Origin of the sequence: Mediterraneibacter sp. NSJ-151 (assembly GCF_022487435.1) — a bacterium.
Classification (GTDB): domain Bacteria; phylum Bacillota; class Clostridia; order Lachnospirales; family Lachnospiraceae; genus Schaedlerella; species Schaedlerella hominis.
The window spans coordinates 115,343-160,855 of sequence record NZ_JAKVPP010000008.1 but is presented as its reverse complement, the minus strand read 5'-3'; the positions used below and the strand labels follow the sequence as shown (position 1 = coordinate 160,855).

31 protein-coding genes and 1 pseudogene (1 of these 32 running past the window's edge) are annotated in these 45,513 nt (G+C 39.0%); 3 read left to right on the top strand and 29 right to left on the bottom strand.

Going from position 1 to position 45,513, the window contains the following annotated elements:
- Window positions 1-198: 198 nt before the first annotated feature.
- From LQE94_RS10210 to LQE94_RS10175, 8 genes are all read right to left on the bottom strand, one after another.
- The gene (locus LQE94_RS10210; protein ID WP_240577634.1) at window positions 199-10,947 is read right to left on the bottom strand and encodes a hypothetical protein; all 10,749 of its coding nucleotides are present in this window, start codon (window positions 10,945-10,947) and stop codon (window positions 199-201) included.
- Window positions 10,948-10,983: 36 nt separating this feature from the next.
- Complete coding sequence (locus tag LQE94_RS10205) at window positions 10,984-11,934, bottom strand: hypothetical protein (RefSeq protein ID WP_240577633.1); 951 nt, start codon at window positions 11,932-11,934, stop codon at window positions 10,984-10,986.
- Between the two features lie 17 nt (window positions 11,935-11,951).
- Window positions 11,952-12,668 carry a hypothetical protein gene (locus LQE94_RS10200; RefSeq protein ID WP_240577632.1) on the bottom strand — a complete coding sequence of 239 codons (717 nt, stop codon included), beginning with the start codon at window positions 12,666-12,668 and terminating at the stop codon, window positions 11,952-11,954.
- 27 nt (window positions 12,669-12,695) lie between these two features.
- A complete protein-coding gene (locus LQE94_RS10195; protein ID WP_240577631.1) occupies window positions 12,696-13,742 on the bottom strand; it encodes a hypothetical protein in 1,047 nt (348 codons plus the stop codon).
- A 171-nt stretch (window positions 13,743-13,913) separates the two neighbouring features.
- The gene (locus LQE94_RS10190; RefSeq protein ID WP_240577630.1) at window positions 13,914-16,388 is read right to left on the bottom strand and encodes a hybrid sensor histidine kinase/response regulator; all 2,475 of its coding nucleotides are present in this window, start codon (window positions 16,386-16,388) and stop codon (window positions 13,914-13,916) included.
- 136 nt (window positions 16,389-16,524) lie between these two features.
- Window positions 16,525-17,694, bottom strand: a complete 1,170-nt coding sequence (locus LQE94_RS10185; protein WP_240577629.1) for a recombinase family protein — start codon at window positions 17,692-17,694, stop codon at window positions 16,525-16,527.
- Window positions 17,679-18,641 (bottom strand): recombinase family protein, encoded by a 963-nt coding sequence (locus LQE94_RS10180; protein WP_330638925.1) that lies wholly within the window; start codon window positions 18,639-18,641, stop codon window positions 17,679-17,681. Before LQE94_RS10180 ends, LQE94_RS10185 begins: the two co-directional genes overlap by 16 nt.
- 142 nt (window positions 18,642-18,783) lie before the next feature.
- Window positions 18,784-19,509, bottom strand: coding sequence for a nitroreductase family protein (locus tag LQE94_RS10175; protein WP_240577628.1), 726 nt, complete (start codon window positions 19,507-19,509; stop codon window positions 18,784-18,786).
- Window positions 19,510-19,879: 370 nt separating this feature from the next.
- Here LQE94_RS10175 and LQE94_RS10170 point away from each other — a divergent pair, with 370 nt between their 5' ends.
- Window positions 19,880-20,725: a hypothetical protein gene (locus tag LQE94_RS10170; protein ID WP_240577627.1), complete on the top strand. Its 846-nt coding sequence runs from the start codon at window positions 19,880-19,882 to the stop codon at window positions 20,723-20,725.
- Between the two features lie 734 nt (window positions 20,726-21,459).
- Here LQE94_RS10170 and LQE94_RS10165 read toward each other — a convergent pair.
- The 19 genes and pseudogenes from LQE94_RS10165 to LQE94_RS10075 all read right to left on the bottom strand — a co-directional run bounded on the left by LQE94_RS10165 (window position 21,460) and on the right by LQE94_RS10075 (window position 39,437).
- Window positions 21,460-22,413 (bottom strand): hypothetical protein, encoded by a 954-nt coding sequence (locus LQE94_RS10165; protein ID WP_240577626.1) that lies wholly within the window; start codon window positions 22,411-22,413, stop codon window positions 21,460-21,462.
- A 111-nt stretch (window positions 22,414-22,524) separates the two neighbouring features.
- Entirely contained in the window at window positions 22,525-23,385 is an 861-nt protein-coding gene (locus LQE94_RS10160) for a hypothetical protein (RefSeq protein WP_240577625.1), read from the bottom strand.
- Window positions 23,386-23,877: 492 nt separating this feature from the next.
- A complete protein-coding gene (locus LQE94_RS10155) occupies window positions 23,878-24,891 on the bottom strand; it encodes a hypothetical protein (RefSeq protein WP_240577624.1) in 1,014 nt (337 codons plus the stop codon).
- 10 nt (window positions 24,892-24,901) lie between these two features.
- Complete coding sequence (locus LQE94_RS10150) at window positions 24,902-25,582, bottom strand: PilZ domain-containing protein (protein ID WP_118723479.1); 681 nt, start codon at window positions 25,580-25,582, stop codon at window positions 24,902-24,904.
- 110 nt (window positions 25,583-25,692) lie between these two features.
- Complete coding sequence (locus LQE94_RS10145; RefSeq protein ID WP_240577623.1) at window positions 25,693-26,307, bottom strand: NUDIX domain-containing protein; 615 nt, start codon at window positions 26,305-26,307, stop codon at window positions 25,693-25,695.
- Window positions 26,308-26,390: 83 nt separating this feature from the next.
- On the bottom strand, window positions 26,391-26,855 hold the full coding sequence (locus tag LQE94_RS10140) for a prepilin peptidase (RefSeq protein WP_240577622.1): 465 nt from the start codon (window positions 26,853-26,855) through the stop codon (window positions 26,391-26,393).
- Window positions 26,856-27,009: 154 nt separating this feature from the next.
- A complete protein-coding gene (locus tag LQE94_RS10135) occupies window positions 27,010-27,774 on the bottom strand; it encodes a transposase (RefSeq protein WP_240577621.1) in 765 nt (254 codons plus the stop codon).
- 261 nt (window positions 27,775-28,035) lie between these two features.
- A pseudogene (locus LQE94_RS10130) lies at window positions 28,036-28,263 on the bottom strand (Fur family transcriptional regulator); the annotation flags it as partial.
- 171 nt (window positions 28,264-28,434) lie between these two features.
- Complete coding sequence (gene feoB, locus LQE94_RS10125; RefSeq protein ID WP_022075311.1) at window positions 28,435-30,579, bottom strand: ferrous iron transport protein B; 2,145 nt, start codon at window positions 30,577-30,579, stop codon at window positions 28,435-28,437.
- Between the two features lie 44 nt (window positions 30,580-30,623).
- The gene (locus LQE94_RS10120) at window positions 30,624-30,845 is read right to left on the bottom strand and encodes a FeoA family protein (protein ID WP_117989315.1); all 222 of its coding nucleotides are present in this window, start codon (window positions 30,843-30,845) and stop codon (window positions 30,624-30,626) included.
- A gap of 26 nt (window positions 30,846-30,871) precedes the next feature.
- On the bottom strand, window positions 30,872-31,084 hold the full coding sequence (locus LQE94_RS10115) for a FeoA family protein (protein ID WP_022075313.1): 213 nt from the start codon (window positions 31,082-31,084) through the stop codon (window positions 30,872-30,874).
- 315 nt (window positions 31,085-31,399) lie between these two features.
- Window positions 31,400-32,272 carry a phosphoribosylaminoimidazolesuccinocarboxamide synthase gene (locus LQE94_RS10110; protein ID WP_117989316.1) on the bottom strand — a complete coding sequence of 291 codons (873 nt, stop codon included), beginning with the start codon at window positions 32,270-32,272 and terminating at the stop codon, window positions 31,400-31,402.
- A gap of 180 nt (window positions 32,273-32,452) precedes the next feature.
- The gene (locus LQE94_RS10105) at window positions 32,453-34,693 is read right to left on the bottom strand and encodes an ABC transporter permease (protein ID WP_240577620.1); all 2,241 of its coding nucleotides are present in this window, start codon (window positions 34,691-34,693) and stop codon (window positions 32,453-32,455) included.
- Between the two features lie 12 nt (window positions 34,694-34,705).
- Window positions 34,706-35,404, bottom strand: a complete 699-nt coding sequence (locus tag LQE94_RS10100; protein ID WP_240577619.1) for an ABC transporter ATP-binding protein — start codon at window positions 35,402-35,404, stop codon at window positions 34,706-34,708.
- Window positions 35,405-35,421: 17 nt separating this feature from the next.
- Window positions 35,422-37,497: a heavy metal translocating P-type ATPase gene (locus tag LQE94_RS10095; RefSeq protein WP_240577618.1), complete on the bottom strand. Its 2,076-nt coding sequence runs from the start codon at window positions 37,495-37,497 to the stop codon at window positions 35,422-35,424.
- Window positions 37,498-37,575: 78 nt separating this feature from the next.
- The gene (locus LQE94_RS10090) at window positions 37,576-37,932 is read right to left on the bottom strand and encodes a DUF6110 family protein (RefSeq protein ID WP_240577617.1); all 357 of its coding nucleotides are present in this window, start codon (window positions 37,930-37,932) and stop codon (window positions 37,576-37,578) included.
- Window positions 37,933-38,086: 154 nt separating this feature from the next.
- Window positions 38,087-38,509 carry a flavodoxin gene (locus tag LQE94_RS10085; protein ID WP_240577616.1) on the bottom strand — a complete coding sequence of 141 codons (423 nt, stop codon included), beginning with the start codon at window positions 38,507-38,509 and terminating at the stop codon, window positions 38,087-38,089.
- 39 nt (window positions 38,510-38,548) lie between these two features.
- Entirely contained in the window at window positions 38,549-39,130 is a 582-nt protein-coding gene (locus LQE94_RS10080; RefSeq protein WP_240577615.1) for a DUF3793 family protein, read from the bottom strand.
- 25 nt (window positions 39,131-39,155) lie between these two features.
- Window positions 39,156-39,437 carry a DUF2325 domain-containing protein gene (locus LQE94_RS10075; protein ID WP_022075800.1) on the bottom strand — a complete coding sequence of 94 codons (282 nt, stop codon included), beginning with the start codon at window positions 39,435-39,437 and terminating at the stop codon, window positions 39,156-39,158.
- Between the two features lie 326 nt (window positions 39,438-39,763).
- Between LQE94_RS10075 and LQE94_RS10070 the strand changes: the two genes are divergently transcribed.
- Together LQE94_RS10070 and LQE94_RS10065 are read left to right on the top strand one after the other, a co-directional pair.
- Entirely contained in the window at window positions 39,764-42,304 is a 2,541-nt protein-coding gene (locus tag LQE94_RS10070) for a YhgE/Pip domain-containing protein (protein ID WP_240577614.1), read from the top strand.
- Window positions 42,301-44,496 (top strand): YhgE/Pip domain-containing protein, encoded by a 2,196-nt coding sequence (locus LQE94_RS10065; protein WP_240577613.1) that lies wholly within the window; start codon window positions 42,301-42,303, stop codon window positions 44,494-44,496. Before LQE94_RS10070 ends, LQE94_RS10065 begins: the two co-directional genes overlap by 4 nt.
- 90 nt (window positions 44,497-44,586) lie before the next feature.
- Here LQE94_RS10065 and LQE94_RS10060 read toward each other — a convergent pair whose 3' ends face one another.
- Window positions 44,587-45,201, bottom strand: a complete 615-nt coding sequence (locus LQE94_RS10060) for a TIGR04100 family radical SAM protein (RefSeq protein WP_240577612.1) — start codon at window positions 45,199-45,201, stop codon at window positions 44,587-44,589.
- A 19-nt stretch (window positions 45,202-45,220) separates the two neighbouring features.
- On the bottom strand, window positions 45,221-45,513 hold the final stretch of the coding sequence (locus LQE94_RS10055; RefSeq protein WP_022075104.1) for a pyridoxamine kinase. 547 nt of this gene lie beyond the right edge of the window; only the last 293 of its 840 coding nucleotides appear in the window; its start codon lies off the right edge, out of view; the stop codon is at window positions 45,221-45,223.

The following is a 45,513-nucleotide window of genomic DNA, read 5'->3' as shown; positions in this document are numbered from 1 at the left end:
TATTATACCTCTACAGGCACAAAAAATCAAGAGTTACACATGTTTTGTATAACATGCATAACCCCCGATAAAATCTGATCTTTTTATGTTTTTAAAAATCCTTCATGAAACAACCCTGGGACCAACGGGGAGACCAATGGGGACGGGGTTAATGGCTTTTTTGCTTGCAAAAAAAGCCATTAACCCCGTCCCCATTGGTCACCTCGTATTTTGTTTATCTTGAAACTCTGGTTTCACCCTCGCCATAGTATAAATGATATTGTCTGTAGCTTTCGTATTTTCTACCACACTACCATTTTGATCAATAATTCCCACTGATAAAACGACCCTATAATTTGAATACAAATGTTTCAATTGGTCTACGTTTTTTATATTGACCTTTAATTGTATTGCCTGCGTCATAATATCACCATCAAAAATGCTGCTTGCTTTCATGATCTTTTTATCATCATCCCAATAACTGCTCTTTGGTACAGTCCATGTATATGCTTTATTGTGTACTGTTCCAGCATTTTCTGATTTCACGGAAACTTTAATATAATCTTCTAATTCAAGTGCATTTGCATAATTTTCAGTATCCTGTGTCGTGTTTTTATTTTGCAGTTGGATGCTAAACTGAATACCCTTTGATGATGCCAATATTGAGGACAAATCTTTTATTGTCGACATATCATATCTTGCTGTTGTATCAATGATTGTATTTTCTTTCGCCGCATCCAAATATGAATTTTGCAAATCCAACAGATTGATTCCAAGCTGACCAATTTCATCTGCTTCAAAAGTAAGCTGCACTCCGGCTGCTTCATCACGATAATAGCTTATTTTTGTATTTGGTAACAATGCACGAGCCGTACTATAGGACAGACTTTTTCTTGTTGTTGCAAGCTGTGATGTATACGTCAGCTTCGTATAATTCGTTGGTACAGCATTATCCAGCCGTGATTCTGGAATAACATCCAATCCATTCGCCGGTAATTTTGCATTCATCTTTACTTCTACATAGAATTCGTTCTGCTTATCCTTTACAATGTCACGAATTTGCTGCAGGTTGACCGATGAATCAATTGTTCCATTTGTAGATAATGGTAAATCCATCAGTCCGTTGATTGCTGTCCATTCATATTCTAATGCTTTTGTTTCTGCACTTCCCGCTTCCGTCCATTTTCTATCTGCATATGTATAGTACTTCTTTGTTGTTCCATCCATCACATATACATAAAATGCTGCCGTTCCAGTAGTTCCGTTTGGAAATACTTCGGCTGAAGTAGATTGCGAATTTTCCTGCTTCAACGTTTTTATCAGACTTCCGCTAAATTTTTGATACAACTCATCCTGCTCATTGAAAGCCTGTCCGGATGGAATCGTAATTTTATCTACCACATCTACTGCCATGAAAGAATCCGTCGCAGTTACTTTTTTAATTGCTCCCGTCACAGCTTCAGATTCTATCAGCGTCTGCTCATATCCATGTGATATCTGATAAGTACTTGCAGTACTTTCGTGCGTGTCCTTTACTTTTCCCTTTCTTGTACGATAATTCAACCGAAATGGAATACCATTACTTGTTATCTTTGTCTGCACGGAACCATTTAGGTCTGTTCCGTTTGTTATATCAGCTACCGTTATTACCAGATAATAATTTTCATGTACCGTACTGATCGGTCCCACTCCATCTTTTAATTTGCTTTCATCTACTGTCACAGCATAGTGCGTTCCCGACTCACCTGTTTCTATCTTACGATAATACTCATATCCATTTGCCGTCTTTATTTTGACAGTTGGTGCGGTGTAAGTTTTCCCATCTTCTTTCGTTACACCATCCGGTACACCCTCTGCATCCACCTTGATGAAGCTGCCATTATTATCTTGCGTAGCAGTTACACCCATTAATTCGCCAATACTTACTGCCTGAAATGTCTTCTCTGACGAATCTTTAAAGGCAGTAAGTGGTATCGTATTCCCGGTATTTGAATCTGTCGTGTAATAATATACCTTGCTATTATCCTGACAATCAATCAATGACAGCTGTGTTCCTGCCGGCAGCGAAGAACCCTTAGAAACCTGAAAATCAATTGATTTATCCAGTGCTTGCGACACATTTCCTCCTGCATTAATATAACTATTCCAGCCATATTCGGAATACAGACCCTTATCATCACTATTATATGTATAAGTAAGATAAGCCGTGAATGCATTTCCTGTGCTTTCCAACAAATGTGCCTTGTCTTCGATCAAATCGTAGTTTGTTGCACGGTAATTAGTACCTGAGCTCAATGTTGCTGTAAATCCAATTTCCAGCATACGGCGCACAATAATCGGTACCTGCACATTATAGTTGTGTACTGTATCGTTTTCATCTTTTTCTTTAAATGTAACTGTCAGCAATGTGAAACGTGACTGCGTATTATCATATTGTGTTGTTGCGGCGAATTCAGAAATCCGGCCTGATGCATATTTGACTTCTAAAGCAGGATTTGTTGCAAGTACAAACTTACCACCTGTATCTGTATAGGTTTGCACACTGGCATCTACATGTCCCGATATATTGTTTGCCCTTGTATATCCGCCATTTGTTACGATATCCAGATAATCCGTGATCGTTTGTGATACATTATCTGACACTACCAATACCGGAAAATCATTTGAAACTGTATTCGTCTGATTTTCTTTATTATATGTGGAAATATTTTTGGTAAACTGGAACTGCTCAACGCCCATTTCCTGATATGTATATTTCCCTTCTGCGGTGCTGTTTTGAGTATTCTTCGCATCCTGATAGATTGTCTGAGCATTTAAAGTATATTTGCCATCTGCGTCTTTTGTCCATGCGGCACTGTCACCATATAGTGCTTTGCTTGCATTTGCAGCGTCGTAAACACTTAATTGACTGGTTGGACTTGTAACAACGTATGGAAATACCTGCTCTGCATCAAGTAAGGATTGCGTCGTATTATTCGATGCTGTTCCATTGTAATCTGCGAATGAAAAATAACTATGGTTCTTTACATCAGTATTTTGAGTTTCATTCAACGTACCATACAACTTGCTTATGTTACGATTGTTCTCTCTTGCAGTTGTGTTCTGAATACTGACACCGGCAATTGTCATCGGTTGAGGGTTCGCATCTCCTGTCAGTCCAATTAGCAATCCTCCGGATTTATCAGAAGATGCTGTTATTTGTGTATTATTCAGCAGTAAGTTAGAACCTTTCACGCATCCACGCAGAGTACCTGCAAAACCACCGGCTCTGTTTCCTGTAATCGAACAATCTGTAACCTCACTGTCAAAAATAAATATTTCTGACGATTTTGTATTTCCACTCACATCCCCTATAAAACCACCTGAGCCCCAGCCTGTTTCATTTGCATTTGATGCTGTAAGAGACAGCTTTTCTACTTTATTATTGCGGATTGCAACTTGTCCGTCTACTTTCAGGAACCCAACAATTCCCGAAGCACAATTGTTACCTTCAATTTTGCTATTGTTTGTGTTTGAGCCTGACACTGTACAACCTGTAATTGTTGCCGGAGTTTGCAAATATCCTACTATACCACCTGCTGATGATGATGCTTTTATATTTGATGCATTAACTGTACAACCTGTAATTGTTGCTGGAGTTTGCAAATTTCCTACTATACCACCTGCTGATGATGCGTTTATATTTGATGTATTAACAGAACAATCTTTAATAGTTATCTTTTTTCCGCCATATGCTATTCCGATAACACCTCCTCCGGCCTGGCTTGCACTTTTACTTTGCGCACTTTCTAAGATCTGCACGTTATTAATATTACTTTCACCCCCATTGTTATCTGCAGATATTTCTCCTATAAGGTCCCCGCTATATTGTCCGGCTTCTACATTTACATTTTTCCATATTGCTGTATATGTTCCAATCTTATCATTTATAGCCACTTTACGTCTAACAAAACCAAATAATCCACCTGCACTAGAATTATTTTGAATTGCTGAAATACTAGAATCTTGTCCAATGATTACATTTGGCACTGTTACATTTAATTGATTATATAAATTAACTTTTCCATCTATATATCCACAAAATCCTCCTGCTTTCTCTTGCCCCATTACTGTAAGATTTCTAAACGAGCAGTTAGTAAATGTGTTACACAGATATACTGTATTTTGCCCTCCATTCCCCCCGCATGGTTGAAGAAGAATTCCTATATCAGATGTCGGCGTAGAATTTCCTTTATTTAATTCTATTCTTCCACTATTACCAATCAAGCCTCCGGCGACAGCAGGACTCTGTATAGTCATATTTTCAAACTTCACTGAGTCGAAATTAACAGATGCTATATACCACTTATAGCCTCCAGAAAACTCTGCCACTGTTCCCGCTGAACTTCCGACAAAACTGCCCACTCCGACATATTTCCAGTTGCCCCAATTAGATGCCTGCTCTGTTTTCTCTCCGTCAGACGTATAATATTGCAACTGTACTCCAGTATAAGAAACTGCTCCTGTCTTTCCAGTATTGGAAGCTGTTTCTGCCTTTCCGGTAAATGTCAAATTGGCCACATTACACGTGCCTTCTACTGGTGCGAAAAGATTAAACACCCCTCCGACCGATGCCGCATGGAAATCATCATCTGCATATTCCTTTACATTCATATCGAATATAATTTTCGTTCCGTTTCCAGAAACGCCTTGTATCAGTGGAACAATTCCGGCTGCTTTTGTTTCTGTTTTGCCTGTTTTTTCATTTTTGCTTGTCACTGCATTAGAAACATATCGTGCTGATACGCCTTGATATGAGCTTTTATATACAGACATATCAAGTGTTCCGTTATTTGGAAACGTTAATGTTGCCCCTCCTGTCCTTGCATTCAAAACAGCCATTTTGAACAAATCTTTGTCGGCATATTTTGTAATTAATACTGGCGTGTTGCTATCACTCGGTGCAGTTCGATCATCTTTAACTGCTGTAACAAAATCACCTGGTTGTGTATCCATGCCAATGCTGTCATACGCCGCATTTCGCACCTTACCATACTCACCATTTCCAAATGCATATCCCTGTTGCAAAGCTCCTTCTGTGATATTTCGATAAGCATTACTGCTTCCTGAAGAAGATGCTCCACTATTCACAATCGCAGATAAAATAAGCAGCCCTTCTGCATCTTTTATTCCGATTGATTTTCCTGATGCTGTTATATGTTTTGTATCGTTTGTCCCTGACGAGTTAAGATTTTGAATCTGATAGTTCTTGTCTGTATTATTCAGATTCTCTCCTGCTGTATCAGCAAATGCATAACCATCCAGTACTCTTCCGACATAAGGGTTGACATATAGGGAACTCGTTGCAGTTTCTGCTACGCTCCCATCTGAAATCATCTTATCCGTTAGAACATGCTTCCCTTGCATATTTCTAAATAATACACCACCGCCGCAAACGGAGCCAACATATCCCCCTACTTGAAGCAAATGCTTATTTGCCCCGGAAAGTGTCAGCCAACCATCAGCCAGCGTCACATTTACACCATCAATAATATTATCTCCACCAAGAATACAACCGATTGCGCCCCCAAAACAGCTTGTCGGATAAAATACGGAAGAGCTTTTTTGATAAACTAACGTCTTTTTCTCTCCTTCGTATCTTATAGTCAGATTTTTAACAACGCTTCCATAACTATATGCAATAAGTCCATTTCCTGTATTTGCCCCTGTCAGAATCAGTTTTACACCATTTGTGTTTGTACTGACAAGTACTCCACGAAATGGATTATCTGTAGTTCCAAATCCTTTAAAATCATTTAATGTTATTTGTCCGTTAGTACCCTGCAAGTCATAATATGCATTTGCAATATAACGTTGCATAAAGCTGTTGCTTCTGGTCGCACCATTTTGCTTATCTACCCAATTTTCTGTTCCTTCCGTTGTCTCTTTCTCAACTTGTACCCACTGTTCTCCATTGTAACGGAATATAATATCCTTTGAAGGATCTGTACAATATTCGTTTTGATCGTTAGTGATCGTAATTTTCCAGTCTGTACGCGGCAACTTCGTTCTCATATACTCGGATATGATTTCCATTTCTCCGGCATCTTTAATGACATAAGGATCACCATAAGTTCCACATCCCTCAGTAATATCAAATACTCTTTGATTTACTTTTATTTCATGCGAATGATTGTTTTCGTCATATGAAACATACACATAAGGCAGCCACTTTGAAAAGACCGGCTCCGTCTGATTACTTTCTGTTTTCACTAAGCCTTCTTTTTTATTATACGTTGCGATATCGTAATACCACTTTTGTAAACCTATATATTCCGTCGAATCGGATATTTCCTTACCATAGGTCACTTGATGTTTATATGTAGCACCTTCCCAATCGCCACTCTTATAGAAATTATAAGTTGCCACGGAAGTATCGTTCACTGCGTACTTATAACTCTCCAATAATGTCGCATGCGTAAAGATACCCTCTTCTTTTGTAGCATCTGTCGGCTTATCCGGAAGAACAATATCTGAGAATCCCATGTTGATCTGATGTCCATCTTCTGAACCCGCATTTCCAATAAGACTGGATGCCACTGCAGTTCCTTCTGTATAATCTCTCGTTGATAAATTCTTTATTTCTGTTTTTGTATAACTTCCAATCTGATTGATTAATAATGGTGCATACGATGAATCTGTATAATCTGTAATTTTCAAGCCCGACAAAACAATGGTTTTCAGATTCATCTTTGCAGTGTTCTGTCTACCGTTTGACTCCGAGCCTTGAACCATACCGGAAAATAGTACTCCGGATGCATTGGAATTTACTTTTCCTATACTTCCTGCAAATGTAACATTGCTCAGTGTAATACTTGTAGCTGTCTCGTTTACTGAATGATCCAGGAATAATCCACAATGCATCATATAATGCTGCGACTGTGTTGTTGCCTGGGTTGATTTATTATTTTTTTCTGCCTTCTCAATCTGTTCATTATAAAATGTAATGGTTGCATCAGTTATTCCAACCCCTGTGTTCAAATGAATTGGATAATAGCTGTATTTATCCATATTCAATATATCGCTGATTGTTGGATTTAAAATATTATTTTTTATATCTGTAATCTCTTGATTGTTGAATGTATAAAAATATTCTTTAATATTTGAATTCGCATACACTGCACAGCTCCATAACACCAGTTCTTCCGGTGTATCAATTTTTCCGGTATTATATCCAGCATTATTTGTAAAAGCTGTTTCTGTATATTCATCCAAATCATAATAATATCTGCTGTTTGCATTTACCTTATGGTTTTTTCCAAGATTTGTACGATTTTGATAGGTATTGCAAGTATTATTTTCTTCTTTTACACCACTACGATCTTTTGTTGCAATTGAGACAATACCATTTTCATCATTGTTAGCAATTTTGTCTTTTGAAGCTGCTGTATATGCTACAAACTCATCGAAAACAGCCTTGCTTCCACATGTCAACTCCAGACCTTCAGCCAGTTTGTAGGAATCATCCCAATCTGCAGTTGTTCTAAGATAAAGGGCACCATCCTCTTTATCTTTATTTTCATCATTATTGAATTTAACAGAGCGTTTTTCTCCATGGCAGACAAGCAAGCCTAAATCTTCACCACAGTGAATTTGTAGTTTTTTGATGTCTATCCCCTTGCTGCGAATTTCCCATAAACCACTTGCCTTATATGCCAGTCCACCTACGCTTGCTTTTGGTGCATTTATTGTAGCATTATTCACTGTCAAGCAACTGGTTGTAGTAGCAGTATTATCACTTGCAAATGTAACTGCAGAACGCGCCCATACACCTCCAAGCAGCCCTCCGCATGCCGTCTGAGCATTTGAGGCTGTAATAGAGAATCCATCGAATGTAAGTGCTTTGATATTTACTTGAGTACTTGTATCTTTATCACTTCCATCCGGAGGCATAAAACCTACCAGTCCACCTACATAAGCATACTTTGATGCATCCGTAACAATTTCCCCTCCAATTGTTACGCCATTACACTCTAGTGATCCTGCTGACATATATCCAGCCACAGAGCCAGCATATGTTTGCTTACCATTGCCTGCATTACTAAGTGTAATATTGCTTTGTATACCTGTATTTTCGCTCAATTTTACCTTTGCTGCACTGCCAAACAAACCACCAATGCAACTTATTTGGGAATTATTGTTTGTGTCAAATTTAATCGTGGTAGTTACTTTAACGTTACTGATAACAGTTTCATTATTTTCTTGTCTTGCCGCGATACTGCCAATCCACATATTACCATTACTGACGCCCGCATTAATGCTTCCAGTTATAGTTAAATTACTTACATTTCCTCTCATACGAGAAAACAAACCTATATCTGTATGTTTCGAACCTGAGGAATATATTTTCCCACAACCCTCTGTTTCATTGGTTACTATGTTTTCCCCTTTAAATCCATAGGTTTCGCCAATTGACAATGTCAATGTATGAGCATTACCATTGATATTTCCTGTGTACGCATCTTTATCATCTATATCTCTTGAAATTCCTATAATTCCAGTATTCTGCAAATTAACATCTGCGGTGAAGTTGATATTTTTACTCTTTAACGTTGTCCAGTTATTGGTTGTTAAATTCGAATCAGCTGAAAAAACACCTCTGGAATTCCATGCAATTGAAAGCAATGCCAGATCTTCTTTCGAGCTGATTGTAATATCATTTCCAGTTAAATTGACTCTTGTTCCATAGCGTATTTCATGGCTTTCTGAGTCTATCTTTAACAACTCACTATCCAATCTGCCCTGTTCATCCGATGTCGTTGTATTAGCCTTTAAGCGAATTACCTCTCCATAATTTCCAATATCATTAATTTTAAAATTTTTATTACTTCGAGTATATTTCCATCCATTGCCATTTCCATCACCGTGAGCAAATATAAGCGCACAATCTTGCATGCCAACAAGTTGTCCAACATCTTGTGGTGATGCACTATAGTTTACACCTGACAAGTCTGTTGTTCCAGATATTTCAATTATGCTTCCGGATGAAGCATTTCCGACAAGTCCGCCACCACTAATAGTGTTAGTGCCACTAATAGTCACTTTTACAGAATCCGCAATACTCATGATACTGTTTGATGACAAATGCCCTACTACTCCTCCGAAACCGCACACCTCTTTTTTTGCAGTTGTGTTTGATACTGTTATCTCTGAATTTCTGACCTGCAGATAAACATGTTCTCCAATTTCACCAATAAGGCCGCCTTGATAATAAGAGTTCCCCTGGGTCGTAGAATTACTATTTACATAATTGATAATCAACGAAGATTTTTTATTATTGCTTATTACGTTTCCGGCTATCGTACCATACGCTCCATTACTACCAGCCGTATACTCCGATGTTATATTTTTCTTTTCTTGTTCTGTGCCAGATATCTGATAATTGATTTCTCCTTGAAGTTCTAAAACTCCAAAATAACCACCTGCATTTCCACCATTGGTTGCGACACCACCATTCATAGTAACTTTAGGTTCTACGACATCAATCTGAGCCGGTAACGTTTTATCCTCATGATTGTTTCCCCGGACAATATAATCTCCTATCCAACCTCCAACAGCAGAATCTTTATTTTCTCCAGAAGATAATGCAGGACTATTTATAGTAATTTTCTTGTTGCCAGACAATGTAGAATTAACAATTTTCCCTGCAAATCCACCTGCATATTTTCCTTTTATAGTTGGGTTCGTAATCGTAATATTCTGATTCACCTGAATTTGAGCAGTTTCACTCATTTCACCGACAATACTTCCCGCACTGCCAGATGAACTGTTTACTGCAAGGTTTGAAATATTCGCTCCACCAATGGATGTAAGGTTAAGAATACCACCTTCCATCTTTCCAATCAGACCGCCTGCTGCGCCGCTTCCTGTATTGATTTCTGTACTCGTTGGAAATGCATATCCGTCTAATTTAATCGTACCGCTTTCCAACGTATTACAGATAAGTCCGATGTTATCGTTACTCGTTGAACTTCCGGCTTGTACCTTATCTCGATATGTAACAACATTTCCTATCGTAAGGCAAGCTTCTGTTTCATTTGTTGCTTTCTTCACTGTTCCAAGCAAGCTTCCGTTTCCTGACGTGAATGTAATTGGAATCGTTCCATCGCTTTTCGTTCCATCGCTTTCCAGCAAGTACGTCTCAGCAAACATTGGTTTGGTTCCGTCTCCTTGCCACTCCCACTCAACCGAAAATTTCTTTTCTATTCTAGCATTCGAAGAAATCCCACGGAACAGGGTTGTGTTCGTTTTTATTGGTGGTGTCTGTCCTGTAATCGTACCTTTAAAAGGGAACTCCGCGCTTCCCAATCCAAGATAGGTATAAGCCTGACTGGCACTTGCTTCATTCTTTAAATAATCCGATAAACTTGTACCTTGCGCTATTGTTGTCGAAAGATTAAGCTCTCCGGTAGTATTAATATTAATTGTTATATTTTGTATATCACTTTGAGCACAATGTGAAAGCAAAATCAACTGTTGTGAGGATGTGATTTCTGCAGTTTTAGTAGTATCCGTATAAAATTTTAAGTTATTTAAGGAAATCGTGTCGGATATTTCCTGTGCTTCTGCTTCTGTAGCTTGCTGGCTTGCATCCTCCGCTGCTATTTCGGATGAGGGTTCCTGCTTTGTTGATTCCTCTTCTTGTGTTTCATTTGTAAGATCTGAATCCGAATTAGACGAAGCTGTGTCCTTTTCATTTGCATCCGGTGTTGTATTCTTTTCATCCGCTTTATTTTCCTCGTCTGTCTTCTCGGATGGACTTACACTTTCTGCATCTGCGTGAGAAACTTCGTCTGAGTTTTCTGCCGATATCATATTCAAAGATGTATTAACATTATTTGCATTGACTTCCGTATAATCCAGCAATATACTTCCTGCAAGAAGATTCACTGCCAGTATACCAGCTATAATTCTTCTGTATTTCAACATCGTTACTCCTTTTAAGCTATTTTATCTAAGGTATAATCACTGTGCTTTTTGTGTTGCTGTAAATTGAATCATCTTTTCCATATCAGACCAGTTATCTGGTATTTTGGACTTATCCTTTATATAAAACGATATCAAAAAGTCCCCGGTTCCATTTGATTGGTCCATTTTAAATTTCAATTCGCCTTTTGCTAAATCCTTACTTGTAATAAGCTTCTGCGTTTCGAGTTTTTTTACAAAAAACTTATCAATCTCCAATACAGCAGGATTCCATGTCAGCACTGCATCCGCTGCTCCGCTTGAAATTGATATTCCATAATTAAAGCCATCGTATTGCATCGGCGTTCCTTCCGATTTATCTAAAAATATTCCTTCTGCTCTGAAAGTAACTTTTGATGCAGTTGTACACGGAACTAGTGTTGCCGCTAGAAATTGATTGTTTGTAAGTGCAACTTTATCCGGTATAGCAATGGCCGTAATTTGCAATGTATCGATTTCATTTCCCGGAAATGTAACAGTAAATACATCTTCGTTCGCTGTACGTCCAATCAATGTTTTCTTAATCTCACATACATTATTATCAGGTGTAATTGAAGTTGTGTCACTTTCTACTTTATATCCATTACCTGCACCATTTTTAAATTCTATCTTCATTGTATAGGTAATATCTTTCTGGCTTACGAGGCTTGTGTTTCCATTTGCATAATTGTATACATGTATTTTAAACGAAACCGATTCCTTTTTCTTCTCGTCCGTACCATATACAATATTTTTTGCAACATACGCATTTCCCGATGTTCCTGTCGTATAAAGCTGCAAATAATTTGATGTAAAACTGACTATCTCTGTATCTCTGTTTCGTGCTGTTCCTCTTTGATAGGCTTGTCTGGTGTATGCAGCATAAGTTGCGATCACTAACAAAAGCACACCGACTAAACAGATTCCCATCACAGCGGTTCTTTTTTTATTAGGTTTCTCTGATAGATTCATATCGTATTCCTTCATTATTATTCTGCAATCTTTGCCAATATGTAAAATATATCTGTTTCTTTTCTTGTCTCTGTCCAACTAACTTCACAGACATAATATGTTCTATATGTTTTTCCGTTTTTTATCGAATTTGTTTTGTTTGTAGCCAGCGGCTGACTTGAAAGCCAATATACAGGTTCTGCGTGTATCTGAACCTGGTCATTAGTAATACTTTCATAATTTTTGTCATGATAGGTATTATTCGCATATTTGTAATCGGATCCTGGCTTACCTGAATTAAGATTAAGGTAACTGCCATCTATTGCTGTCTTGTCGTACTTATATGTATGACCTTCATCTGTTATAGTTTCTGTTCCATTATCTGAAACTTTGTAAATATTAAATGTAAGTCCTTTTAAATTTGTCGTGTGCGCAATTTCTAACCAATGCTTATCTGCACTTGTCTGAACACAGAAGACCCTCTTCACAGTAACTTGATCTCCTGTTTTTTCATCTTCTGTATAATTCAGATCAATGGAACTCATCTCCGCTCCATCCGGACCTAAAATTGAAATATCGGATGGTTCTTTTATCGCTAATAATGTGCCCATATCTGACTGATAATAGAACCACGCACCAACTAACGCTGCAAATAAAATCAATACCAGAATTGTAGAAAACAATGTGTATCGAAATTTCTTTTTTTTCGCAGTTAAATTGTCCTTATCTTGCTTTTCTTTCGAATCATTACTCATTCTTCTAATTCCTTATTCTATTTTTACTTAATTCGCTTTTATTCCAACATAAATGTACTTTGCCTTCGTACCAATATACTCATCTGCCTTATTGTAATAGTTACTGCACTGTTCCAGCGTATCTTGTGCCATGTTCTTATTGATATCAGATTCAACCTGAATCTTACCGGATTCATCATAAAACAATTTATTTTGTATCGTTTCTACTGTTCTTTGACTATTGATAAATGTATTGATTCTGGCATAGTCACTGTCATCTGTCTGATTTGCCGCATCCGTGAACAAGTCTCCCTGCGTACTTTTCTGCGTATAAACATAATTTCGAAAATACTGCGGCCAGATCCAGTATATTGTCACTTTGTATGGAACATCTTTTTTGAAGAAACCATTCTTCGGTGCTTCTATCACGAAAGACTCATCCGCCTTCAGCCATTTTTGATATCCGTTTACATCGTCCAGCTGTTGAAAGAAAAGAATATGTCCCTGCATCAGATTCTGCAATGTCGTATCCTCTGACTTTACGGCTCTTTTATCCACATCCCCCTCGGTTGTATACACGTATCCATTTACATCAAATGAAACAGTAACCGACTTTACATTGTCTTTTTTAGGGATTATGTAAAACTCCAGTTTTCCATTCGCCCCCGGCAAAATACTCTCCTGCGAATCCAGATACCAGGCAAGACTTCCCGTTCCGACATGGTATGTTTGTTCCTTCTGAACTTCCATTCCATTCTCTATATAAGAAGCATATGTTCTCTCTGCTCCGGCACTGAGAATATTTTTTTTACTTTCATCTTTCAAATAAGAAGCTTCTGCCGTCTGACGTTTCCCAACGCTTGCAAGTTCAAATATTCGGTCATCCTGTGCCGATACACTTGTCCCGGTTGATGTTACCTTACTGTTCGACATAAACCACGCGATACCAAGTGCAATCACTGCAATCAATGCCACAAATGCAAATCCAAAACTTTGCTTTAGCTTTCTTTTGTTTACCGCAATCTCTTCCAGCAATTCATCGCTTGTTTTTTCCTTTATGGAATTGTCCTGCTTTCTTTGATTTCGCGTAGACAATGCTGCTCCTCCTTGTAAAATCATATAGATATTCAGTGTTATAATAACACAATTCTCTGGGGGATTCAACCGGGGAGATGAGACCAATGGGGACGGGGTTAGTGGCTTTTTTGCAAGCAAAAAAGCCACTAACCCCGTCCCCATTGGTCACCATTTGTCCCCCTTGATCCTCTACAGCCACTGTTTTAAGACATCATTTAACTTATTCATATCAAGCGGTTTTGCGATATGTTCGTTCATCCCCGTATTTTTTGCCAGCTGTACATCCTCGGCAAATGCATTTGCCGTCATGGCGATGATTGGCACTTTTCCTCTGGCCCCCGGAAGTGAACGGATTGCCGCAGTTGCTTCATAGCCATTCATAATCGGCATCTGGATATCCATAAATGCGAGATCATACTCATTTTCAGGAGCATTCATGACCTTTTCGACCGCAATTTTTCCATTTTCGGCGACATCGATCTCTGCACCTGTCATCCCCAGAATCTCTGCAGCAATCTCGCGATTCAGTTCGTTGTCTTCTACAATAAGAATCCTTTTTCCTGTATAATCTACCTTAGCAAATTCCTCAAGATAATCGCGTGCGTTTTTCTCTTTCTTCTCTGAGGTGAATTGCCGCAAGGCGGCTGTCAAACGCGAACGGAATAATGGTTTTGCTATAAATGCATCTACTCCTGCCGCTCTTGCATCTTCTTCAATCTCACTAAATTCAAAGGATGTGAGAATGATGATCGTAACTTCTTTTCCTATCCGCTCCCGAATCTTTCTGGCTGTCTCAATGCCATCCATTTCCGGCATCTTCCAATCCAGAATCACTGCGAAATAATCGCTGTTCATTTCATGACGTGCATAGCAGCGTTCCACAGCTTCTTTCCCTGTAAGTACCCATTCGCCTTCTATCCCTATATCCTTAAGTGTTGCAATCGTACTTTCGCAACAGGTCTTGTCATCATCTACAACCAGAACCGGCAGATTGATCAGTTCTTTTTCCTGCTCTTTTCTACTCTCCTGGAGTTTTAAATAAATCGTTACCGTGATTTTTGTTCCTTTGTTTAAAGTACTGTCAACTGTAATATTTCCATTCATCAGGTTGATAATATTTCTGGCGATTGCCATGCCCAGACCCGTGCCTTGAACTTTCGTTGTCCTATGATCATCCGCACGGCTGAAAGGTTCAAACATAATCTTTTGGTATTCGGAAGTCATTCCTATTCCGTTATCCTCGATGGAGAACTCATAGCATCCAAGTTCTGAAAATCCATTTGGCTTTTCTTTAATAGAAAATGTAATATTTCCTCTATCCGGTGTGTACTTGACAGCATTACTCATCAGATTAACAAACACTTGCTGGATTCTTAAGCTGTCACCACAGACTGCTTCGTGTTCAATGTGTTCGATATGCACTTCGAAATTGTGTCCGTGCTCGTCTATTCCCGGCTTTGTAAGTGTGACCAAATTGTCAACCAGCTCTGACAAATTGAAATCTTCCTCCGCAAGAGACATTTTCCCGCTTTCGATTCGTGCCATATCTAGAACTTCATTGATTAGTCCCAATAAATGACGGCTCGACTTTGTGATTTTGCCAAGGCATTCTATCACTTTATCCTGATTTTCAATATTTGCCCCTGCAATGGCAGTCAAACCGATAATTGCATTCATCGGTGTCCGAATGTCGTGAGACATATTTGAGAGAAAATCTGTCTTGGCGCGGCTTGCATTTTCTGCGGTCTGATATGCCTCCTTCAATGCCTTGTGCGATTCGATTTCCGCCTTTTTCTCTTGAGATACGTCCATAGATGCCAATAGAACCTTCGCCAGTTTTGTACCTTTCCACTCTAATGGAATGAAAGACGCAATTTTATAAGTATTTTCATCCAACGAACAATACTCAAATTTATAAATGTCTCTTTCATCTGTCAGATTCTTCCGTAGATTTTCTGAAGACAGCAGAACCTCTATCGGTTCCAATGGTTCCAGCGTCTTATATTTTGCAGCCACCTGCCCCGCAAAATCGTGATACGTTCCAGATGGTTTGTATATCATTTCCCCCTGCAGATTATAAAATTTGTATTGATCTTCTTCCAGATTACAGACTACAAAACGGTCTACCAGACGCACCATACTCTTGATTAAGAGTTCCATGGATGCATTGTCAGATGCCATCTGCATTCGTCTCATCGTCTCAGCTTTTGACTCTGTGATATCTCTCAGAAAAATCATTGCGTATTCGGAATCTTCAATCTCGCCACGCATGACGACGTTGCGGACCCATCGTTCTTCCCCATTCAAAATGATACGACATTCCTGGCACAACTCCGTCTCAAGCCCTTTTAATTTTTCTGTGATGTATGAACGATTGTAGAAATCCGTTACCGTCTTTTTATCTTCTTCGATAACATAATTATCTACAAAAAACGTAACCAGTTCATCCCATGTATGACTCTGCTCAAAAGCCGTCATCAAGGAAGATTCCACTTTAATTGTATCAAATGTATTTTTTTCAAGATTTACATAGTATTCACAGAGGTTTGCGCTTGTGAACGCATGGTGAAAGGCTGCCAACTTCTGTGCCTGCATCACCGCAAATGCATTATCTCCCTGCTTCATTTCATCGGAAGAATATATTTCATCTGTATATTTATTCATAAAACTTATTTTTATCCTCTCATATTTTCAATGTCATCAGGGACGGGGGTTTCTGGCTTTTTTCACCTTCCTAATTTTTATCCTGCGAGGTCAAAAAAAGCCAGAAAACCCCGTCCCCATCGGCTCTCCCATCGGCTCACTGAAATATAAGCCTGCCGTCTTTTTCTACTGTAATCGACTCCACCATTTCACCAAAGCGTACTTCATCAAATTCGGCAAGCCCCAATACTTCTGCACTGGCCTTCATCAACATTTCTTCTTTTATGTTTTTGCCGTCACATCGTCTGTACTTCTCTGCTTTTTTTCCGGCACACACCCAGGTCGGACACTTTCCTGCGTTTTTGCCTGTATTCCAGAGTTGTCTTGTATAATGTCTGCCGCAACACCCACAAATCACTTTCTTTGTAAATGGGTATTTCTTCCCCGTGCGATTATACGGAAATTTTCCCGCTTCTTTATTATAAGCAAATTTTTCCTGCACTTTTTGAAATGTCTCCATATCGATGATTGCTTCATGTGTTTTTTGGACGAAATATTGTGGAAGTTCGCCATTATTCATCTTTTTCTTTTTGGAAATTGGGTCTTGGATAAATGTTTTTTGAAGCAGTGTATTTCCCGTATATGTTATATTTCTTAATATCCGACTGATAGTGCTTGTTGAAAATGGCTTTGCATTTATTGTAGTAACACCTTTCTCCGTCAATCTATCTACTATTTTCATATGAGAATATCCCGCCAGAAAATCAGCAAATATCTGTTTTACCACCTCTGCTTCTTCTGGAATGAGCACCATCCGTTCGCCTGCCCATTGATACCCAAATGTTCTTCTTTTTGTATTTCCAATCCCCTGCTCAAATCTTTTTCGTATTGCCCATTTTTCGTTTTCGCTGATGGATTCACTCTCCGCCTGTGCAATGGCTGCCATCAAAGTCAGCATTAATTCGCCTTCTTCTGTCATCGAGTCTATTTTCTGTTCTTCAAACCATACGGAAATGTTTTGGTTTTTCAACTGTCTCACTACACGCAGCAAATCTACTGTATTACGCGAAAAACGGCTTACTGATTTCACAAGAATTTTGTTTATTTTCCCTGCCTCACAATCCTTCATCATCTCGCAAAATCCTGCCCGCTGTCTGATTCTTGTCCCGGAAATGCCTTTGTCCGCATAGATTCCCGCAAATTTCCAATCCGATTCGTTCTCTATCATTTGCTGATAATATTCTTTCTGTGCCTGTAAGGAATGTTTCATTTGGGCTGACTCGACAGAAACCCGCACGTAAGCCGCAACCTTTAATTCCTCTGCCATCTTCCATACCCCGTTTCCGCACGTCGCCGCAACTCCCTTTGTACCTCATCAAATATTTCCGGCTCAATTATTGCCTCATGATTCCCCGCCACATAATATTGCGGAACTTCCCCCTCATTTTTACGCATTTTTCTATCCAGAAAATTTCTCGAATACCTTTTTTGAAGCAACGCATCACCACGATATTTTTCATTTTGCAAAATATTTTTCACCGTACGGTCCCGCCATATTTCCTTTCCATATGGCGTAGGAATCTTACGCCACGTCAATTCTGCCGCAATCCGATAAAATGAATTTCCGTCCAGAAACATTTTGTAAATCATACGCACCGTTTCCGCCTGCTTAGAGTTCACCTTCAATTCGCCATTTTCTCCCCTATCATATCCCAGAAAATGACGATACGGGACAAAAACTTTGCCGTCCTGAAAAGCTTTTCTCATCCCCCACCTTGTATTTTCGGAAATGCTTCTGCTTTCTTCCTGAGCCAACGAACTCATAATTGTAATCAAAAGCTCGCCTTTTGCATCAAATGTCCAAATATTTTCTTTTTCAAAATAAATTTCAACTCCATGCTCCTTCAATTCCCTTATCGCCGAAAGACTGTCCACCGTATTTCGTGCGAATCTGCTGACCGATTTCGTCACGATCAAGTCAAATTTCCCCGCCAATGCATCCTGCATCATCTGCAAAAAAGCCACCCTCTTTTGAGTGGACGTACCCGTAACTCCCTCATCCGCATATATTCCTGCGAAAATCCAATCCGGCTGTTTTTCAATATAACGCGTGTAATATTGTATCTGTGCTTCATAGCTCGTCTGCTGACATTCACGATTCGTACTCACCCGTGCATATGCCGCAACCCGGCGGTTTATCTTTCCCCCAGCCATTCCCGATTCCTGTTCTACCCTCGCCGGAATAATTGTCACTTGTTTTTTCATGTTTGTCATATGCTCCTCCTTTTGACGGAGCTGGACAGGTGTCAATGGGGACGGGGTTTTCTGGCTTTTTTCGCAAAGCAAAAAAAAACAGAAAACCCCGTCCCCAATTGGTCCACTAACCCCGTCCCTAACCGGCTCTCTGTCCAGCTTCTCATCTAAACTGTTCTAAATATTCTGTTACTGATTTGCTCATCTCCTTTGAAAAGTCTGAATTATACTTTCGATTACAAAATGCACTGCACCACTCTTCATAGGTGCTGTTTTTACACTTATATGCAAACATCTCCCGTAATTCATCCCCATCCATAGTACGATATGTATTCTCATGCACAATATGTTTCTGTTCACATCGTTCTGGCTTTTTACGTTCCATCTGTTGCTTCGTCGGCCATCCAAATACTATCATAACTGCAGGAAATACATATTCTGGCAATTGCAAGAGTTTTCTCTGCTCTTCGCAATTCTCCATAATATCTCCAATATAGCAGGAACCAATGTCAAAACTTTCTGCCGCCACCACTGCATTCTGTGCCGCAATGGCTGTATCTGTTACCGCGAGCATCAAATCTCCTATGTCCGGTTTTCTCGGTTTGCACCCTGCTTCCAAATAAGCATCATACCACTTCTTACAATCCGCACAGAACACCAGAACCATCGGTGCCTTTGCAATAAATGGCTGATGGTCGCAGCTTTCTGCAAGTGCTTCTTTTAAATTTTGATCTGTAATATCCAAAATCGTATATAACTGCTGACATCCTGCTGTCGGAGCCTGCATAGCCGCCTCCAAAATCACATTCTTCATCTCGTTTGGGATTGCTTTGTCTTCAAATACTCTCACTGATTTTCTGTTGTATAAACTTTCTATAATTTCATTCATTTTTTACTATACCGCCTTCCTTTTGCATTACTTTCTGTCTTGTAAATCTCATATCTTTCATTATAAATGTTGATACTTGCAAGTGCAAGATGGGTTTCTTAGTGATGATTTGGAGAATGCGTTGCTGGTCACAGGTACTGTGGACAGTAACGAGATTTTGGGAATTAGTTCAAGTCGAGCAGCCGCGAGACTTGGCGCGTGATTCTGGTCAGCGTAAGCTGACACATTCTTTACAAAATCACTGCGCATCCTCGCGGAGCGTTTATCTCAGTCGGAGATTGGACTCCCACTGAGACAAATTTGCTGTTACTCACCACCTGAAAGAGGTGGGAGTCTTCTCGACTGAGATAATACCATAACAAAGGTTGCCATGGTATGCGTTGCCGCTGTAGCGCTTGGATCAAGTACGTATGCTTGGTTTGTGAACAACACGAGAGTTACAGCAGGAGAGTTTAGCGCTACTGCAACAACATCAAATGCCCTTGAAATATCCGATAATGGAAATACATGGCTTACATCCATTGATTTAAGAACAAATATGGACACATGGGCACCTGTATCTACAACAGATATGACTTTGTTTGCTAAAGACACTACATGGGGTAAAAGTAACAACAATAAGGGTAATGTAGTTACTGCTTGGGAAGATGCAACACCTAACATACATTACTATACAAAAACATTCTATTTAAAAGCAAATCAGGATTGTAGAGTACAGCTTGATGCTAACACAACATTAAAAGAGACTACAGCAAATGCAAATGGTATTTTAAATGCAATGAGAATCGGTTTTGTATCTGGTGAAGAGAAAGTAGTTTATCAGGTTGCTGATACAAGTTTTACTTCTGTTGCATCAAGTAGAGATACAACAGAAGATACAACTGCTGTTGATGGTATTACTAAAGCTATTAAAGGAACAAAAGGTACTTCTGGTAATACATATGCAGTTGCTGCAACTGAATTTACAAGAAATGCAACAATCACAACTAACGGTAGTACAGGTGTAACAACTGCCAGTGATGCTATTATTACTCCATCTACTGATAATTCCACTCTTGGAGCAGCTAATAATAATTATGTCGTTGACCTTACTGCAAATACAGCAAAAGAAATAACGGTTTATATCTGGCTAGAAGGTTGCGATTTTGACTGTGTCAGCTCAATTGCAGAAGGTTCTATTTCTACAACTCTTGAATTCCAAGCTTGTGCTAAATAATCAAATCAATATTTAAGAAAAGATATTATTCATACAAAAATCCCCCAGATGGTTGTGGCATCTGGGGGATTTTCTTTTCCATAAATTTCTAACTATTATCTACTATTATACTCTTTTTCAGTATATCTAATAAATCTAAAAAATGTCTCCCCTGGGGCACATCGGTGAGAGGTGTGGGGAGTCCTGTTGATATTATTATATGTGTAATAAACAAAAAATTCAATGTGAAAAATAACAAATAAAACAAGACCCCTGCAGAAACAAAGCTCTTACTAAGCGTTTTCGTTCAATTCAAAAAAATCTATTCGGCTTGTGGTTACCGTATAGCCCACAGTCTGGTTCTACAATCGGCTGAAATCGAACCAGTCAATTGCTTCGTCACCACGATAGCTGGTCATTGCTAATACACTGTATGAGCACACTCAATTAAGAAATACTAAAAATTGCTCTACTCGATTACAAAAATGTAATCGATACTATATAATATGCGTTACAAAGAAGGCAATAAACTATGGCAAATGAATATATGAGAGAAATTAGAAATTGAGTTAAATCTTCTGAGGATGGGACTATTTTTGCTGCGTCTGACTTTGCGAATATTGCCGACGCAAATACAATTCGACAGAGCATGTAGCTGCTTGTAAATGATGGTTGTATATACAGAATATGTAGCTATGGGGAAATCGTAGAAAAAGAAAAGCCATGGCTCGTGCCATGACCTTCTGAAAATCGTATTATTTTGCTACACCAGCCAGACTAAGTGTGACATTATATGTAGATGGATCATCTTCATTTGAATTATTAACGCAATCTGCATCAGTTCCTTCTAACCAAACATAGACGCGCATAATCACGCCGTCATAATCTACATCTGTTACAAGCGGAGATGCATTAGTAGTTGGTGCCATATAGTTATCGCCTACTTTAGTTGCGGCATAATCATGCTGTAAGGAATTACTGTCAATCCATGTATAAGTATTTTCATATACATGAGGATAAGACACCAGTGCTAAGGTGGTGGCATCTTTTACATAAGTCCAGCCGTCAATAGCTGTCGCATCATTTCCTTTTCCAGTTTCATTCTTTGGCGCATAGACAAGAACCAGTTCTTCATTTCCAATCGGAGTCGTTCCGTTCAAATTCTGAATTGTAATACCAACCCGCATAGAATCAGGAATAACATCAGAAGTTGAAGTCCCATTCGGTGTTACCTGAATTGCTCCGCTAGGTTCAGATCCATTTAAATAAACATCACAAAGACCAGTTTCTGTGATCGTATATAAAATATATTCACTTTTTATATATGCATAATGGTCTGTATCTACCGTATATTTTCCATTTGCATCCAAATCATCCCTTTTTTCATAAGAATGTACTTTTCCATCCTGTCCCCATCCGAGACAGGTATACCAATTCTTCACATCGTTGGTGGATGAAGGACTGATCCTGTGTCCGTCTGTAATTGATACAAGCGACTGATTATCACCATACTGTGCACCTTCTGATAATTTGGCAATTTGTAACACGAAACTATTTGCTTTTGCAGAAATCGTGGAAGTTGTCGCCTGCACAGTATTGTTGGATACGTACCAGGCATAGGTTGCCGAAGTTAATGCAAATGCGGATAAAAATGCTCCACTGGCAGCTACTATCAATTGTCTTTTTAATCTTTTTACTGAATCACTCAAATTTTTTATCTCCTCCCTGCTTATGCATTGGGCATATCAAAAGAAAGAAGTCTTCTTCTACCCTTTGATATGCTCCCCACGCCACAACCGTGGGAAACATGAGTTTTTTAATTAACTGTTCTGTGCATCAGCTGTGAATGTAACTGTAATTCTAGAAGATGCTGCATTTAAATTCGGCAAATTATTAGAATAAATCTGAGAATCGTTACCGTCATAGTATACATACACAGTAACCAAAGTATCTGCATCATGTGTTACAGTCTGCGTATTTGATTTGTCAGTTGCACCAAATAAACCAACATTTTCCTGACCTTTTGTACGACCTTCGGAATCAAGAATAGCACCTGTCTTATCGCATACAACCCAATTATTGCCACAAACAACAAGAACTCTTAATGCATTATCAAGGTTTGTATTTCCCTGGTCATTTTTAGTAGTGTCACCATCAGGACGAGCTGACTGAATCTGAGCTCCTGAAACTTTCAGATTAGCAAGATCAGTACCTTTAGAACTAATGTTGAATACATTTGCAATTGCATAATCAGCATTAGCTGCAACAGTTGGAGTACCTACAGATTTTAAAGAGGTAGGATCCATAGTATATCCATCAGCTGTTGGTTTCGTACCATAAGCCGTTTCAAACTGGTATACTAAATTTCCAACGCCTTCTGTTCCTGTTTTCTTTCCAGTATTATCAAAGTTATTTGCCCACTGTGCTGGATAAAGTGCCTCACTATTAATTGTTGCCACGTCAGCAGTTAAATCAGATGTGGTAGCTGTAGCATTATATTTAATCTTCATGAATGCAGCATTTGACTGTGCACTGATTGTACTTGTCGTTGCAGTTACCTTATTATTCGTTACAAACCAAGCATATGTACTTGATCCCAGCGCTACAGCGGCAACGCATACCATGGCAATGGCTGCAGCGAGCTGTTTTTTCAGCGCTTTTACATTTTTTGATTCATTCATATTTTTCCTCCCATTCGTATTTTACAACAGAACATCCTCTCTTATTGAGATATTGGATTTCATATATCACCATCCAAATTTTTCTAAGATAGCTTTTGTATCATCAATAGTTCTCTACTCTCCTGTTATCAAATCGTACTCTCACCGGGCCCGGTGGAAAGAGTTTCTCCGTCACCTTTACCGGTGAGGATCCCATCTCATAACAGGTATGTATTTTTATCTCAGTCGAGAAGACTCCCACCTCTTTCAGGTGGTGAGTAACAGCAAATTTATCTCAGTGGGAGTCCAATCTCCGACTGAGATAAACTCTCCGCGAGGATGCGCAGTGATTCTGTAAAGAATGTGTCAGCTTACGCTGACCAGAATCACGCGCCAAGTCTCGCGGCTGCTCGACTTGAATGTATTTCATCCTTTTTTTCTGTTGTACTTTGCGTCATGTTATGAATTTTATTTATATAAGCAGTTGTTGTGGTACTGTTTATACCTAGATTATCATTTGTTTCTCCGATTCTCCCAAGTGATGTCGCGGTCTGAGTAATAACTGTCGTTCGGAGCTTCATTTCCTGCTGCATTGATTGGCTTGTCCCCACTCAATGTGTCTTTGATGTCTTTTACAAATTTCCATACCAGACTTGTGTTGTCGTCTGTATCCGAATCTATATGCATGCTAAATTGCACGCTTCCACCGATGATGGAATCTACGCATTCTGGATCATCACCTTCCATCCAGATAACAATTGTGTATCTGTCTACATTTCCTACCAGAAAATTTTCTTCATGATAGCTGCAGACAACATCTTTTGATTTGAAGTTCACGCAGCCTTTTTCTGCTGATCCGTCTTTTGCGGGTTCAGCATATACGACGCGCTTTCCATTTCTCCACACTGCAACGCGCACTGCTTCTTCAGCACCTTTTGCACATGAATCCAGTGTGATTTTTGCGATGTATCCTAAATCTTCTTTTCCTGCATTTCTTACATAATAGGTGTAAGCCATGTAGTTTTTTCCGTTATGGCTGCCGGCTTCTCCATCTAAGTTGTCTGGAATATCGTCTATCGAAATATTTGTTGCATCTTTTACTGAACTGGCTGTAAGTCTTGCAGTTGCATCGTTGAATTCTCCGGTCTCGGAAATGCTGATTCCTCTTCGATATAATTCCAAACGGTTCAAGTTGATGGTGAAGTTTCCCATCTTTTCCTGTGAAAATGCAATGATGAACAGGACAGCTACTATGAGCAGCATTCCTATCAATACTAAGTTGAGCTTGTCCATTCTCAGAAGTGCGGCGCCGATTCTCTTTGGTTTTCTGTGTGGCACGTACATGCTGACGATTGTTTCCGGATCAATGTCTTCTCCTGATTTTTCCAGCATTTCTTCTAATTCTTGAATACGGACAATCTGATCGTTTGCTTTTTTTCTTTTTTTCTTGTTCTTTTGTTTTTTGTTTTTCTTTTCTACCTTTTCGATATTATCGGTATTGTCGTTTTTATCTTTTTTCCACTTCATTCTACGCTACTCACAGCTTATATCTTTTCTTTACATAAGCTACATATTCTTGCATTTTTACTTTTTCATCTGTATTTGCAAATCTTAACTGAATACCTGTAACAAAGCGGAATGGTCCGCCTTTTGGCATCTCTCTCTCCCAGCAGATAACGCCAACGACTTCTCTTGATGGCATCCCTTCGGAAGCATTTCCCAAACGAGGAAGTGTAAAAATACAGGTTTCTCCGACTTCAAACCAGCGATTCATATAGACCGCAAGACCATTGTTTGAAATATCCATCGTCTCGCCGGATTCTTGTTCTATCTCACCTTGTGAGTTTAATTCCCAGGTGTCTTGCATGAATTTGACCGGAAGCTCAACTTTCATACGAACATCGATACGTTTTACAAATTGTCGGTTTTCAGTTACTCTTCGAATCTTCCAATAACGACGGATTCCTTCTTTTATTACATCGTCAACGTAACCTGCAATGATGCGGGTTTCTTCTCCTTCTTCGTAGCGGAATAAGAATTTTTGACTTTCATCTGCCTGTAGTGGCTTTCCATCTAACATTGGAATCGATACAAGAAATGCTGATTCGTCGAGTTCTTTATTAAATGTACTTAGCATATTGAATACCGGCTCCTGGCCTACTGCTGCATCTTTTGCAAGCTGCATCTTCGTCCCGCGCTTGATATCTAATGTTCCCATTCTGTGTTTTGTCTCCTCTGGTTCTGTCTTGAATTATATTTTTTCATTGAATATCTTACCATATGAATTGTGAGAAGTCTATCATTTGTTCACAGAGTGTTCACTATTTTTTACATCTTTTTCCAGCTCTTAAGCTTCCATATTGCATATCCGATAATCAGTGCATGGTCAAACGCCAGGCCGTCATTTTCCAGAATTCTCAGTTCTGACTCTGGAATCCATTTTTTCTTTTCTTCGTGAAGAACCGCTTTTAGTTCTTCTTTGTCTGACTGTAATTTCAGCACCCAGTTTTTATTTTCATTCTGCTTCATCGATACTGCAAACCATTTTGCATCACTGGCGTCATCTCCTGCTTTGATGGTATATTTTTCTGCATCTATCAGTGCTATATAGCTTGCGGATATTACTCGGTAACGAGGGTCTCTGTCGACTGTACTTGTAGTTCGAAGCTGCTCTAAGAATTCGCAATCCACGCCTGTCTCTTCCAGTAATTCCCTCCGCGCGGCCTCCTCGATTGTTTCATCGATACCGACAAAACCTCCCGGAAGAGCAAACGCATTTTTATAAGGATGTTTTCCTCTCTTAACCAGCAAAAGTTTTAATTCTCCTGAGTCAACATTTTCCATATTGCATGTTGAAAAAATTACGATATCTGCTGCCACTGAAGGTTTTTGATACTTCGATGCGTCGTATTTCTTTAAAAATTCCTTTTCTGTTTCTTCCATATATATACCGCCTTTCTGAGCATTTTTGATGGTATTTACCAATCACATCTTTTCTATACTGTAACACAAATATTTTGTTCTGTTCAATGCTGGATTTTTAAATACCACGAAACAATCTCATTCCCCCAAAAAGTAGCTATCGACAGCCCTATTGCAAGGAATGGTCCGAAAGCGAACTGATCTTTTCTATCTCGTTTTCTGTTTTTTAGCATGATAATCCCATAAACGCTTCCTGCTATGATTGCCAGGTTCATTGCACATAGAATGGAGCTCGTACCTAAAAAAAATCCTGATGCGGCCATTAGTTTGATGTCTCCGCCGCCGAAGCCCCCTGGAATCAGTAAGGTCAGCAATAGCATTGGGACGGACACAGCCAGCATGCCGATTAATCTGTCTGTTATTCTGTATTCTGATATGAGAAGCATTTGCACAATTGCAAGGGAAAAGATAATGATATGAAATTTGTTGCGGATTATTCGGGTTTTATAATCCTGCCAGGCTACACATAGCAAGATTATTACATAGATTACATTTATTATAGTGCTCATATTATACTCTCCGGGAGTGCCGTTGGGGACGGGGTTTCTGGCTTTTTGAACCATTGGGGACGGGGTTTTCTGGCTTTTTTTGGCTTTTTTTAGAACAATTTCGAAGGTGCTGGTGTTAGAATAAGCCGTTAGGAAGAGCCACTAAACCCCGTCCCTAAATGGTCCTTTCTCGTATTGCATTATTTATTGCAGTTCTGGAAATTCCCGTCAAACGGCTGAGCTGACGTATGGGAATGCCTATATAATGCAACTTTTGTAAGTATTGATTTCGCAGGGTTCGATCAAGATGTTGAAAATCAGATGCGGATTTGCAAGACGTTTTCTCATGAATTATTTCTAATGCTTCCGTGTCAGAAAGCCGTGATAAAGAATTATATTCCATGCATTTTTCATCAGAAATATATTGTAAATATTCTATGCATTTTTCATTACTTTGAAATAAATTTATCGCTTTGTCTATATCTACAAACGAAGATTGTGAGATTGCATAATCGTAATAACTGCTCCATCTATAAGTTCCAATAGCAGTTTCCAGTCCCGCATGAAGCGGATTTTGATGAATATAGCGAAATACCGTTCGAAAATATCCTTCATCGTTTATCGGTTCGCTTTTATACCTGTCTTGAAACAAATATCCGATGCGTTTATATTTTCGATTGTACCATTTAACAAATTTCACCTCTATCCTTTTCATGATTGTTTCTAATTCGGTGGTTGTTTGTTCCATTAATAAGTGAACATGATTGTCCATCAAACAATATGCATACAATTTGAATTCACATACTTCTTTGTATTTTTTTAATATACGGATAAATTGCAAATAATCCTCATTTTCTTCAAAAATGATTTGCTTGTTGACACCTCGCAAAATGACGTGGTAAATGCCAAATCTACTTTTTTCTCTTGGTTTTCTCGGCATAAGTTTTCCTTTCTTTATTATATTGTTTTACTTTTTGGAATTTTTTGATTTTTATTAATAGAATCGTTTTGAATAAAAATTTGATTTTTGATTTTAGAATAATCTATGATTTCAACTCGGAAGACTTTTCTTAAGTAGCTATAAAATATCATAAAGAGAAAGATTTTACAACCGCTTCTGTAAAATCTTTCTCTTTTTTCTTTTGTTCTATGGAAATGTTATGTTATGTGCCATTAAACTCCGTCCCTAAATGGTTGCTTCTACCAGATAAATGTTTTTCCTCGTGATTGCACCAATCTCTTCTAATGAATTTACCATTCGATAGACTGTTGCCATTCCGATTCCCGGATCTAGTTTAGAAGCTTTGTAATGGATTTCTTTACATGAAGAGCAGTCGCCCTCCAAAATAATATCAAGAATCGTCAGTCTCTGTTTTGTTATACGGCATCCACGTGCTCTCAACTTCTGAATTATTTCTTCTCTGTTCATATCTGACAATCCTTTCTTTTTTATTTGCATATTTATTATTTTATAAGTTTCATACCTATTTGGCCGGTTTAAAACTCTGAAGAGACATCCATTGGCCAGTACAAAGAGCCACTAAACTCCGTCCCCAATGGTCACCCGAAGAGCCACTAACCCCGTCCCCAATGGTCACCCCTAAATGGTTCCTACGCTTACTTTTAATGTCTTGCTTTCTTTGTAAGGTCTGAACAGGAGGTAAAGGAATCCTATAATGAGAATGAATGCTACAACTGTTCCTACACCGAAAGTACCGGCTGTGATGAGTGTACCAATCTGGTAAATGCAAAGTGATACTACGTATGCGAGCAATGTCTGGTATCCGATTGCAAACCAGAACCATTTTGCATTGTTCATTTCACGTTTAATTGCTCCCATTGCTGCGAAGCAAGGTGCGCATAAGAGGTTGAATACGAGGAATGAGTATGCTGCAACTGCTGTCATGCTTCCTGCGAGCTGTCCCCAGATTTCTGTTCCGTTTTCTGCAACTTCTGCGAATCCGAAGAGGATACCGAATGTACCTACTACGTTTTCTTTTGCGATGAGTCCTGTAACGGCTGCAACTGCCATCTTCCAGTCACCCCATCCAAGAGGTGCAAACAGTGGTGCGATTACGTTTCCGATTGAAGCGAGGATACTGTCGTTAAGCTGTTCTGCTTCAAGCATTCCGAATGAACCATCTACCCAGCCGAAGCTCATTAAGAACCAAAGCAGGATTGTTGACAATGTGATGATTGTTCCGGCTTTTTTGATAAATGACCATCCTCTTTCCCACATGCTTCGAAGTACGTTTCCTACTGTTGGCATATGGTATGCCGGAAGCTCCATAACGAATGGTGCCGGATCTCCGGCGAACATTTTTGTTTTCTTTAAAATGATTCCTGAGCAAATGATTGCTGCGATTCCTACGAAATATGCACTTGGTGCTACCCATGAAGCTCCGTCAAACAATGCACCTGCAATCAATGCGATGATTGGAAGTTTTGCTCCACATGGGATAAATGTTGTTGTCATAATTGTCATTTTACGGTCACGGTCATTTTCAATTGTACGAGATGCCATAACTCCAGGCACTCCACAACCTGTACCGATCAGCATTGGGATAAATGATTTTCCTGAAAGACCGAATTTACGGAAAATTCTATCCATGATAAATGCTACACGAGCCATGTATCCGCATGATTCCAAAAATGCGAGGAAAATGAAAAGTACAAGCATCTGTGGTACGAAACCAAGAACTGCTCCGACACCGGCTACGATACCATCAAGGATCAATCCCTGCAGCCATGCTGCGCAATGAACAGACACAAGAAGCTTTTCAATCGCCGGTGGAATAATTTCTCCAAAGAGCACATCATTTGTCCAGTCTGTTACGAAAGCACCTACTGTTGTAACGGAAATGTAATATACAATCCACATAATAACGGCAAAAATCGGAAGTGCCAGCCAACGGTTTGTTACGATTCGGTCAATCTTATCTGATGTTGTCAGCTCACCTTTTGCTTTTGATTTTGTAAGACAATCCCCGATAATTGAGGAAATGTATACGTAACGCTCATTTGTGATAATACTTTCTGTATCATCATCAAATTTATCTTCCATTTCTTTGATTTCTGCTGAAACATCTATTGTAGCTTTCATCTGGTCTTTGATTTTATCATCTTTTTCCAGAAGCTTAATTGCGAAAAATCTTTTCTGTTCTTCCGGCACGCTACCAGTTAATTTATATTCAACTTTATCAATGATTGCTTCTGCATCTTTTGAAAATTCATGAACAGTCTCTGCTGTCTGTTTTTTCTGAGCCAGTTTCACTGCTTTGTTTGCTGCTTCTTTGATTCCTGTTCCTTTCAATGCGGAAATCGCAACAACTTCACAGCCAAGTTTTTTACTCAATTTGTCCAGATGGATTTTATCACCGGTCTTTTCCAGGATATCAATCATGTTTACAGCCATGATTACTGGAATGCCAAGCTCCATGATCTGTGTTGATAAGTACAAGTTACGTTCAATGTTTGTTCCATCGATAATATTGATGATTGCATCTGGTCTTTCGCCGATCAGATAGTTTCTTGCAACGACCTCTTCCAAGGTGTATGGTGAAAGGGAATAAATTCCCGGCAAATCCATGATTATAACATCTTTGTGCCCTTTTAGTTTTCCTTCTTTTTTCTCTACAGTTACACCTGGCCAGTTACCAACAAATTGATTGGAACCTGTCAGTGCATTGAACAGTGTTGTTTTTCCACAGTTCGGATTACCTGCTAGTGCAATTTTTACTGACATAATGCTTCTCCTTCACTCTCTTCTAAAATTTATATCACTATTGATTACTCAACAAGAATCATCTCGGCATCTGCTTTACGAAGTGATAATTCATATCCTCTAACTGTTACTTCAATAGGATCACCAAGCGGTGCTACTTTTCTTACAAAAATTTCAACACCTTTTGTAATTCCCATATCCATGATTCTTCTCTTAACAGGTCCCTCTCCGGTAAGTTTTGTAACTTTCACTGTCTGACCTACCGATACCTCTCTCAATGTTTTCATGCTGTTCATCCTTTCTTCTACGCTTTCTATACCATGATTTTATTTGCCATATCTTTTCCGATTGCTACACGTGATTCTTTCACATTCACAATCAGATTTCCTCCGATATCAGAGACTACCGTTACGGCTCCTCCTACGACAAAGCCCAGGTTCTCTAGAAATCTTCTTGTATCTTCTTTTCCACCTATACGCTTAATAATGTTTTCTTCTCCCGGATTTACCATTGTTAACGGCATCATGTTCATCCCTTCCTTAGTTTTTATTGATAATCATTTTCATTTTTCATACGTTAGTTTATGCTAATTCTTATTAGATGTCAATACCTTTATTGATAATTTTTTCTCATTAAGAAAAAAAAGTGGGACCAATGGGGACGGGGTTAGTGGCTTTTTTGCAAGCAAAAAAAGCCACTAACCCCGTCCCCATTGGTCCCACCCACCACAAAAAAAATGAACCACTTTCGTGATTCATTTTTTTGTCTAGGTATCGATTAGGGCGTCCATCCTAGACATGATATTATATTTTCAATTTTTTATGTAGTTAGCAATTTAATCTTATTTCAGTTTTTCACCTGTCAGCATCTCATATGCCTGAAGATATTTATTGATTGTTTTATCCACGATATCCTGCGGAAGTGTCCAGTCATTATCCGGATTTGCTTTCAGCCAGTCGCGGGCAAACTGTTTGTCAAAGGATGGCTGTCCATGTCCCGGTTCGTATCCTTCAGCCGGCCAGAAACGAGAACTGTCTGGTGTGAGCATCTCATCACCGATTACAAGATTACCATTTTCATCCAGACCAAACTCAAATTTTGTGTCTGCAATGATAATTCCTTTGCTCAGTGCGTACTCTGCACATTTTTTATATAATGCGATTGTACAGTCACGCAATTTTTCTGCGTATTCTTTTCCCTGTCCTGGGAAATATTTTTCCAGATGTTCTATACTCTGCTCATAGGAAATGTTTTCGTCATGGTCACCAATCTCTGCTTTTGTTGATGGTGTATAGATTGGCTCAGGTAATTTGTCAGATTCTTTCAATCCTTCCGGAAGCTTGATTCCGCAAACAGTTCCATTCTCTTTATAGCTTTCCCATCCGCTTCCTGTAATATATCCACGAACGATGCACTCGATTGGGAGCATCTCCAGCTTGCGGCACATCATGCTGTTGCCATCGAATTTTGGCTGCTGGAAATATTCCGGCATATCTTTCACGTCTACAGAAATCATGTGGTTTGGAAGAATGTCTTCTGTAAGATCAAACCAGAATTTTGACATCTGAGTCAATACAGTTCCTTTTTTTGTCACTTCATTATTCAGAATCACGTCAAAACAGCTGATTCGGTCTGTTGCAACCATGATCAGGCTGTCACCATTATCATAAATCTCACGTACTTTTCCTTCTTTAATTGGTTTTAATTCCTGCATCTTTTGCACCTCGTATTTATTCATCATAGCTTTTATTATAGCGATACAAACAGGAATTATAATCTAGTCTTACCTCAAGCTGCATTTCCCATTCTTTCGCTACAGATAACCTACCACCATTTATACTTGTATGTCAATGAATCCGACTGTTACATTTTCTTATAACTATTTATAAGAGTATCACTCAACGTTTTTTAATGCCTGTGATAATGGGATTTTTCGGATTTTTTTCGACTGGATTATATATACAACCAGATAACAAAGCATTCCCAACACAAACATTGTCGGATAAATCCAAGGAGCTATATAATATGTCAGCCAGCCTGAATAATCCTTCATCATAAGATAATAGATCACTTTTATCGCTTTATCACTGAGCGGTATCGCGATTATCAAAGAAACCGCCACAACAACACCCGTTGCAAGGCTGTATAAATTTCCGGCTTCTCTGTCGGAGTATCCAAGAATCTTAAGCATTGAAATCGATGCTGCATTTTTCTCGATAATCGTTTTTGCAAGCAAATAAATTACGATAATATAAATCATCAAAGCAAATCCATTCATCATAGAAAAGATTTGTCCCATAGAGTCTTCAAGCTGATCCGCCATAACTGTCAGATCATGTTCTGTAATCGTAGATGCAATCATGGTATCATCGATATCTTCTATTTTTTTATCTGTAAAATATCCACTGAAATAATCCGGGTCTTTGTCAAATATATCGCAAAATGTGGATTTTGACAAAAATATACACATTGTAGCAGGATAATGATAACTTCCGCTCACCTTAAATGTATATTTATTATCTCCGTATTCTTCATGGAGCTTGATTTCGTCTCCAATTTGGATACCATATTTCTCCATATATCCGTCTGACAGTACGACTTCTCCATCTTTCAGATCCAAATTCTTCAAATATTTTGAATGATCCTCGATTCCATAAACCGTAATCTCTTCACCGCTACTGTTTTTCAACTCTGACACTGCATATTTTTCAGTGCCTGATGTCTCCGTTTCCAAAGGCATTTTTAAAATATACTGATAATTCGCAACTTTTGAATCGAGTACTTCTGCTTTAAAATGCGTTAGCAATGGCGATAACATCATTCCAAATAACATCAATACACTTGCGAAGAAAATACCCGCAAATAATGTCAGATAAGCCGCTTTATTTTGCAGAATCACGCGGATGCGGAATCTGGTAATGAATTTCCAGTTTGGAAGGCTGATTGCTCTTCTTTTCTTATTTCTCTTAAGCTCGTGTCTTAAAAATTGTAATGGCGGTAAAGTCATCATGGACATGATTACAAGGAAATTTACAACCAGAAGTAAAACAAATGGTATGACTGTTGTTTCTATAAAAGCATCTGCATTCCAGATTGTCGTGTATGTCGGAAGCGAATAACTATGATAATACATTCCTGCCACAATATATTTCATCCATGTATACCCGAGTACATTTCCTACAACAGATGCGACCAGCATAACAACCACCGGCAGCGTCATATAATGGCGTGCCAATTCGCCTCTCGTATAACCGGACGCCAGCAAGGTTCCAACTACGGAAGATTCCTGCTCAATCGTACTTCTCGCCGTAATCGCAAATATAAATGCCAGAATAACGATTACGATATAAAGCAACCACTGTACCATTACCTGGTCTCCGCCCATATCCTCTCCTGTAAAAGTGATTGCCTGATTGTCCTGACGGGCAACAAAATCTGTCATGACAGCTTTTTTCTTTATGATATCCTTGATATCATTTGCCTTATCCTCCTGCTCTTTGTCAGATAAAGCTACGTCATCATTTACCCACGCATAACATTTCTTAAGACCGGCATCTCCCAAATTATCAAACGCATTTTCCGTTACAAGCGCAACTGTAAATTTATTCGCATCAAACATCATATCGGTATTATTTTTAAATAATGCACTGTAATCTGATAATGCGACCACACCTGTCACCTTGTATTTTTTGCCTTCGATTTGCATGGTGTCGCCGATGGCAATCTCATTATTTTCGGCATACAAGCGGTCAATCACGATTTCATCGTCCGCTTTGGTATATTCTCCATCCATCAAGTCCGCTTTATTTACATCATCACGCATCTTATACAGACGGATTGTATGTTCTTTTGCGATTTCTTTATCTTTATAGAACATCGGATAAATCGTAATATCTTCTTTTTCTTCCAATTCCTCTTTTAATCCATCTGAAATGGAATCGGTTAATACGAAATGTCCATTCTCGATATTATATTTTTCAAAGCTGTTATCATAGGCTGATTTGCAGCTTCCGTCTGCCACAAGAAAACCGGAACAAAATCCTATGATGATCGTAAAGAACAAAAAGAGGGCCAGATATTTTCCCCATTCAGACTTCAGCTCACGCAGATATCGTTTTGATAATGGATTTTTCATACGAGCACCCCCTTACCATTCCAACTCTGCCACAGCTTGTTTCTGTCCATTGTAAATGCATTTGCGGATCTGTCCGTCACGCAATTTGATGACCTGATCTGCCATTCCCTGAATTGCATCATTATGTGTCACTAAAATAACCGTGTTTCCAAACCTTTGATTCACATCTTCGATCAATTGTAAAATTTCTTTAGAGGTCTGATAATCCAATGCTCCGGTCGGCTCGTCGCAGAGCAAGATATCTGGATTCTTAATCAAAGCCCGCCCAATCGCAGTTCTCTGCTGCTGTCCTCCTGAAAGCTGATTTGGAATTTTGTCTTTGTGTTCCCATAGCCCCAGTGTTTTCAGCAAACCATTTAACTCCAGCGGATTTTGGGATAAATATGCGCCGACCTCAATATTTTCCTTCACGGTCAGGTTCGGGATCAGATTGTACGCCTGAAATACATAGCCCAAATGTTTCCGACGATACTTGGCCAACTGCTTTTCATTCATGCTCTCCATCTGCTCATCACCGATTCGAATCGATCCACTATCGATATTTTCAATACCACCGATAATATTTAACAAGGTGGATTTACCTGACCCTGACGGGCCAAGTAACACACAGATATCACCTTTCTTAATCCCACATGAAATACCTTTAAGCACTTCCGTTTTATTTTCTCCGCTTCCAAATGATTTTTTTATTTGATTCAGTTCCAGATACATAGATGTTCCTCTCTTTCCTATTTATCCAGCAAATCTTTCATACTTTGCAAACTGATCAATAAGGTCGATGTGTTATGCAATAATGCAGACGTTGTAGGCGGGAAGATTCCCATTACTCCACCTGCTATCAGACAAGTATTGATTCCGACAATGGAACGATAATTATTATGGATTCGCTCCATCAGTCTGTCGCTTAGATTTTTCAGAACAACAATTTCTTCCAGATTATCTGCGCCAATCGTAACATCTGCAATTTCTCTCGCGATCTCTGCTCCGTCACTGATTGCAATTCCAATATCGGAAGCTGATAGTGCCGGTGAATCATTGATTCCGTCACCGATCATAATGACTTTTCTTCCGTCAGCCTTTTCTTTCTCTATAAAACTTGCCTTGTCCTCCGGTAACACCTCGGAGAAATACTCATCCACGCCTACTTTTGAAGCAATCACCCTCGCTGTGCGGTCACTGTCTCCAGTCATCATAACAACCTTGATTCCTTTACTCTTAAGTTTCGCAATCACTCTTTGCGCCTCTTCGCGGAGCGGGTCTTCGATGCAGACAACTGCAGCCAGTTTACGGTTAATTGCCATATATAAGTGTGAGCACTCTCCCGGGAGCTGTTCATAGAGCTTCTCTTTTCCTTCCGGAATGGTACATTTTTCATCTTCAAACACAAAATGCGAGCTTCCGATGATAACGGATTTTCCTTCAATTGTCGACGAAATGCCATGAGCAACAATATATTCTACTTTGGAATGTAGCTCTTCATGTACCAGATTTTTCTCTTTTGCCGCTGTTACAACTGCTTTCGCCATGGAATGTGGAAAATGTTCCTCCAGACATGCCGCAATTCTTAGAAGTTCATCCCTGCCCATATCATTAAATGATACGACATCTACTACTGTAGGCTGTGCTTTTGTCAATGTTCCTGTTTTATCAAATACAATCGTATCTGCTTCTGACATTGCCTCAAGATATTTTCCACCTTTTACAGTAATATTGTAGGTACTTGCTTCTTTAATCGCTGACAATACAGAAATCGGCATTGCAAGTTTCAATGCACATGAAAAATCTACCATCAATACAGATAATGCCTTTGTTACATTTTTCGTCCACAAATACGTAATTCCTGTTCCAAGAAGTGTATATGGGACAAGCTTGTCTGCAAGATGCTCTGCTTTTCCTTCCAGAGAGGATTTCAGCTTTTCTGACTCTTCAATCATAGAAACAATCTGGTCAAATTTGCTGTTTCCATTGCTTTGTTTTACTCGGATCGTAAGTTCTCCTTCCTCCAATACGGTTCCTGCAAAGACACTTGCATCCATCGTCTTCGCAATCGGAACGGATTCTCCTGTCATGGAAGCCTGATTTACCATTCCTTCTCCGGAAACGATTGTTCCATCAAACGGAATCACATTTCCCATATGTACTCTTACCAAATCTCCTGCTTTGATATCCGAAGTTGAAACAAGCACTTCCTGGTCTTCAGTTACAAGCCATACTTTACTGATATGTAAAGACATGCTGCGTGCAAGATCGTCGACTGATTTTTTATGTGTCCACTCTTCCAGTATTTCACCAATTCCAAGCAAGAACATAATGGAACCTGCAGTGCCGAAATCTTGTCTGAAAATAGAAACTCCGATAGATGTTGCGTCTAACACCGGAACTTCAATTTTTCCTTTTGCAAGTGTACAGATTCCATGCCATATGTATTTCACTGATTTTGCAGTTGTAAGCACTGCACGAACTGGAAGCGGCAGAAATAGTTTATTTCCATAATGAAGCACTACCGAAGTAACCAGTTTCTCCCAGTACTCGCTGTTCAATTCTCGTCCTGAATTTTTCAGATAGGTTTCCGGAAGTGTCACCTCTCCATAGTGAAATGCTTTCAGGCTTTCAATTACGCTTTCTCTGTCTCCTTTATAGCAAATTGTTACGCATTGCGTACGTTCCTGCACTTTCACAGATGTAATCTGCATATTTTGTTCCATATAATATTGTATTTCGTCTGCCTGCTCAAATGTCATTCGACTCTGAACAAACTGCACACGTAATCTTCCTTGTATATCATGTTTAATTTTAAACTTCATGTAAATCCTTCTCTCCGAAAACACCTGCAGATAAAACTGCAGGTGTTCTGGTTTTGTTTGCTTTATAGGTTATATTTATTATGCTTCTTCGGTTTCTGTTTCTTTAAAGCTTTCTTCAACATCTGTTTCGTTGGCATCTGCCTCTTCTGCATCTACCTCTTCTACATCTGTCACAACTTCTTCTGCTGCTGCACGTTCTTCATTGATCTGCTGTGCTTCTGCATAAATATCTTCTGCATTTTCCTGAATTGTTGTGGCTGTTTTCATCACACAAGACTTTGCACGAAGAATCGCTGCTGTACAGTTTGTGTAAAGCTTTTTTGCATCCTTACTTGCAAGTATCTTGATACCTGCTGTTCCGAATAACACACCTGCTGCAAAAATTCCTGTTGATTTACCATTTACTTTCTTTAAACATTTCAAATAATTTGACATGATAAAATTCCTCCTCTGTTTTTTTATGGACAAATTATATATCCATTATTTTTCTTGTTTCAAGCCAATTCTGTCTTATTGAGAAATTTTATCCAATAAGCCGCTTGCAAATGAGATTCGCTATCATTTATAATAATAAATTCATTTTTTGCGCTTATGCAAGTGCCGCTCCCAACTCCTTGCAAGCTGTAATTGCATCCTCATCAGGTGCATCATTGCATACAACACTGTTGCAGGCAAGTTCTATTCCTGCCTCCCTACAATCGTCTTCCCAGTTTCTCATCCATTCTCCATCGCCCCATCCATAAGAACCGAACAGTGCAACCTTCTTTCCTGCCAGTGCTGATTTGCACTCGTCAAACAGTGGCTGGAATTCATCTTCCTCCAAAACTTCTGCACCCATTGCCGGGCATCCAAAGGCAATTGCATCGTAACCCTCTACATCTCCTGCCTGAAATGCATCTGCTGAATAGATAGAAGCATCTGCTCCATTTTCTTTCATTCCTTCCAGAACTGCATTTGCCATTTCCTCTGTATTTCCTGTTCCACTCCAAAATACGACTGCTGTTTTACTCATTTCTTATTTCCTCCATTTTCATTTATATCAAGTGATTTTTTAAGCCACTGTGAGCTTCTGTATGCTTCTTCCATTTCTCCAAAGCCGGTTATATACATCTGTACATTTTTTATATTTGCAAAATGTTCTTTCTGCTTCTTCTTTATTGCAATAAACCTTCCAGCATCCAATGCAATGACAATTCTTTCCTTTATTAACAATAAAGCCGATCACATCATCCAATGGATATCCCAGGAATAATCCGATTTCATGTGGGAATGTTCCGTTTTCTTCTAAACGTTCAATCAAATGAGAAATAGCATGATGCGGATCCGTATCCTGATATCCATATTTTCGAAGCAAATTCATCACTCCTGGTTTTTCCAGATCTTGTTGCAACTTTTTCATGCGGCAGACATAAATCAACGCCCTGTTTTCTTGTTTTTGTAATATAAACAGACTTAATCCTTTTTCTTTCATCTCTCTTTCCCAATACATGATACTCATTTCAAGCGATTGTATACATGTATATTTGCATGTGAATAAATTTGCGGTTTTAAGAGATGCCAGTGTAGGGGCACAATGCATGATCAGACACTGCTCCAGCCCTTCTGCAGTGTTTCCCATATTACGTTTCTTCATATCTGCAATCCTTTCACTTCATTATTTATGCACAGCAAGATTTCAAAATTTCTGTCAATGCATTCTGGCTGCTTGTGTGAGAACGCACAACATCTGTTTTTGAACTGTCAATTTCATCCAAAGCTGTTTTTACCATCTTATGTGACACTGTGTTTGTAAATAATACGAGAAGATCTGGACATCCAATCTGTTTGTCAAAATCCGCCTTCATATGTGTGAACACTTTTACTTTACATTTATAAGCTTTGCATATTTTTTTATACTGGGCTACCATTCTGTCGTGCCCTCCGACAATTACTACGCTCATTATTTTCCTCCTGTTTCTGATTATTATAATCTTGCATTTTCTATTTTCGTGTTACCTTCAATTATCATATGTTAGCTCTTTCTAACTACATGGTTAGTATATTCTAACTTTCTATCCTTGTCAATTCTATTCCATGATAATTTTTCTCATTTACATTCTTCTATATTTGAGATTTTTCATATACTATACAACCTTACAATATTCTCTTTAGAAATTAATGACCATTCGTCATTTTTGCTTATGGAAATCATTTTTACTTTCTGATATACTGGTGTTAGATTGAGATTTTATACATATTCGTTATTAAAGGAGGATTTTTATTTAGGATGAAGACAACACTTCAAATATTCAAACGTGACTGCAAGCGTTTGCTTCGCAATCCAGTTGCTATGCTTGTTGTGATCGGCGTCTGTATTCTGCCATCGCTTTATGCCTGGTTCAACATTGCCGCTAACATGGATCCATACAGCAATACAAAAGGGATTAAAGTAGCAATTGCCAGCAACGATACCGGAGCCTGCTCAGATGAGCTTTCTCTTAATGCAGGTGCTTCGCTTATTGAACAATTAGAAAAAAATGATTCTCTTGGATGGACTTTTGTAGATGAAGATGCTGCTATTGAAGGGGTAAAATCCGGAAAGTATTACGCTGCTATTGTGATTCCTGAAGATTTCAGCGAATCTCTTCTAAGCATTATCAGTGGTAAGCCTCAGAACCCGGTTTTAGATTATTATGTAAATGAGAAGAAAAATGCGATTGCTCCAAAAATCACAGACACCGGAGCCGGTACGATTCAGCAGGAAATCAATGATACTTTTTCCAATGTTGCCGCTGAAACAATCTCGAATCTGATCATTAAGTCTGTCTCGAAAGTATCCGGTAATATGAGTGATATGAATACTGAGACACTTCGCTCCATTTCTGATATTCAAAAGAATCTGGATGACTATCAGACTACTTTGAAGAATTTTCAGGAAACGGTAAAGAGCAGTTCTTCGATTATCGCAGACACGCAAGTCTCTTTGGATTCTGTCAATACAGCCGCTTTATCCGGTGCGAAAACACTTTCCAGTGCGTCTGATGTATTAAATACCAGCCGCAGTGCAATTGGTACATTTTCTTCGACATTCTCTCAGAGCTTGTCCGATGGAGACCAATTGTTGAGCAATATTTATGCTTCTGCTTCTGACAAGCTTGGAACAATTGAAAATGATATGCAGACGATTAATGGGAATATAAGTAACAGTATTGCTTCTGTCCAGAACCTGGTCGATTTGAATAATGAAGTGATTAACGATTTAAAAGCGATGACCGCCCATATTTCAAATGAAGAACTTGTCGCAGCTTTAAATAGTAAGATTGCTGATTTAGAAAGTCAAAATGCCAAATTGCAGGAACTTGTCAATTCTTTAAAAACCGGAAATGGCAATATAACAACTGCTTTAAATGGTGCTTCTACTGCACGTACACAATTAAGCACACTTGTATCGCAGAGTAAACAGTCCTTGAGGGATTACCAGAACTCTATGAATCAGACATTGCTGCCGACTTTAAATCAGTCACTGGATACATTTTCTACATTAAGTGGAAATCTTTCCGCCACAATGAATGGAATTTCTCCTTCTATTACTCAGTTGAAATCCATCCTTGGACAGCTCGACAGCAGCTTAAAAGACAGTGCTTCTGTTCTTGACTCGACCGGCACTGCACTTCAGACAGTAAATGATAAGCTTTCCAGCCTCACAACGGATTTAAAAGCCTTGCAAAGCTCCAGTGCATATCAGCAGTTTCTTTCTCTAAAAGGAATTGATGCAGATGGTATTTCAACTTTTATGTCATCACCGGTAACTGTTGATACAGAAGTACTCTACGATGTAAAGAATTATGGTTCTGCCATGACACCATTTTACACAAATCTGGCTCTTTGGGTAGGTGGACTGATTCTGGTTTCTATTTTCAAACAAGAGGTAGATTTTGATGAAAAAATTCCAAATGCAACTGCAACTCAGTGTTATTTTGGCCGTTTTCTTCTATTTCTGATCATCGGACTTATTCAGAGTGTCATCGTATGTGCCGGTGATATCTGGCTTATTAAAGCCCAATGCAATGAACCTGCCGCTTTTATTTTTGCCGGAATGGTATGCTCCGTTGTTTATGTCAGTCTGATTTATGCAATGGCACTTGCATTTAAACACATTGGTAAGGCATTGTGCGTGCTTCTGGTTATTTTGCAGATTCCAGGATCATCTGGTACTTATCCAATTGAGATGATGCCAGCTTTCTTCCAGAATCTGCATCCACTCCTTCCATTTTCGTATGGAATCAGTGCAATGCGTGAAGCTATTGCGGGAATGTATGCTCACAACTATCGTAGAAATTTATTGATCATGCTTGTATTCCTTGGAATTGCATTTCTCATCGGTCTTGGACTTCGTCCTCTGCTGATGAACCTAAATTACCTGTTTGACCGCAGACTTGCTGTTACAGATTTGATGTTGTGTGAGACTTCCAGTACAGAACGAAACACTCAGCAAGTATCTATGATTTATAAAGCAATGCTCTACAATGAAGTTACACGCAAGGAATTGACCGATAAGGCAGAAAAATTTGAACGCACTTATTCGAGACGAATCCGTCGTGGATTCAATTGCATTTTTATACTTGCTTTTGTTTTTCTGATTCTGATGTTCAGTTTGGAATCTAAGCTTGTATTTTTAATTTTGTGGATTGTTTCCGTAGTTGTATTGGCATTTTACTTGATTATTATGGAATACATCCACGACAAAACACAGAAGCAATTAGAACTTGCCAAATTATCTGAAGATGAATTATTAAAACTTTTGAAGAAAGGAAATGAACGATCATGAGAAATATCCTGGAAATTTTTAAACGTGACATCGTGCGGATTAAAACAAATGTAATCGCATTGCTGGTCATCCTCGGAATCACGATTGTTCCGCCACTTTATGCATGGTTTAATATTGCTGCAAGCTGGGACCCTTATGGTAATACAAGTAGCTTAAAAGTTGCTGTTGCAAGCGTGGACGAGGGATATGAAGGGGATTTGATTCCTCTGAATATCAACATTGGTGACAATGTTCTTTCTGCTCTTCGTGAAAATACGCAATTAGACTGGGTGTTTACTACAAAGGATAAAGCAACGAAGGGTGTAAAATCCGGAAAGTACTATGCCGCTGTTATCATTCCTGAAAATTTCAGTAAAGATATGATGAGCATTTTCTCAAGTGATATCGAAAACCCAAAAATCACTTACTATTATAATGCGAAGGAAAATGCGATTGCACCGAAGATTACCGACAAGGGGGCGAGTGCAATCCAAAAACAGGTTAATTCTGTATTTATAGAAACGATATCCGAAACTGCACTTGTAGCACTTCAGTCTGTATCTGATATGGCAGATGAAAGTGGAGCTGATGTGATTCTTAATAACCTTTTAAATAACCTGAGCGCTATTTCAAATGATTTGACTGCTGCGTCCGGTACAATCCAGTCCTTTTCAAACCTGACCGGTTCTGCCAAGAATATGCTGGACACAACCTCAGAATTTTTAACTGAGTCAAAAACGCATTCGGACAGCAACCTTGCTTCTTTGAAAAATACGAAAAATTCATTTTCCGACGTAAAAACATCTATCAGTGGCGCAACCGATGGAATTAACGCAGCAATTTCCGGAAGCCAGAGCTTTTACACACAGCTCTCTTCCATTATTGACGATGCGTTTGCATCACAGTCGGGAAGTGCAGAAACGCTTGCTAATACGTTAAATGGCCTGGGGGATAAGATTACTCCGATCATCAATGGGTATCAGACACTTAGCCAGGCATTCTCTAATTTGAGAAATACGCTTCCTGATGAATTGCCGAGTGGTATTGCAGACGAACTGGATTCTATTATCCGTCGTTTGAACAGTGCTGTTGCAACTCAGCAAAATTTGCAGAACAAGTTATACCAGTCTGCACAGGATATACAGAATTCGCCGGCTAACATTGCCGCCGCAAAGACTGAGCTGGATCAACTGATCCAAACAAGCAGCAACAGCCTTGTTTCCATAAAAAATGACTACGAAAATAATGTTGAAAATAGTTTGAATACTCTGTTTGATTCTCTTGGAACGACAAGCTCAACCATTTCTACTTTATTTACACAATTGGATACAACAGCGGACAATATCCATAAGCTGTCAGGTTCTGCCTCTTCTGATCTTGCAAAGATTCAGACTACATTGTCAGACACCTCAGCACTGATTGACAAGACGTCAAAAAGGATGAACACAACGATTGACCAGTTGAAGAAAATCAAAAGCAGTGGGGATTACAAACAGCTACAGCAGATTTTATCTGGAAACAGTGAAACAATTGCCAGCTTTTTATCTTCTCCTGTTACATTAAAAACATATGAAATTTATCCTGTGGCAAATTATGGTTCAGCAATGGCACCATTCTATTCTGTCCTCTCCATCTGGGTAGGAGGTATTGTACTGGTTGCCATCTTAAAAGTAACTGTTTCGGCTTCTTCGACCGCCGGACTCAAAAACCTAAAACCATATCAGGTTTATCTTGGCCGCTATCCGATTTTCCTGATTGTAGGACTTTTACAAGCCACCTTAATCTGCATGGGGGATTTGTGTTATTTACAGATTCAATGTGAGCATCCATTTTTATTTTTACTTGCAGGATGGTTTAGCAGTATCGTATATGTAAATATCATTTACACGCTGACCGTCTCCTTCGGAGACATCGGCAAAGCAATCTGCGTGATTTTACTCGTAGTACAGGTTGCAGGTTCCGGTGGAACTTTTCCTATTGAAACTGCTCCTCCACTCTTTAAAGCCGCATATCCATTGCTTCCATTTGTGCACAGTATGACGGCTATGCGCGAATGCGTCGCCGGAATGTATGGTTCAGCTTATTGGGTACAAATGGGAATTTTGGGGATTTTCCTGATTATTTCTTTGTTCTTTGGATTGGTATTGAGAAATCCAATCATCAAGTTAAATGATGCTTTTATGGAGAAATTGGAAAGTACACATTTGATTTAGAGAGCGAGAGAAGGACGGGGAGCCAAAGGGGACGGGGTTAATGGCTTTTTTGCTTGCAAAAAAGCCATTAACCCCGTCCCCTTTGGCTCGTCAATCCTCCCAAGGTCGGATTCGGTATGTTACTCCAAGATCTTCACAAATCTTCGCACACTGTGCTTCTTCTTCTTTTGTCAATGTTGTATCGACTGTTGACAATACAACATGTGGTACATACTGTTTTACTTCTTTTACAAAATCGAGCATTCCACGATACGCTTTATCTCCAAAAATGCTGCGGACCAATTCATTGTATTTCTGCTCATTTGGTGTATTTAAGCTGATTGAAATTGTATCTACCAAGCCTTTAAATTCTGGTGCTGTATCACGTTTATTGATCAGACTTGCCTGTCCGTTTGTATTCACACGAATTGGTTTCTGATATGTCTCTTTTACGAATTTTGCAACTTCAAGCAACGCATCTAATCTTTCTGTAGGCTCTCCAAATCCGCAAAATACAACTTCGTCAAACTTTGTCATATCGAATTTTTTAAACTCTTCTTTTACTTCTTCTACTGTTGGTTCATGTTCAAGCCAAAGTGAATCGGACTCTTCCATGTGATCTCTTGTCTGTCTCAAACAAAATGTACAGGCGCAAGAGCAACGATTTGTCAGGTTTACATACAAGTTGTTATGCACTTTATATAAGATTGTCATTGATTTTCTCATTGTATTTTTCTCCTTTTCTTTATCTTTTTCTGTTCAATGTGTGTAGTACCTCTTCAAAGCATACACCGTCTGTTACAGGAATATCCAGTTCTATTGAGCGTAAAATACATTTTTTAATAAATAAAGACGCTCTTTTTACAGAATCATGAAAATTTACTCCATTGACAGCGTCTGCTGAAATGATTGCAGAGAAAATATCTCCTGTTCCGGAACGCTGTGTTCCAACCTTCTGAGTCTTAACGATAGATGGCTCCGTTCCTTTTTCATAACAGAAATTGCAAATATAACTCTTCTGAGATACTCCGGTTATAA

Bases quoted from the DNA above. Each gene is read 5' to 3' on its own strand.
- LQE94_RS10210 (WP_240577634.1), bottom strand. From the start codon at position 10,947: ATGTTGAAATACAGAAGAATTATAGCTGGTATACTGGCAGTGAATCTT.
- LQE94_RS10205 (WP_240577633.1), bottom strand. From the start codon at position 11,934: ATGAATCTATCAGAGAAACCTAATAAAAAAAGAACCGCTGTGATGGGA.
- LQE94_RS10200 (WP_240577632.1), bottom strand. From the start codon at position 12,668: ATGAGTAATGATTCGAAAGAAAAGCAAGATAAGGACAATTTAACTGCG.
- LQE94_RS10190 (WP_240577630.1), bottom strand. From the start codon at position 16,388: ATGAATAAATATACAGATGAAATATATTCTTCCGATGAAATGAAGCAG.
- LQE94_RS10185 (WP_240577629.1), bottom strand. From the start codon at position 17,694: ATGGCAGAGGAATTAAAGGTTGCGGCTTACGTGCGGGTTTCTGTCGAG.
- LQE94_RS10180 (WP_330638925.1), bottom strand. From the start codon at position 18,641: ATGACAAACATGAAAAAACAAGTGACAATTATTCCGGCGAGGGTAGAA.
- LQE94_RS10175 (WP_240577628.1), bottom strand. From the start codon at position 19,509: ATGAATGAAATTATAGAAAGTTTATACAACAGAAAATCAGTGAGAGTA.
- LQE94_RS10170 (WP_240577627.1), top strand. From the start codon at position 19,880: ATGGTATGCGTTGCCGCTGTAGCGCTTGGATCAAGTACGTATGCTTGG.
- LQE94_RS10160 (WP_240577625.1), bottom strand. From the start codon at position 23,385: ATGAATGAATCAAAAAATGTAAAAGCGCTGAAAAAACAGCTCGCTGCA.
- LQE94_RS10155 (WP_240577624.1), bottom strand. From the start codon at position 24,891: ATGAAGTGGAAAAAAGATAAAAACGACAATACCGATAATATCGAAAAG.
- LQE94_RS10150 (WP_118723479.1), bottom strand. From the start codon at position 25,582: ATGGGAACATTAGATATCAAGCGCGGGACGAAGATGCAGCTTGCAAAA.
- LQE94_RS10145 (WP_240577623.1), bottom strand. From the start codon at position 26,307: ATGGAAGAAACAGAAAAGGAATTTTTAAAGAAATACGACGCATCGAAG.
- LQE94_RS10140 (WP_240577622.1), bottom strand. From the start codon at position 26,855: ATGAGCACTATAATAAATGTAATCTATGTAATAATCTTGCTATGTGTA.
- LQE94_RS10135 (WP_240577621.1), bottom strand. From the start codon at position 27,774: ATGCCGAGAAAACCAAGAGAAAAAAGTAGATTTGGCATTTACCACGTC.
- feoB (WP_022075311.1), bottom strand. From the start codon at position 30,579: ATGTCAGTAAAAATTGCACTAGCAGGTAATCCGAACTGTGGAAAAACA.
- LQE94_RS10120 (WP_117989315.1), bottom strand. From the start codon at position 30,845: ATGAAAACATTGAGAGAGGTATCGGTAGGTCAGACAGTGAAAGTTACA.
- LQE94_RS10115 (WP_022075313.1), bottom strand. From the start codon at position 31,084: ATGATGCCGTTAACAATGGTAAATCCGGGAGAAGAAAACATTATTAAG.
- LQE94_RS10110 (WP_117989316.1), bottom strand. From the start codon at position 32,272: ATGCAGGAATTAAAACCAATTAAAGAAGGAAAAGTACGTGAGATTTAT.
- LQE94_RS10105 (WP_240577620.1), bottom strand. From the start codon at position 34,693: ATGAAAAATCCATTATCAAAACGATATCTGCGTGAGCTGAAGTCTGAA.
- LQE94_RS10100 (WP_240577619.1), bottom strand. From the start codon at position 35,404: ATGTATCTGGAACTGAATCAAATAAAAAAATCATTTGGAAGCGGAGAA.
- LQE94_RS10095 (WP_240577618.1), bottom strand. From the start codon at position 37,497: ATGAAGTTTAAAATTAAACATGATATACAAGGAAGATTACGTGTGCAG.
- LQE94_RS10090 (WP_240577617.1), bottom strand. From the start codon at position 37,932: ATGTCAAATTATTTGAAATGTTTAAAGAAAGTAAATGGTAAATCAACA.
- LQE94_RS10085 (WP_240577616.1), bottom strand. From the start codon at position 38,509: ATGAGTAAAACAGCAGTCGTATTTTGGAGTGGAACAGGAAATACAGAG.
- LQE94_RS10080 (WP_240577615.1), bottom strand. From the start codon at position 39,130: ATGAAGAAACGTAATATGGGAAACACTGCAGAAGGGCTGGAGCAGTGT.
- LQE94_RS10075 (WP_022075800.1), bottom strand. From the start codon at position 39,437: ATGAGCGTAGTAATTGTCGGAGGGCACGACAGAATGGTAGCCCAGTAT.
- LQE94_RS10070 (WP_240577614.1), top strand. From the start codon at position 39,764: ATGAAGACAACACTTCAAATATTCAAACGTGACTGCAAGCGTTTGCTT.
- LQE94_RS10065 (WP_240577613.1), top strand. From the start codon at position 42,301: ATGAGAAATATCCTGGAAATTTTTAAACGTGACATCGTGCGGATTAAA.
- LQE94_RS10060 (WP_240577612.1), bottom strand. From the start codon at position 45,201: ATGAGAAAATCAATGACAATCTTATATAAAGTGCATAACAACTTGTAT.